Source organism: Microbacterium sp. Ag1, assembly GCF_001005635.1.
Taxonomy (GTDB): Bacteria; Actinomycetota; Actinomycetes; order Actinomycetales; family Microbacteriaceae; genus Microbacterium; species Microbacterium oxydans.
Map to the genome: position 1 here is coordinate 170432 of NZ_LBCR01000032.1, position 55906 is coordinate 226337.

Genomic DNA, 55906 nt, shown 5'->3' on the forward strand with positions numbered 1-55906 from the left:
AGAGCGCGGGTTCGAACTCGACCACGAGCTGCGGGGATCCGGGGCGCGTGGCCTCGACATAGCGTGCCAGCGTGAGCGCTCCGGCTCCCAGGTGCACGGTGAACAGCGGTGCACCGGGCTCAGCCGCGGCATCGATCGCTCTCGCGATGTGCTGCGTGTACGCGTACTCGAGTGTGGTCGGGTCGGTCATCGAGACCACCGACTGCGCGATCCCGTCGACACTGAGCTCGTAGTGCCCTGGGCGCCTTCTCGACTCCATCAGCTTCGCCCTGCGGTTGTCGAGCATGAGCGAGAACACCCGGCGATTCCTTGGCACCCGTCGATTTTAGATCGGGCGGAGCCGAACGACGATCCGGCCACCCGCCGCGGTCCGACGGCGGCGGTCGTCCTGGCGTCACCGGGCGCGGCTACCCTGGAGGGAACATGGCACATCTTCTCGGGGCTGAAGCCCTCCACCTCGAATATCCGACAAGGGTCGTCTTCGACTCCGTGACCCTCGGCATCGAGGAGGGCGATCGCATCGGCATCGTCGGCCGCAACGGAGACGGAAAGTCGAGCCTCCTCGGCATGCTGGCCGGCATCAAGGAGCCGAACTCCGGACGCGTCACGGTGCGTGGCGGCACGCGCATCGGGGTGCTCGATCAGGCCGACAATCTTCCGGACGACCTCACGATCAGCGCCGCGGTCGTCGGCGACACTCCGGAGTACGAGTGGGCGGGCGACGCGCGGGTGCGCGATGTCATCGAGGGGCTGCTCACCGATCTGCCGTGGGACGCCGAGATCGGCTCTCTCAGCGGTGGACAGCGTCGCAGGGTATCGCTCGCCAGGCTCCTGACCGGTGACTGGGATGTCATCGCGCTGGACGAGCCGACCAACCACCTCGACGTCGAGGCGATCACGTGGCTCGCCGGGCACCTCAAGAGGCGCTGGTCGTCGAACTCGGGCGCCCTCATGGTCGTGACCCACGACCGGTGGTTCCTCGACGAGGTCTGCACCGAGACCTGGGAGGTGCACGACCGCATCGTCGAGCCCTTCGAGGGCGGCTATGCGGCCTACATCCTGCAGCGTGTCGAACGCGACCGCATGGCGGCCGCCACCGAGGCAAAGCGCCAGAACCTCGCCAAGAAGGAGCTCGCCTGGCTCCGTCGTGGCGCCCCGGCCCGCACCGCGAAGCCGAAGTTCCGCATCGATGCGGCCAACGAGCTCATCGCCGACGTTCCCGAGATCCGCGACAAGGTGTCGCTGCAGTCGCTCGCGGTCTCACGCCTCGGCAAGGACGTGGTCGATCTGCTCGACGTCGGGGTGACCTACCCGACGGCGGACGGCGGCGAGAAGGTCGTGCTGCGCGACATCGAATGGCGCATCGCACCGGGTGAGCGCACCGGCATCCTCGGTGTGAACGGCGCGGGGAAGTCGACCCTGCTCGGCCTCATCTCCGGCACCGTCGAACCCACCGTCGGTCGGGTCAAGCGCGGCACGACCGTGAAGGTGCAGACCCTCACGCAGCGGCTCGACGAGCTCACCCAGCACTGGAACGACCCGGTGCGCGTGATCATCTCCGGCCTGCGAACCTCCTACACGATGGGCGCGGGCTCGAAGGCGCAGGACCTCACGCCGGGGCAGCTCCTCGAGCGCCTCGGGTTCGACTCCGCTCAGCTCTCCACCCCGGTCAAGGACCTCTCCGGTGGACAGCAGCGCCGTCTGCAACTGCTCCTCGTGCTCCTCGACCAGCCGAACGTGCTGATCCTCGACGAGCCGACCAACGACCTCGACACCGACATGCTCGCCGCGATCGAGGATCTCCTCGACTCGTGGTCCGGCACCCTCCTCGTCGTCAGCCACGACCGGTACTTCCTGGAGCGCGTCACCGATCAGCAGTATGCGATCCTGGACGGCCATCTGCGCCACCTCCCCGGCGGGGTCGACGAGTACCTCCGCCTGCGCGAACTGCAGTCGTCCGCGGGCTCGAAGCAGACCGCGACGGCGGCAGCGACGGCAACCTCAGCGGCGGCGACGAAGGGCATGGACGGAGCGGCGCTGCGCGCGGCGCAGAAGGAGATCTCCGCGCTCGAGCGCCGCATCCAGAAGCTCACCCAGCAGGTGAACGCCGCCAAGACCGCGCTGGCCGATCACGACCAGTCCGACTATGCGGGGCTGGGCGATCGCATGAAGAAGATCAGCGAGCAGCAGGCCGAGATCGAAGAGCTCGAGCTGCGCTGGTTCGAACTCACCGAGGAGATCGGCTGACGGAGGAATATCCTTCTCTCACCGCTGTTGGGAGGTAGGGATGGAAGGCCTCGAAGTAACAGTCCTGCTCGGACTCACGATTCTCGTCGGAACCCTGATCGCCCCGCGCGTGCGTCTCGCGCTGCCCCTCGTCCTCGTCATCTTCGGACTGCTGCTGGGCTTCGTGCCGCAGCTTCGCGAAGTGCAGCTGCCCCCGGAGACGGTGCTGCTGCTGTTCCTCCCGGTGATGCTCTTCTGGGAGAGCCTCACCACGTCCCTGCGGTCGATCCGCCGCGACTTCCGTTACATCCTGCCCATGAGCACGGTGCTGGTGGTCGCCTCGGCGTTCGCGGTCGCGGGCATCGGTGTGCTGTTCGGGATGCCGTGGGAGATCGCCCTCATCCTGGGCGCTGCGGTCGCCCCACCGGATGCCACCGCCGTCGCGGCCCTCGGGCGTCTACTGCCGCGCCGCATGTTCATGAAGTTGAAGGCCGAGAGCCTGACCAACGACGGCACGGCCCTGGTGCTGTACGCGATCGCGGTGTCGCTCGCGCTCGGCGGCCAGATCACCCCGCTGTCGGTGACGCTCGACGTGCTGATCTCCTACGTCGGTGGAATCGCCGCCGGCGTGGTCATCGCGGCTCTCGGCTACCTCCTGCTGCGGCGCACCTCGTCGACGATCGTGATCAACGTCGCGCTGCTGCTGATCCCGTTCACCGCATTCCTCGCCGCCGAGATGGTGCACGCCTCCGGAGTGCTGGCGGTCGTGGTGGCGGGGCTCATCGTCGCGTACGTCTCTCCGCGGGTGACCACCGCCTCGTCGCGACGCCAGGCGGATGCGGCGTGGCCGTTCGGTGTCTTCCTGCTCAACGGCGCCCTGTTCGTGCTGATCGGTCTCGAGGTGCAGTACGTCGCGCATGAGATCTCGGCCGCCGCGATCGGGCGCCTGGTGCTCATCACTCTCGCCGTCTGGGCGACGCTGCTGGTGGTGCGCTATGTGTTCCAGCTGCTGAACGTGGTGTTCCAGCGGCAGAGCGGTCCGCGTCCGGCGCCCGGCGCGAGAGCACGGGCCAGGGCCGTCTCCACCGTCGCCGGCATGCGCGGTGCCGTCTCCCTCGCCATCGCTTTCTCCGTCCCGACGAGCATCACCCAGGGCGGCGCGATCAACGGTCGCGACGAGATCGTGTTCGTGACGGCGGGTGTCATCCTGCTGAGTCTGCTCGTGCAGGGTCCGCTGCTGCCCGCCATCGTGCGATGGGCGCGGTTCCCCGTCGACCACGCCGAGGACGAGGAGTACGAGCTCGCAGAGCGGGCGATCTCCGGTGCCGCCCTCGCCGCCCTCGACGACCTGGCCGCCGAGCACGGTGTGGGCCAGGAGGTCCTGGATCGCGTGCGATCGGAGGGGTATCAGATGCTCGAGTTCGCCAACGCCCGGTCGCTGGCCCGCGAGCAGGCCCTCGTCGACGCTGAGGCCGACGTGCTGGACGAGATGCTCGGCGAGCCCGACCCGCTCAGCGCGGGAACCGCCGACGTCGGTGGCGACCCGGCGCCCGGAGGCGGCGTCTCGCAGGTCGTGGAGGGAGAGGCCACGGACGGCACCGTACTGCAGATCATCGCGACCTCCGCCGACGTCGATCTGGCACAGCGGTCGCCCTTGGTCCGACACGAGGAGCACACGCGCCTGAAGCTCGCCCTGCTCGACCGCAAGCGCGAGGTCCTGCTCGGACTGCGCGGCGCCGGCACCATCGACGACATCGTGGTGCGTCGCATCTCCGCCCGCCTCGACCTCGAGCAGGTGCGCCTGCAGGGGATCGAGGACTACGACTGAGCGTCCGGGCGTCCGGGCGTCCGGGCGTCCGGGCGTCCGGGCGTCCGAGAGCCGGACCCACCGATGAGAACGAGGAGTCCCATGCCCACGACGATGAAAGCCCTCATCCTCGATCGATTCGGTGACGAGACGGAACTGCATGAACACTCGGTTCCGGTCCCCACGGTCGGGGACAGCGACGTGCTCATCCGCATCCATGTCGCAGGGCTAGGGTCGTGGGACCGAGAGGAGCGCGAGGGTCACTATGAAGGCGCATTCGGCGTGCCGACGACCTTCCCCTACATCCTCGGGTGGGAAGGGGCGGGGACCGTCGAGGCGGTCGGGGCCGAGGTGACGCGCTTCGCCCCGGGCGACCGGGTGTACGCCGCCTCGACCCCCGTCCCGAGAGGCGGGTTCTACGCCGAGTACGCCGTGGTCGACCAGGAACACGTCGCTCCGGTGCCCGCCCGTCTGACCGACGAGCAGGCAGGAGTGCTGGCCTGGGACGCGCTCACGGCCACGAGCGGACTCGACACCATCGATGCGAGTCCCGGTGATGCCGTGATGATCTTCGGCGCGAGCGGAGGGATCGGCCATCTCGCGGTGCAGCTCGCCAAGCATCGAGGGCTTCGTGTCCTCGCCGTGGCCTCGGGACAGGACGGAGTCGCGCTCGCGAGCAGACTCGGAGCCGACGCGGTCGTCGACGGTCGGAGTGACGACGTGCCGGCGGCCATCGCGCGCTTCGCACCGGACGGGCTCGACGGGGCCCTGGTCACGGCGGGAGGAACGGCGGCCGAGGAGGCACTGAGCGCAGTCGCACCCACCGGCCGCATCGCGTGGGCGCACGGCGTGAACCCGCCGCCGTCAGCGCAGCTCGTCGATCGGGTGTCCTTCTACGACGGCGATCGCAGCCGCGCCGCACTGCAGCGTCTCAACGAGGTCATCGAGTCGAGTCACATCTCACCGCATGTGTCCCGCGTCTTCGACGCCGATGAGATCGCGACGGCGCACCGGGCGCTCGGAGAGCACTACGTGGGCAAGCTGGCCCTGAGGGTGCCGCGGCCCTGACCACGCCTCGCTGTGACGCCGTGTGACACTCGATTCCGCGTGCGCCGCGCGGCCTGCCTAACGTATTCGAGTCCCCCAAGAGAGGAACTCCTTCACATGTCACGCCGCACCACTTCCATCCTGGCCGCGCTCGCCGCGGTCCCGCTCTTCGTCGCGCTCGCCGGGTGCGCCACGGGGTCGTCCGATGCCGGATCCGGCAGCGAGGGGTCCTCCGAGAACGAGGTCGTCAAGATCGGCGTCGTCGGCAAGGGCGACGAGCAGTGGCCGGCCTTCGTCGACGCCGCAGCCGAAGAGGGGATCACGGTCGAGCTGGTCGACTTCGGCTCCTACGAGCAGCCGAACCCCGCGCTCACCGAGGGGGAGATCGACCTCAACCAGTTCCAGCACATCGTGTACCTCGCCGAGTACAACAACGCCTCGGGTTCCGACCTCACCCCGATCGGCTCGACCGCGATCTACCCGCTCGGTCTGTACTCGAAGAAGTACGACGACGTCGACAGCATCCCCGAGGGCGAGACCGTCGCCGTCCCCGATGACGCCTCCAACCAGGCGCGTGCGCTGAACGTGCTGCAGCAGGCCGGCCTCGTCGAGCTCAAGAGCGGCGGCACGCCGTACTCCGACCTCGCCGACATCGACACCGACAAGTCCAAGGTCGAGGTCAAGGCGCTCGAGGCCGCGCTCATCCCGACCTCGCTGCCCGACGTCGCCGCTGCGATCATCAACAACGACTTCGTGCAGGACGCCGGCCTCACGTTCGAAGACGCGATCGCCCAGGACGACCCCGAGGATCCCAGCGCGCTGCCGTACGTGAACATCTTCGCCGCTCGTGCGGAGGACGCCGACAACGAGACCTACCTCAAGCTCGTCGAGATCTTCCAGACGAACGAGGCCGTCCAGAAGGGCCTTCTCGAGTCGTCGGGCGGCACCGCCGTGGCGCTGCAGACGCCGGTGGATGACCTGGTCGCCTCGCTCGCGAAGGTCCAGAAGGACGCCGACGCGAAGAAGTAGGACGCGGGAGATCCACCCCGTCCGATGAGGGAGAATCGGGTGGCGCGAAAACGCGTCACCCGATTCTTCGTTCCCGAAGCAGACCGGAGCACCACATGCCGATCGTCACCCTGACGAACGTGTCCAAGACGTACCCGCCCCGCACCCGTGACGGCGCCGAGGTCGTGGCCGTCGACGACGTCTCCCTCTCGATCGAGAAGGGCGACGTCTTCGGGATCATCGGCTATTCCGGGGCGGGAAAGTCGACCCTCGTGCGCCTGATCAACGCACTGGAACCGGCCACCAGCGGCACCATCACGGTGGACGGCGTGGACATCACCGCGCTGAAGGAGAGCGAGCTGCGCAAGGTCCGCGGCGGGATCGGCATGATCTTCCAGCAGTTCAACCTGTTCTCCTCGCGGAGCGTCAGGTCCAACATCGCGTATCCGCTCAAGCTCGCCGGCTGGTCGAAAGCCGATATCGAGACACGTGTGGCGGAACTGCTCTCGTTCGTCGGTCTCTCCGACAAGGCGAAGGCCTATCCCGAACAGCTCTCCGGCGGCCAGAAGCAGCGCGTAGGCATCGCCCGTGCCCTCGCCACCGGGCCGGCGATCCTCCTCGCCGACGAGGCCACCAGCGCCCTCGACCCGCAGACCACCCACGAGGTGCTCGATCTGCTGAAGCGCGTCAATCGCGAGCAGGGTGTCACGATCGTCGTCATCACGCACGAGATGGATGTGATCCAGACCATCGCGACCAAGGTGGCGGTGATGGAGAACGGTCGCGTGATCGAGCACGGCGATGTCTTCGACGTCTTCTCCGCGCCGCAGAACCCGGCGTCGCAGCGTTTCGTCGGAACGGTCGTCAAGGGCGTGCCGTCACCCGCAGAGCTGGCGGTGCTCCGCGAGCGCCATCAGGGCCGCCTGGTCACGTTCTCGTTCCGCGACGGCGACTCCTCGCAGGCGCAGGTCTTCCTCGATCTCGCCGGTGCCGGCCTCGACTTCGAGCTCGTCTACGGCGGCATCAACGACATCCGCGGACGGGCCTTCGGGCACCTGACACTCGCGATCCGCGGTGACGCCGCGGCGATCGATCGCACCCTCGCGAGCATCGCCCGACGTGTCGAAGTGACCGAGATCGCCGGAGAGGAGGCGCACTGATGGAACGCCTGAACGAACTGTGGCCGGAATTCTGGGCGGCTGCCCTCGAGACGCTCTACATGACCTCCTTCGCGCTCGTGCTGGGTGGCGTGCTCGGTCTCGCTATCGGCATCATCCTGTACGTGACGCGGCCGGGCGGCCTCGCGCAGAACAAGCCGGTCTCGCTGTTCGCGAACCTCGTGGTGAACTTCTTCCGCCCCATCCCGTTCATCATCTTCCTCGTGGTCGCGCAGCCGCTGGCCCGTGCCGTGGTCGGTGTCGGCATCGGCACGACGGCGGGTGCCTTCATCATCGGTCTCGCCGCGGCCTTCGCGATCGGACGGATCGTCGAACAGCATCTGATCTCGGTCTCGCCCGGCGTGATCGAGGCGGCGCGTGCGATGGGTGCAGGGCCCTGGCGCATCCTGTTCACGGTGGCGATCCCGGAGTCGCTCGGACCGCTCATCCTGGGCTACACGTTCATCGTGGTCGCGCTCATCGACATGACGGCGATGGCAGGTCTCGTCGGTGGCGGTGGCCTCGGCGCATTCGCCCAGATCTATGGTTTCCGACAGTTCGAGCCGCTCGTGATGTGGGCGGCGATCGTCCTCATCGTCGTGTTCGTGCATCTCGTGCAGATGCTCGGAACCCGCCTGGCCCGCAAGGTCATGCGCCGCTGACGCGAGCCTACGGATTCTCACCACGAGGCGCGTGCTGCAGCGCCCGCCTCGTGGTGAAGACCCGCTCCGCGCCGCTCAGCGGATCGACGAAGCGCAGCTCGCGTGCGAGCAGCTGCAGCGGGCGGTCGAAGTCGTCCGGCACATCGTCGAGCAGCTCGGGGTAGAACCGGTCGTTGAGGATGCCCATGCCGAGGGCGGCGAGGTGCACGCGCAGCTGATGCATCTTCCCGCTGTGCGGGCGGAGCAGGGTGTGCACCACACGGTCATCGGCGCCGATCAGTTCGATCAGCGTCTCGGCGTTCGGCTCCCTGGTGTCGTCGACCTGCACCCGCACCTGGGCACGCGGCTTCTCGATGTGGTTGCGGTAGACGAGCGGGAACGAGGGGAGTTCGCCGTGCGCGGGCAGCGCGGACACCGCCTCGTAGACCTTCTGCACCTGCCGGTTCTCGAACATCAGCTGGTAGGCGCCGCGGGTGACGGGCCGCGTCGAGAACATCAGCAGTCCGGCGGTCGCGCGGTCCAGACGGTGGATGGGCGCCAGGTCCGGGTTGTCGAGGAGGTTGCGCAGCCGCACCAGTGCCGAGTTCTGCAGGAACTTGCCGCCGGGAGTCGTTGGCAGGAAGTGCGGCTTGTCCACGACGACGAGATGCTCGTCCTGGTGCAGGATCTCGATCTCGAACGGGATCCGCGTCTCGATGGCGGGCTCGCGGTAGTACCAGATGAACTCGACACTCCCGAGCGGGGCATCGCGCGGGACCGCAGAGCCGTCGGCGCGAACGATGTCGCCGCGATCGAACCGCTCGAGCAGCCGCTCGGGATCGAGGTGGAAGAACCTCTCGATCATGTAGGCAGCGACCGTGGGCCACGAGCCGGTGAGGGGCACGTGCAGCCGTGTGGCTCCCACGCCGTCGCGCACGGGCAGGGGAGAGGGCATGCCCATCAGCTGCGGCCGGTCACGAGTCGAAGCTCAGGCTCAGCTTGCGCAGCAGCCCCGCGAGGCGGTCGCGGTCGGAGCGGGAGAGCGCCTGCAGCAGATCGGCCTCCACATCCACCAGACGCGTGATGGCGGCGTCCACGCGGATGCGCCCGTCATCGGTGAGCGTCACCAGCACGCTGCGACCGTCGCCTGGGTCAGCCTCGCGCCGCACGAACCGACGCCCGACCAGGCGATCGATCCGGTTGGTCATGGTGCCGCTCGAGACCAGGGTCTGCTGGAGCAGTTGCTTGGGGGAGAGTTGGAACGGCGCCCCCGCTCTCCGCAGCGCGGAGAGCACGTCCCACTCCCAGTGCTCCAGATCGCTCCGTCGGAACACATCGCGGCGGGCGCGATCGAGGTGCCGCGACAACCGGTCCATCCGCGACAGGACCTCGAGCGGGGAGAAGTCGAGGTCGGGACGCTGGGTGTTCCACGCGCCGACGATCCGGTCGACCTCATCCACCTCGCTCATCCGCCCATTATCGCGCGCGCGGCGACGAGATCAGGACGCGGTCGGGAGCGTGACCGTCATGAACGTGCTGTACGGATCGAGCGCGTAGCCGCCGAACGGGCCGCACTCGCGGAATCCCGCCGCGGCGTACAGCGCACGTGCCGGGGTGAAGAAGTCCGCGCTCCCGGTCTCGAGCGAGAGGCGGCTGATGCCCCTGGACTCGGCGTCCGCCAGGAGGAACGCGAGCATGGCGCGGCCGAGGCCCTGTCCGCGCAGGGCGGGGTCCGTGCGCATCGACTTGATCTCCTCGTGTCCCTCCTCGACAGTCGCCAGGGCGCCGGTGGCCACGGGAGCACCGTCGAGGTGCGCGGCGAAGAGCCGCACTCCCGGAGCCAGCAACCGCTCGAACACCAGGGCGTGGCGGCTCTCCGCAGGAGCGGTGTGCTCCAACTCCGCATGGTGGGCGACCAGGAACTCGGCCAGGGCGGGGCTCGCGGCCTGCACCCGTTCGATCACGATGCTCATGTCGTCAGCATTGCAGATCGGTATTTCACGCGGATGACGGGCCGCGGTGTCAGCGGAACCGGGGCCGGAGCATGGCAGACTTGTCCCCGCGGTGCCTTCATGGGCGGCGCGGTCCGCCGTGGTGTAATGGCAGCACGACAGCCTTTGGAGCTGTGAGGTCTAGGTTCGAGTCCTGGCGGCGGAGCATGACTGGGAACAATCTCGCGATCATCGTCCTCGCCGCAGGGCAGGGCACTCGCATGAAGTCGCGTCTGCCGAAGGTGCTGCACCCGATCAGCGGACGTCCACTCGTGGGGCACGTGCTCACCACAGCGCAGCGGTTGCAGGCGACGCACGTCGAGGTCGTCGTGCGGCATGAGCGGGACCAGGTGGTGGCCGCCCTCGCCGCCGATTATCCCGACGCGGTCTTCGTCGACCAGGACGACATCCCCGGAACGGGTCGTGCGGTGCAGGTGGCCGTCGATGCGCTGCCCGCCGACTTCGAGGGCGACGTGCTCGTACTCTCCGGCGACTGCCCCCTCGCCGATGCCGACACCCTCTCGGCCTTCCTCGCTGAGCACCGGGCGTCCGGGGCGCCTGCCACACTCATGACCGCGCTGGTGGAGGATCCCACCGGCTACGGTCGCGTGGTGCGCGATGCCGATGGCGGGGTCGACCGCATCGTGGAGCAGAAGGATGCGAGCCCGGAAGAGGCGGCCGTCCGTGAGATCAACGCCGGTATGTACGTGTTCCGCGCCGCGACGCTGCGTACCTACCTGCCGCAGCTGAGCCTCGACAACGCTCAGCGCGAGATGTACCTGACCGACGTGCCTGGACTGCTCCGCCGCGATGGCGACCGCGTCGCGGCGTCGGTCGTGTCGGACGTCACGGTCACCTACGGCGTGAACGACCGCACGCAGCTCGCGCTCGTCGGGCGCCTGCTCAACCAGCGGATCGTGCGCCGGTGGCAGCTCGAGGGCGTCACCGTGATCGACCCCGCCACCACGTGGATCGACGACGACGCGACACTCTCGCCCGACGTCACGATCCTCCCGAACACGCAGATCCTGCGGGCAACGGCCATCGCCTCCGGAGCCGTCATCGGCCCCGATACGACGCTCGTGGACTGCGAGGTCGGTGAGGATGCGGTCGTCCGCCGCACGGATGCGACGCTGGCCGTCATCGGCGCCGAGGCGACGGTCGGTCCGTTCTCCTTCCTCCGCCCCGGCACTGTGCTGGGCGCCAAGGGCAAGATCGGCGCGTACGTCGAGACCAAGAACGCCGAGATCGGCGAGGGCAGCAAGGTGCCGCACCTGTCGTACGTGGGCGATGCGACGATCGGTCGCGGAGTGAACCTCGGTGCGAGCACGATCACCGCCAACTACGACGACGTGAACAAGCACCGCACCGAGATCGGCGACGAGGTGCACACCGGGTCGCACACGGTGCTCGTCGCGCCCGTTAGGCTGGGAGCCGGTGCGAAGACCGGTGCAGGCGCCGTCGTCCGCAAGGACGTCCCCGCCGGCGCTCTGGCCATGAGCGTCGCCCCCCAGCGCAACATCGAGGGCTGGGTCGAGAAGAACAGAGCAGGGACGGGCGCGGCGGATGCTGCGTCCCGGGAGAATTCGGCGGAATAGGCGGACATGGCGCGCAAGAAGAAGACGGTCGATCTGGATCGCGACAACGGCGTGGCCCCCGGGATCATCGCGAAGACCAAGAAGCGGCTCGTCGTCGCCGGCGGTCGTTCGCACCCTGCCCTCACGGCGGCGGTCGCCGAGGCGCTGGGCACCGAGATCGCCCCGGTCGAGCACCGCACGTTCGCGTCGGGTGAGATCTACGCGCGCTTCGAGGTCTCCATCCGTGGAGTGGATCTCTTCCTGATCCAGACGTTCGGCGAGCCGGTCAACGAGTGGCTCATGGAGACTCTCATCATGATCGACGCGGCCAAGCGCGCGTCGGCGAAGCGCATCACCGTCGTCGCGCCGTACTATCCGTATTCGCGTCAGGACAAGAAGGGTCGCGGTCGCGAGCCGATCAGCGCCCGTCTCGTGGCCGACCTGCTGAAGACCGCCGGTGCCGACCGCGTCATGAGCGTCGACCTGCACGCGGCCCAGATCCAGGGCTTCTTCGACGGTCCCGTCGACCACCTGTTCGCCAAGCCCGTGCTGCTCGACTACTTCGAGCGCACCCTCTCGCCGGAGGACCGCGAGATCCTCACGGTGGTATCGCCCGACATGGGCCGCGTGCGCGTGGCCGACACGTGGTCGGACAGCCTCGGCGCTCCGCTCGCGATCATCCACAAGCGTCGCGACCCGAAGGTCGCCAACCAGGTCTCCGTGCACGAGATCGTCGGTGCCGTCGAGGGACGCACCTGCCTCCTCGTCGACGACATGATCGACACCGGTGGCACGATCGTCAAGGCTGCGCAGGCTCTCAAGGCGAACGGGGCGCACCGCGTGATCGTCGCCGCGACGCACGCGATCTTCAGCGACCCGGCGTCGGATCGTCTGCAGGACTCGTCCATCGACGAGGTCGTCATCACCGACACGATCCCGCTCACCGAGTCGCGCCAGTGGGACAAGCTCACCATCCTCCCGATCGCCCCGCTCCTGGCCCGCGCGATCCATGAGGTGTTCGAGGACGGCTCCGTCACCAGCATGTTCGGCGGAGACGCGTAACACGTTACGTCAGCCCGTTCATAGGCGCGATGCCTAGCGTGAGGGGGTCGACGACCACGTCGACCGACACCGAGCCGGGAGGACCACCATGATCCGCACGACCGTACCGACCTCTGTCCGCAAGGGATCCGCACTCCTCGGGATCGCAGGTCTCTTCGTCCTCGCCGGATGCTCCGGCGCTGCCGATGCCGAGGGCTCTTCCGGAGCCGACAGCACTCCCGATACGGGCGCCTCCGCATCGTCTTCGGGAGGTGACGCCACGGCGACCTACACCGACGGCACCTACACGGCCGAGGGCTCGTACCAGACCCCCGAGACGGTGGAGAAGATCTCCGTCACGCTGACGCTCGCCGACGGCGTCGTCACCGATGTCGAGGTCACGGGTGATCCGCAGGCGCCCGAGAGCAAGCGCTACCAGGGCGAGTTCATCGACGGCATCGCCGCCGAGGTCGACGGCAAGCCGATCGACGAGCTGAACGTCACCCGTGTCGCGGGCTCTTCGCTCACCAGCGGCGGATTCAACGACGCCGTCGAGTCGATCAAGGAGCAGGCTGCCGCGTAGGCGCCTGAAAGCCGCATGGCCACCTGGAGCTTCGAGGCCATCGGAACGCACTGGGAGATCGAGACGACCGACCCGCTCCCGGCTGCCGCGAAGGCGGCGGTGACGGCGGAGATCGAGCGCTTCGACCGCGAATGGTCCCGGTTCCGTGCAGACTCCGAGGTCGTGCGCCTCGGGAGACTCGGTGGCGTTCTCGCCTCCGCCGACGCCGCCCCCATGCTCGACGCGTATCGCGAGCTCTCCGCGGCGACCGCCGGTGCGGTGAACCCCCTCGTCGCCGCGAGCCTGGATGCGCTCGGCTATGACGCGGCCTACACGCTGATCGCCGGGCAGCCGCTCCCGGCGCCGGAAGAGTGGGATCGGCATCTCTCGTGGGATGGTGGCGAGGTCAGGGCTTCGGCTCCGGCTCCGCTCGACGTCGGCGCCCTCGGGAAGGGTCGCCTCGTCGATCTCGTGTCCACGGTGCTGGAGCGTGTGCCCGGCGATCTCGTGATCGATGCCGGTGGCGACATCCGGGTGCGCGGGGCCGGTGTGCGCATCGCCCTCGAGCACCCTTATGACGCGACGAAGGCGATCGGCGTCATCGAGGTGAAGGACCAGGCCCTGTGCGCCTCGGCCATCAACCGTCGGGCGTGGGGGAGCGGGCTCCACCACGTCCTGGATGCGCGCACCGGCACCCCGGTGCGCACCTGGGCGGCGACCTGGGCCGTGGCGCCCCACGCTATGAGGGCCGACGCTGTGGCGACCGCCCTCTTCTTCGACGGCGGCCCTGAGATCGCTGCGGCCTGGGGAACCGAGTGGGTGCGGATGAGCACCGACGGACGGGTGCAGCGTTCCCCCGGATTTCCGGCCGAACTGTTCCTCACCGTCCAGAACCAGGGAAGAGTGGAATCGTGATCACCTCATTCACCGCTGCGCGTCAGCGGGTCCTGGCCGTGCTGGGCTCGCTGTCGATGTACCGTCTGGTCCTGTTCGCGCTGATCGCCCTCGCCGTCATCGCCTTCGTGCTCTCGCTGTTCGGCGTCATCGTCTCGCCGACCCCGCTCGAGCTCGTGGCGTCCTTCCTCGTGCTCGCGCTCGTCATCTCGGTCGTCGACGCTGTCGCGCAGCGCATCCTGCGGCTGCCCTGGCGCATCGAATCCTCGGTCGTGACCGCCCTCATCCTGTTGTTCGTGCTCCGCCCCGGCGTCGAGCCGAGTGCACTCGTCGGCCTCGCGATCGCCGGTGCCGTCGCGAGCGTGTCGAAGTATCTGATCGCCTGGCGGGGCCGGCACATCTTCAACCCGGCCGCGTTCGGCGCCGCCGTCGTCTCGATCCTCGGGGCGTTCGGGGCCTTCGAGTGGTTGGGCACCTCGTCGGCGTGGTGGGTGGGCACGCCCGTGCTCACGATCCCGGTCGCGGTGCTCGGTCTCCTGGTGCTGTGGCGCACCGAGAAGATCCGCGTCGTGCTGGTGTTCCTGATCGTCGCGGTCGCCACCTCCCTGGTGCGGCAGGCAGTCCAGGCCGTGGAGTTCGATGTCGCCTTCGACGTCGCGACAGCCCTGCAGTTCGCCGTGCTGCAGTCGCCGTTCCTCTTCCTCGGGGCCTTCATGCTCTCGGAGCCGCTCACTCTTCCGCCGCGGCGTCGGCAGCAGCTCGTGGTGGCCGTCGTCGTCGGTCTGCTCGCGGGGTGGCCCCTCTCCGTGGCCGGCCTGTTCACCCTCGGACAGGAGCGCGCGCTGCTCATCGGCAACCTGGTCGCGTTCGCCTTCGCACTGCGCGGGTCGGTGCGGCTCGTGCTCGAACGACGTGAGTTCGTCACCCCGACCGCGCAGGAGCTGACCTTCCGCGCCAAGGGCCGTGTGCGTTTCCTCCCTGGTCAGTATCTCGAGCTCGACGTGCCGCACCACCGCCCCGACGCGCGCGGCACCCGCCGGGAGTTCAGCATCGTGTCGGCGCCGGCCGACCTGCCAACGCTGCGCATCGCCTACAAGAACGGCGACCAGAAGCACCCCTCCAGCTACAAGCGGGCTCTCGCGGCCGCCGAGCCGGGGGCGACCTTCGCCGTGACCGGGACCTGGGGCGACTTCATCCTGCCGCGGGGCGAACAGCCCGTGCTCATGGTCGCGGCGGGCATCGGCGTCACGCCGTTCGTGTCCCAGCTGCGGCAGCTGCAGGCGACCGGCCGACAGCGCGACGTGGTGCTGATCTACGTCGCCGCAGACGCTTCCGAGCTCGCGTTCCGCGAGGAGCTGGCCGAGACAGGCGTGCGCACCGTCGTGTTCACGCGCGACGAGCCGGCCGCCCTGCCCTCGCACTGGTCCTGGGCTCAGGGGGCGCGTCTGGACGCCGATACCCTCGAGCGTGCCGTTCCCGACCTGCCCGCGCGCCACGCGTTCATCTCGGGCCCACCCCGCCTGATCGCCGATCTCGCGCCCGCACTGCAGAAGGCCCGCAGCCTCACCACGGACGCCTTCGCCGGCTACTGATCCCGCCGGCGCAGGAATCCTCTCGCGCGCGGCTCAGCATCGTGGCGGGCTCAGTGTCGTGGCGGGCTCAGTATCGTGGCGGGCTCAGTATCGTGGCGGGCTCAGTATGGTGGTGGGCGCTGTGCTCGTGGCGGGCGCTGTGCTGCGGGTCAGGTGTCCGTAGCGGCGGTGTCGGGGGAGGCCGCCGGATTCGTCGGGATGCGGACGCTGAAGGTGGTGTTCCCTGGCTCGCTGTCCACCGTGATGGAGCCGTGGTGGCCCTCGACGATGGCCTTCACGATCGCGAGGCCGAGCCCTGTCCCGCCGGTCTGGCGCGCACGGGAGCTGTCTCCGCGGGCGAAGCGGGCGAACAGCTCGTCTCGGATGGCCGGATCGATCCCCGGACCGTCGTCGTGCACGCGCAGCACCGCCGCATCGCCCTCCTGCGCGACGCTCAGTGTCACCGTCGTGCCGGCCGGCGTGTGCGTGCGGGCGTTCGCGAGCAGGTTGGCCACGACCTGGTGCATGCGTCCCGCATCTCCCGGGATCGTGACGGGCTCGTCGGGCACGTCGATCTTCCAGTGGTGGTCCACGGCCGTGGGGCGCGCATCAGACAGCCCCTCCAGCGCCAGCTGGGTGAGGTCGACCGTGCCGTAGACGAGCTCCCGGCCTTCGTCGAGGCGGGCGAGCAGCAGCAGGTCCTCGACGAGCCTGGTCATCCGCAGCGACTGCGCCTGGATGCGCTCGAGCGAAGAGGTGGTGCTCTCGATGACCTCCGGTCGCTCGGACGGTTCCTTCGTCTGGCGGAGAGCTCGCAGCGAGAGCTCGGAGTAGCCGCGGATCGAGGCGAGCGGTGTGCGCAGCTCGTGGCTGGCATCGGCGACGAACCGCCGCATCCGCTCCTCGTTCTTCTGCCGGGACGCGAGCGAGGTGTTCACGTGATCGAGGAGCTTGTTCAACGACGCCCCGACCAGCCCGGTCTCGGTGCGCGGATCGGCCTCGGAGGCGGGGACGCGCTCCGTGATGGTCACCTCGCCGCGATCGAGCTGCTGGTTGGCGACCCTGGTCGCGGTGGTCGCGACGGCGCGCAGCGGGCGCAGGCTCACGCGGATCGTGATCGCCGTGGTGAGGGCCAGCAGGATCAGGCCGCCGATCGTGGCGAGCGCGATCACCGTGAGGAGCTGCGTGAGCTGGTTCTGGATCTCGTCGCGGGGGAGGCCGGTCACCACGATGACCCCGTTGCTCGTCGGCAGCGCCATCAGCCGGTAGGAGCCCACGTCGCTGATGGAGACGGAGGCGACCGAGGAGTCCTTCAGCGCGCCGGCGATCTCCGCCAGCTGGGCGCCGCTGAGAGTCTGCAGCGACCCGGCGAGCGGATCGCCGTCGGTGGTCTTCGCGACGACGCCGCTGAAGCCCGTTACGGGGCTCGAGACGACGAAGAGCACGCCGACCGGCGGTGCGGAGCTGTTCGCGAGCACGTTCTGCGCGGTGGCGGACGACGGGGGGAACGCTTCGGTCACCCGGACGAGCTGGTGCGCATTGTTGGAGAGCTTCTGGTCGAGCTGATCCTCCATGGTCTTGCCCAGCGTCGCGCTGGTGATGATGGCGACGATGATGAGGATCAGCGAGACGAACCCGATCACGGCGGTCATCAGCCGTGTCTGCAGGCTCATCGGCCGTCTCATCGTCGTCGCCGAGCTCACTGAGGGGCCTTGATCATGTAGCCGACGCCGCGGACGGTGTGCAGCAGTGGCGTGCGTCCGGCGTCGATCTTCTTGCGCAGGTACGAGATGTACAGCTCGACGACCGATGACTTGCCGCCGAAGTCGTAGCTCCACACCCGGTCGAGGATCTGCGCCTTCGAGAGCACCCGGCGCTCGTTGCGCATCAGGTAGCGCAACAGCTCGAACTCGGTCGCGGTGAGCTCGATCTCGGTGCCGTCGCGCACGACCTCGTGGCTGTCCTCGTTGAGGGTGAGGTCGGCGACGCGCAGGATCGACTGGCCGTCGTCAGCGGTGGCGTGGCCGGTGCGGCGGATGATCGCCCGCAGGCGCGCGATCACCTCTTCCAGGCTGAACGGTTTGGTGACGTAGTCGTCGCCGCCCGCTGTGAGGCCGGCGACGCGATCGCCCACAGCATCCTTCGCGGTGAGGAACAGGACCGGGACCAGGTTGCCGGCTTCACGGAGTCGCTTGAGCACCGACATCCCGTCGAGATCGGGCATCATGATGTCCAGCACGAGTGCGTCGGGCTCGAACTCGCGCGCGACCTGGAGAGCCTCCATCCCGGAGGAGGCGGTGCGCACCTCCCATCCTTCCATTCGCAGCGCCATCGCGAGCAGGTCGGTAAGCATCTGCTCGTCGTCGACGGCGAGGATGCGCAAGGGGGAGCCGTCGGGACGGCGCAGTTCGGGCAGGTCGCTGGTCATGTCCCTATTCTGCGGAATCTCCTATGCGATTTCTATGGAGAACGCTATGCATCTTCTGAGAAGCGATCCGTCGGGGTGTTCAGATCAGACGGTCGTCGGGCAGTGCGAGGAAGTCGATGCCGTCCTGAAGCGCGAGTCGGTCCGACAGCTCGCCGACCGTTCCGGGAAGGTGGCCCGCCGCCCGCACGCCGAGGCGCTTCGGGCCGGACACGGCGTGGTAGACCGCGAACTGCCCGCGTGGATCGACGGCGGGGTCGAGCACGGCCGCGCTCACGTGCACGGGCAGCCGCAGCCGCCGGGCTGCGATCGCCGCGTCGAAGTAGTCGAGCACCGGCCGGACCTCCGGGTGCTCGCGGAGGTGCAGGCGCACGGCCTCACCACTCCCGGTGCATCTCCGTGACAGGCGCACGTCGTGGTTGCCGAAGCTCGGGACATCGAGCGCGGCGCGACGGAACCGCCCGTCCCACGGCAGGGCGAGCGCGCCGATGCCGCCGCCGAAGCTGCCGCCGCTGAAGTCGAGCGCTCCCGCTGCGGATGGGGCCATCTCGAGGAGCACGGTCGCCGCTCGCCAGATGTCGGCGGCGCTGAAGCGGTGCGAGTAGGTGTCGCGGTGTTCGATCCCTGCCAGCACGTGCTCGTCGGGCGATGCGGGGAACCGGCTGCTCGTGCCGATATGGGTTCCGGGGGCGACCGGGAAGATCGCGGCGGTATCGGAGGCGACGCGTTCGATGTCGGGGCCGGTTCGACCGCCGTAACCGTGGCCGACGACGAGGCCTCGGCGGGTCACGCCGGCAGCGTGCGGAAGCATCACGAACGCGACGGCCGCCTCGCCGGCGGAGGAACGGAAGCGGATCTCGGCGACGCGATGCGTCGGGGTCTCGGGGTGCTCCTGGACGACCTCCCAGGCCACGCTGCCCGTGCCGAACTCCTCGAAGGAGGCCCTCCAGAAATCGTCGAAATCCGACGGTTCCACGGGGGGATCGAGTGAGGTCAGGAGCGTGCTCAGCGAGTACTCCGTCATCTCCTCAGGCGGGGTCTCGGGCGGGGAGTGCGTCACCGCGTGCATCCTTTCGGGTGGGCTGCCTCGTCGACGCTACCGGTGTCGACGGGGCATGTGGGCTCGGGTGATCGGTGCGGCGCACGCATTGACATCATCGCATAGGAATTGCATTATGTGCATCATGGATGCAACTCCTGGCGACGGTGCCGAACACAATCCCCTGATGTGGAGCCGACGCTCCGTGCTGCGAATGCTCGTGATCGCCGGCGTGCTCCCCCCGGTGCTCGGCTCGCCGGGCGGCATGGCCCCCGCGGCGGCCACCGAACTCACCACCGCCGGCGGGGTGTATGCCGATGCTCTGCGGCGACTGGACAAACCGAACCTCGCCTTCTCACAGGTCGCTCAGCTGGTGGGACAGAACCATCGCATGACCTTCCTGCAGGCGACGTGGGACGGTGGCGCGACGATCGTGCGCGACCTCGAGGTCAAGCACAACGGCGGATGGCTGCAGATCACCGACCCCGCCCACCGCTTCGACGAGCAGTGGCTCGTGCTGGAGGGCACGCTGCCGGCCGGGAGCGCTCCGGAGCTGTACGGCCCGCTCGCGCCGAGCTGGCTGGGCTTCACCTCGTTCCAGGTGCTCGGGCCGCAGGCGATCGAACTGACCACCAGCACAGACGACGTCGACCTGGTGGTCCGCTGGCGGCTGGAGGGAGCGCAGCCCGAGGCGCACTACGTGCTCACGGCCAAGACCGCAGGCGACTACATCGTCGGTTACCAGAGCCAGGACACCCGGTCGATCGACGACCTCGACGAGGTGCTCTGCGGGTCCTATCAGCACGCCCTCTCGGTGCTCGACGGCTCGGCGCCGCTGGGGGCGTGGGAGCTCTTCGCACCGATGGCGCTGACGCAGTACGCGATCGGCGACGTCGCCGTCACCTCGGGTGTCTATCTGCCGTCGGAGGTCGCCGAGTTCGTGCACGAGCGGCAGCTGATGTCGGACCGACAGCCGTACGGCATGAGTCTGCGCAACGACAGCCTCGACATCGTGCCGTCCATGTACGCACCCCAGCCGGGGCTGCGGACGGCGATGACGGTCGGTCAGCAGCGTGGGTTCGCCTTCGGCCTCGCCGCGCTCGCCGACACGCTGTACGGCACCTACACGCAGCTGTGCCGCAACGAGTACGGCCTCACGGCGTACCGGCACAACGTCTACGACCGGTCGCTCACCGACGCCGTGCACGCCATGGCGGAGCTGATCGCCGTCGAGCCCAGCGGCGACGACTCCATCGACTACGTGCCGTCGTACTCGGGGTGGTGGAACCGTGCCAAGGGGTTCGTCGACGTCGAGAACGAGGATGCCGTCCGCGCGGCGGCGAGCGGTGTCGTGCTCTCCGCGCACTACCTGACGGGGACCGCGGACAGCACCCTCTACGACCGCCGTGCCAGGCCGCTCGTCGAGTATCAGCTCTCCCGCAAGGGCATCGGGCATACGCCGATGATCGGCAGCCCGGTCTACAACGACAAGACGCAGTACCGGATCGGTCGCATCCCCACCGACGCCGTGAACCTCGCGTCGCTGTATCAGCTCACCCACGGGCGCAACGCCGGCATCCAGCGGCTCGCGGTGCAGGCGACCAAAGCGGGTGTGGTCGGGCAGAGCAGAGCCCCGTTCTCGAACGCGCTGGCGACCTACCGGGTGACGGGGGATCCGGCCTATCTCACGGAAGCCACCCTGATCGCGCGGCGGTACTCGCAGGAGCAGATCCTGACGCCCTATCGCAGCAACGGCCAGCCGCCCGGTGGCTTCGCCTACAGCTTCTCGAAGTACTGGGTCGACCTGCTGGAGATGTTCGAGGCCACGGGGGAGTCCGAGTTCCTCGACGGCGCGTACCGCGAGGTACAGCGGTTCATCACGCAGACGGCCGTGCGCCCGGTGCCGGACACGACGGTCACGGTGCCGGTCGGTTCCGTGATCACGCAGCAGTACGACTGGGAGTCGCGCTCGTCCCTCCCGTCGTATCCCACCACCGACGTGCCGACCGAGACGGTGCCGGCCTGGTACGTGTCCCCGTCGGGGCTGACGTTCGAGGCATTGTCGTCGTTCAAGCTCGGTGTCAGCACGCTGACGAACCCGGGTGGCGGCTACGTGTTCAACCCGTGCTGGGCCGGAGCACTGCTGCGCCTGGCACACCACACCGGAGACGAGCTGCTCGCCGACATCGCGCACAACATGGTGATCGGTCGCTTCACCACATACCCCGGTTACTACGGGCGGCAGTTCCAGGTCGCGCACATGAAACCCGACTTCGCGACAAGCGGCCCGGTGGGCATCACGGGGTACTACTTCCACCACGCGCCGGCCCAGCTCGGACTCGCCATGGACTACCTGATCAGCGAGAGCTTCTATCGGAGCGCGGGGGCCATCGAGTTCCCGCACGTGTTCGAGGCCGATTTCGCGTACTTCAAGTTCTTCGCCTACGGCCATGCCCCGGGGACGTTCTTCGGTGAACACGGGGTCTGGCCGTACCTTCCCGCGGGGCTCATCGCGGTCGACAACCCTCTGGTCAACTGGATCGGCGGTGTCGGCAACGGCGCCCTGTACATCAGCCTGACCAACTCCGCCGGGACCGCGCAGCAGGCGGTCGTCGACCTCTCCAGCGACCTCACCGGGGTGCCCCGGAACTCCTCGACGCCCGTGGAGCTGGTGACGGCGAACGGCACTCGATCGACCGGAGCGGCGAGCAGCGGACGGGTCACCGTGACGGTCCCCGCGCGCGGGCTGGTGGCCCTCGTGGTGCGCGACGTCGACGTGCAGCGTCCCGAACTGCCGTTCGACGACATCGTCGATCACGGGCCGGACAGCTTCCACGAGGTCGACTCCGACCCGGCGACCGAGTACGGCGTCGCGCGAGGGATGCTCCTGGTGCGCCCCGACGGTCAGGGGTACGACGCGTACGTGCAGATCGACACGGAACAGCAGGCGACGCTGTCCTACCGGATCGGCGGGAACGCGGTGCAGCAGGCGCCCCAGAAGGCGTACCCGTTCGAATGGACGATCCCGGTCGACGACCTGACCGACACCTTCCGGTACACGATCACCTCCGGCGGAGTGACCACGCCCGAGGTCACGCTGAAGCTGCCCGCACGGATCAGCGGTGCGAACCCGGGTCTCGCGGGAGATGTCATCGCGCAGGCGACGGGCACCGCCGGCGACCGTGTGCCGCTGACGATCGAAGTGCGCAACGCGACGGACGACCCGATCACCGGCACGGTCGCGATCACACTCCCGTCAGGGTGGCAGCTCGACGGCGCGGTCCCGGCCGTCTCCGTCCCGGCGCAGGGCTCAGCCCGCATGGAATCGGCCGCGGTGATCGCCACCGCCGCACCGCTCGGTGAGGTCGAGGTGAAGGCGAAGCTCACGGTCACGGGCGAGGATCCCGTCACGCTCAGACCGGCCGCGATCGAGGTGATCGACCGGCGCCGACTGGTGTCGCTCACCTCCGATGTCGAGATCGTGAACGGGCCGGGCGCCGTCGCGAAGCTGACCGCACTCGTCATCAACACCGGGGTGACGCCCCTGCAAGGCACGCTCGCCCTCTACGGCCTCACGGGGTGGAGCGTCGGACAGCAGAGCACGACGATCACCGTGCCACCGCGATCGGATCTGACCCATACCTGGACGGTGACGGCCGGCTCCGGTGTCGCACCCGGATCGTCGACGCGCTTCGAGGCACGCCTCGATCAGAGCCTCAGGAGGGGAGTGCTCGTGCGCGTCGCCGACGAGGGCGTGATCGCCCACACGCAGTCGCCGTGGCCGGGGTACCTCGAGGCGGGGAACTGGTACCCCAGCGGACTCTCCGGCTGGAACGGCACCCGCACGCGGTACAGCGATTCCGACTCGGTGGGTAGCACTGTGACGTGGAACGTCGACCTCCCGCAGGCAGGGCTCTACCGTGTCTCGGTCTGGTACCCGACGAACCCCACGACCACGACGTCGGCGGCCTACGTCGTGGAGCATCAGAACGGCAGCTCCGAGGTGATCGTGGACCAGACCCAGGGCGCAGCCGCCTGGCGCTCGCTGGGCTCGTTCCGCTACGCGGCCGGTGCGACGGGCACGGTGCGACTCGAGGTGCGCAACACCAGCATCCACCGGGTCAGCGCCGCGCAGTTCGTCCGTATCGGCGACTGACTCCCCGGTTCGAATCGCGCAAATGGTCGCATCCGCCAGGCGGATGCGACCATTTGCGCGATTCTGAGGAGAGTTGACGACTCAGTGGCGCACATACTCCTTGATCGCGTCCTCGTCGACCGCGACGCCGAGGCCCGGGCCGGTCGGGACGACGAAGCCGCCGTCGGCGCGTACCTCGAGGGGCGTCGTGAGCAGACGGTTGGCGACCGGGAGCGTAAACGGCTGGTACTCGAACGCGAGGAGCGAGGCGGCGCTCGCCGCGACGTGAACGCCGGCGGCCATCGCGATGCCGAAGGCCGCCGAGTGGTGAGGGGCGACCTGCACGTGGAAGGCGTCGGCGACCGCCGAGATCGCGAGGCCCTCGGTGATGCCGGTACGGCCGATGTCGGGCTGCGTGAGGCCGACCGCGCGGCGGGTGAGCCAGTCGGTGAACTCGAAGCGGCTGCGCATCGCCTCGCCGACCGCGATCGGTGTCGCGAGCGCGGAAGCGAGGTCTCGGTGGCCCTCCACGTCTTCCGGAGCGAGTGGCGCCTCGAAGAACCAGGCCCTGCGGTCGTCGAGCTCCCGGCCGAGAGCACGGGCCTCGCCGAGGCGGTAGGTCCAGTGCGCGTCGAGCGCGACGTCGAGGTCGGGGTGAACGCCGCGGACCGCATCGTAGGTGGCGAGGTCGGTGCGGATGTCGACGCCGAGGTGCAGCTTGATGCGCCGCACGCCCCCTTCGACGAGCTCGGCCGTCTTCTCCGCGCGCTCGACGTCGTCTACGCCGCGGATGCCCGAGACGTACGTGGGCAGCACCTCGTGGAAGCGTCCGCCGGCGAGCTCCGAGACCGAGAGCCCGGTCGCGTGACCCCAGAGGTCCCACAGGGCGATGTCGACGGCTGCCATGGCGTCGGCCTGATGGCCGGTGAGGTGCCCGCGCTCGCGCATCGACTCGGTCATCCGGTGCCAGAGCGTGCGCACCGAACGCGGGTCCTCGCCGAGGATGAGCGGGGCCAGCAGGTTGTCCACGATCGCCGCGACCACGACCGGGGCGACCGGAGCGAGCGCTTCGCCCCACCCGATCAGCCCCTCGTCGGTCTCGATCTTCACCAGCAGGGTCTCGTAACCGGGGGAGTACAGGCTCCGCCACGGTGGGCGGATCACATAGCCGCGGTGGTCGACGGCGGTGTCGCCCGCGTAGGAGTTGTTCGCCTCCTCCTTCGAGAGGTAGAGGGGAAAGGTCTGGACGCGCGTGATTCTCACAGGGGTCTCCAAAGACATCGATGGGCGAGCGGCCGGCGGCTGGTGCCGCGGTCAGGGGTAGGGAGCGTCGCGGCCGGGCGTCAGAGCGCGGCGAACGCGGATGCGGTGCGGGAAGGGCTGTATCCGAGGGCGACGGAGATCTCGTCGGCTGCTTCGATCAGCTGCAGCGCGAGCTCCTGATGCGGGGCGTGCAGATCCAACACGGACAGCGGGCCGCTCGCCGAGATGCCGGCCACGATCTCGCCCGCACGGTTGCGGATCGGGGCGGCGATGCAGGCGCGTCCGAAGGCGAGTTCCTCGATCTCGGTCGAGTAGCCGCGGCTGCGCGTCTCATCGAGCGCGAGCTGCATGGCCTCGCGGTCGACGATCGTGTGCGGGGTGAAGCGCTGCGGTGCCTGCGCGAAGTACTCGTCCACCTGCGCGTCGGTCATGCCGGAGAGCAGTGCCTTGCCGATGCCCGTGGCGTGCAGGGGACCCGTGCGGCCCGCCATGTCGAACGACTTCGGTGCGAGCGCCCCCTCGAAGTTGCACAGGTACATGAAGGTGAAGCCGCTGAGCTCGGCGACGTTCACACCGATCTCGATCCGGCGGGCGAGGTTCTGCGCGATCTGCCGCGCTGCGCGGAAGATGGGGGAGCCGTTGAGGGCGATCGTGCCGAGCGAGACGGCGGCCGGACCCAGGCGGTACAGGCCGGTGCGCGGGTCCTGGACCACGAACTTCATGCGGTCCAGCGCCGACATCATCCGCGAGACCGTGGACTGGCCGAGCCCGGTGAGGGTGCAGAGCTCCGAGACCCGCAGTTCGCCCGATTCCTCGGTGAAGCAGGCGAGCAACGACATCGCCCGTTCGACGGTCTGGGTGCCGCCCACCGATTCCGATGCCATGGTCACTCCTCCTCAGTACTGCCGCCGCGTGGGCGACGTCGCGGTGGTCACCGCTGCCAGTCATCCTATTCAGAGAAATGGCTTCGAGCAACACAAATGTGGGTGTCGTATGCATTTTGTGGATTTCGCATCCGCATTGTGGTTAACTGGCCGCACGTCGACGTCGACGACTGTGACGACGACGCGCAGGGCCCCGCGGGGGTCGTCTCTACTGGAAAGTGACTGCAATGCAACAAGCCATACTCGAGCGGCCCGCAGAGAGCGAGCAGAAGGCCGTCGAGCCACGCTCCGGGCGACGCTCCACGCTCGGCGCGAAGGATCGCACCTTCGGTTTCATGATCGCACTTCCCGCGGTCCTCCTGTTCCTCGTGATCGCGATCTTCCCTCTCGTGTCGAGCATCTTCACGAGCCTGTTCGATCAATCCCTCCTGCGTCCGGAGCGCACGTTCGTCGGTCTCGACAACTACGCGGCCGTCTGGGACGAGTTCTTCGCGCGGCTCGGCACGACCCTCGTCTTCGCGTCGCTCTCCACGATCTTCCCGCTCGTGCTCGGCGTTGCCCTGGCGCTGCTGCTGAACGCCCGCATGCGCGGACGGAACATCCTGCGCGGGGCCCTCATGCTTCCCTGGCTGCTCCCCGGTGTGGTCGTCTCCTTCCTCTGGGCGTGGATCTTCAACGACAGCTACGGCGTCGTCAACCACGTGCTCTCGGTGTTCGGCCTTCCCGAGGTCAGCATGCTGGGCACCCCGACCGGCGCCATGGCGGCCGTGGTCATCGCCAAGACGTGGCACTCGTTCCCCTGGATCATGGTCGTGGCCCTCGCGGTGCTGCAGACCCTTCCGAGCGAGCAGATCGAGGCCGCCACCATCGACGGTGCGACTCGCGCGCAGCGGTTCCGCCACATCTCCCTGCCGCACATCGCAGGCCCCGTGACCCTCGTCGCCGTCCTGGAGTTCATCTACAACTTCGGCAACTTCGACACGATCTTCGTCATGACCGGTGGAGGGCCGGGCAACTCGACCACGACGCTCGCGGTCAGCCTCTACGATCTCGCCTTCGGCAGCTACGAGCTGGGCAAGGCCTCAGCCATGGGCACGCTCTGGCTGGTCCTGCTGGCCATCATCACCACCGGATACCTGTTCCTCAACCGACGGCTGGAGAAGTGATGCGCCGTAGTCGCGATGTGGGGGAGTCGATCATCCGCCCCCACCTGTCCATCCCGGGACGTGTCCTGCTCCTGCTGCTGGCGCTGTTCGGCCTGCTCCCGGTGTACTGGCTCACGGCCACCGCTTTCACGAAGAAGGAGGACGTCTTCTCCCTCGACCGTCCGTTCTTCCCTGTGGATCCGACCTTCGAGAACTTCATCGGCTTCTTCCAGAACGACCTGCTGCTGAAGAACCTCCTCAACAGCATCATCGTCTCCACCGGAACCGCTCTGCTCGCCGTCCTGGTCGGCGGACTGATGGCGTACTCCCTGTCGAAGTTCCGCTACCGCGGTCGCAACGCCGTCATGTTCATGTTCCTCATCGGCCAGTTGATCCCCGGTGCGCTGCTGCTCATCTCGCTCTACCTGATGCTGAGCTCGGCAGGGCTGCTGTACACCTATACGGCACTGATCATCTCGTTCACGACGTTCACGCTGCCGCTCGCGGTGTTCCTGCTGAAGGGCATCATCGACGCACTGCCGGACGACATCATCGAGGCGGCCAAGGTCGACGGACTCTCGCGCACGGGGACGATGTTCCGCATCGTGTTCCCGCTCGTGGTCCCCGGACTCATCACCGCCGGGATGTTCGCCTTCATGCGGGGCTGGAGCGATCTCCTCTTCGCCCTCACGCTCGCAGGACCCGACAAGCAGACGCTGCCGGCGGGTCTCGCCCAGGCGTTCATCCGCGAGGGCACGGCGGACTGGCCCGCGCTCATGGCGGCGTCCCTGATCACCTCCCTCCCACTCGTCCTCATCTTCATCCTCCTGCAGCGCTACTTCGTCTCCGGCCTCGCCGCCGGGGCGGTCAAGGGATAGCGCCGCACCGCAGCACCGCAGCACCGCTCGTCACCCCTCATCCCGAAGGAGCAGTCTCCATGAACATCTCGAACTCGCAGCTGAGCCGCCGAGCCTTCCTCGGAGGCGGAACCGTCCTGGCGGCGTTCGGCGCACTCGCGCTCGCCGGCTGTGCGACCCCCGCCGCCCCCGGCACCGGAGCCGGAGCCACGGCCGCAGGAGCCACCAAGGCCAAGACCATCAACTTCTACGGCAACTCGCTCGGCGAAGAGGCTCTGAAATCGGCGTGGCAGGGCATCCTCGACGGCTTCTCGAAGCAGGAGGGCGTCAAGGTCGCGCCGGTCATCTACCCCTACGATCAGGCCGCCACGCAGCTGGCTCTGACCGGACGCTCCGGCAACCTCATGGGCGTCGGGCAGTCGGGCGGGTGGCAGGTGCTGACCCCCATGAACGTGCTCGCCGACCTCTCCGACCTCGCGAAGGGGCTGGGCATCCCGCAGGGTGTGCTCGACTCCTACACGATGGACGGCAAGCTGCTCGTGCTCCCGCTCACGGCTGCCGGTATCGGCATCATCACCAACGGCGAGATCGCGAAGAGCGTCGGCATCAAGTCGGGCATGACCGTGGAGCAGTTCGCCACGGCGCTCGAGAAGATCAAGAAGCAGGACTCGTCGCTGATCCCTTACGCCGCCGTCACGAAGAACCCCGACCTGAAGGACGCCGTCCCGTGGATGTGGGGCTTCGGCAGCGACGTCGTCACCGATGACCTCACGTGCACCCTCGGGGATGCCGAGAGCGTCAAGGCCGTCACCTGGTACAAGTCCCTGCAGGATGCCGGTCTGACGCAGACGAACGTGGCACGCAGCGATGCCCGCATCCTGTTCGCGAGCGGTCGGGCGGCCCTGTACGACGATGCCCCGCTCGCGTCGACCTTCGTCAAGACGAACGGTGCGGCGCAGAACATCATCGACAACATCGGCGCGATCTCGCGTCCGACCGCCGGTGGCAAGGACTCCTTCAACCGGGCTTGGGGCAGTGGTGTCTTCGCGACGGCGGGTGAGGGAGAGCTCACGAGCCGCGACTTCATCCTCTACGCCGCGACGAACGTCGAAGCGGCGACCGCGCTCTACGAGAACTCCGCTGTGGCCCCGGCCGCCAAGAGCGTCGCGGACAAGATCCCCGCCCTCGCAGCGGACAAGTTCCAGGGAGCCTTCCGCACCGAGGTCTCCGAGCATGCACGCGGTGCCGCGTGGGACCGCGTCGCGGTGACCGCGCAGATCGACGCCGCGATCGGCGCGGGTGTCGCGACGATCCTCGCCGGGCAGGTCGAGGTGCAGGCCGGCCTCAACGCGCTGAAGAAGGAAGTCCAGGGGCTGCTCGACGCCAACTCCTGATCGAGAGCTGCTGGAGATACGAAGAAGGCCGCGTCCCCGGAAAGGGACGCGGCCTTCTTCGTAGAGGTGAGCGGGTCAGAGCCAGCGTTCGCGCAGCACCGGCTTGAGCCAGGCCGCGGGGGAGGAGATCGACAGGCCGCCGTCGACCGCGATCGACGTGCCGGTGACGAAGGACGCGGCGTCGGAGGCGAGGAACGCCACGACGGACGCGACCTCCTCCGGACGGCCGATGCGTCCGAGCGGGTAGCCCTCGCTCTCGCCGGTGTCCTGCGCGGAGATGCTGCCCGGCTGCACGGCGTTCACGCGGATGCCTCGGGGGCCGTAGTCCAGCGCCAGCTGCCGTACGAGGCCGTCCACTCCGGCCTTGGCGGCTGCGTAGGCGGCCAAGGCCGGGGCGGCGAGCGACGAGTTCACGGAGGTCACCGCGACGATCGACGATCCGGCGGAGAGGCGGGGAAGAGCCGCGCGCGCCACGAAGAACGCCGAGTCGAGCGTGGCCCCCAGGGCGCCGCGCCAGTCTTCGTCGCTCGTGGTCTCGGCGCGGGCGATCGGCATGCGTCCGGCGGCGAGCACGACGACATCGAGTCGGCCGAGAGCCTGCTCCGCATCCGCGACGGCGCGATCGGCGGCCTCCGGCCGACTGCAGTCCGCGACGAGATACCGCGCGAAGACGGCGTCGTCGCTGTCATCGATCCCCACGCCGACGACGGTGTCCCCGCCGTCGGCGAAGGCACGGGCGATCGCGAGACCGATGTCGGAGCTGCCGCCGATCAGCAGCACGCCGCGGCCGGTCACACGCGCACCGTGGTGGGGATGGGGGGAAGGGCGAGCTCGTCGATCACGAGCTTCACGGACGCACGGCTGCCGGAGTCGAGGCGCGACGCGGGGTAGCGGACCGTCGCGTGGTCGATGATGCCGCGCGCGACGAGAACCTCCTTGTGCACCGCCCATGCGATGCCGCCCTGCAGACCGATGAGCACGAGAGGGAGCATACGACGGAACTCGGCTCTGGCCTCGTCGACGCGCCCCTCCAGGAACCTGTCGAGCACCGGGCCGAGCAGGTCGGGGAACTCGCAGGCGGGCATCGTGCCGACGGCGCCCCTGGCGTACTCCTCCAGGCAGAACTGCGCGTTCTGTCCGCCGAGCACGGCGAAGTCGGGGTCATCGATCGCCGAGACCACGGCCCCGACCTTGGGTGCCGTCGGGGGAGCTTCCACCTTGACCGAGTCGACGCCGTCGAGCCGGGCGATCTCGGCGATGAGAGCCGGAGCCATCACCACGCCGGTGACGCCGGGAGCGTCCTGCACCATGACGGAGAGCGACGTGGCCGCGGCCACGTCGCCGTAGAAGTCGACGAGCGTCGCTGCCGGCGGCTTCACCATGAACGGCGGAAGCACCATGAGCGCGTCGGCACCCCCTTCCTCCGCGAGGAGCGCCTGCTCGATCGAGGTCGCGGTGGACGTGCCGTTGACGCCGGCGATCACCGGGATCCGGCCGTCGACCACCCGGACGACATCGTCCAGGATCGTCCGACGTTCCTCCGTCGTCAGTGCGAAGCCCTCGCTCGCCATGCCGAAGACGGCGACACCGTCGACCCCGGAGGCGAGCTGGAACTCGACCAGCCGACGCAGGCCGGCACGGTCGAGGGCGCCCGATTCGTCGAAGGGTGTTGCCAGGATGGGCATCAAGCCATGGAGTGTCGGAGCCATCAGCTGTTTCCCGCCTTCATCATCGTCTGTCCACATTTCTCGCAAGTGTTATGCATATTGTGAGATAGTCTGCCACATAACGGTTACGAGCTACCAGCGAAGGACGCCCCCGGATGTCGCACACCCTGCCCTCCCGAACCGTCGAGATCCTCTCCGACGCCCGATACGTCCAGGCCGAGTCTCCACGGTGGGACGGTCGCGACGGCAGCCTCGCCTGGATCGACATGGCCACGGGTTCGCTGCACCGCGGGCGTATCGACGGCGGGCGAGTGATCCCCGGATCCGCGGTCGTCGTCGGCGCGCAGATCGGTGCCCCGATCCCGCTCGCGCAGCCGGGGCAGGGCTGGCTGGTCGGAGTCGATCGTCGCGTCGTGCACGTGAGCGACGACGGAGCCGTCTGCCCACTCACGGATGACATCGCCGCACCGGGGGACTACATGAACGACGGCGGCGGTGATCCGGTCGGTCGCTTCTGGGTGGGCACCCAGTCGATGCCCCGCGAACCGCACTGCACGCTGTGGAGCATCGACCCCGATGGTGAGCCGACTGCTCGCCTGGAAGGGGTCACGGTGTCCAACGGTCTCGCCTTCGACAGGACGGGATCCACGCTGTTCTACATCGACACTCTGCCGGACCGCAGCATCGAGGCCTTCGACGTGGCGCCGGACGGGGAGCTGTCGAATCGCCGCACGGTGTGCCGGGTCGAGGGCGGCAACCCCGACGGCATGGCGATCGACCTCGAGGGCATGCTCTGGGTCGCGGTCTGGGACGCCTCCGAGGTGCGCCGCTACTCTCCCGACGGTCAGCTCGTGGAGACCATCGTCCTTCCGGCGAAGCGTCCGACCGCCGTAGCCCTCGTTGACCGGTTGCTCGTGATCACCACCGCGAGCATCGGCCTGGCAGAACCAGCTGACGCCGACGGTGCGCTTCTCGGCGTGCGGGTCGAGGTCGGAGGGGTCCCCGCATACCCGTGGCGAGGTTCGGTGCCGACGGCCCGCATCGCAGGGGAGGGCGCGCTGTGAGCGCCGTCGACAACGAACAGCTGCGGGAACGGTTGCGCCGCACGCGGCTCGTCGCGATCCTCCGCGGAACCGACGTCGATGCGACGGTCGCCGCGGCACGGACCCTCCTGGAAGCCGGCGTGCGCACGCTCGAGATCGCGCTCACCCTCCCCGACGCGGAGGAGGCGATCGCGCAGGTGGTGCACGACGCTCCGGTCGACGCGCTGATCGGCGCCGGCACCGTGCTCGACGAGGCGGATGTCGATCGCGCCGTATCGGCCGGCGCGCAGTTCATGGTCACCCCGACGCTCAGCGCATCTGTGCCCTACGCCGTCAGCTGCGGCATCGGCGTCCTGCCCGGTGTCTACACGCCGACGGAGGTCCAGCGCGGTCACGACCTCGGCAGCGCGGCGGTGAAGCTGTTCCCCGCGTCGGCACTCGGTCCCGGCTTCATCCGCGCCGTGCGTGATCCGTTCCCGCACGCGCGGATCATCCCCGTGGGAGGTGTGAGCGTCGACACCGTCGGCGACTTTCTCGCGGCCGGTGCCTTCGGCGTCGGGGTCGGTGGACCTCTGGTCGGCGATGCGGCGACCTCAGGCGGCGACCTCGACGCTCTCGCTGTCCGCGCCAGGGCATTCGTGGAGGCCGTGCGGGCGGTGTGATCCGCGCTCCATAGCGTTCTCATCACCGGACCCTCGATTCCGCTTATGCGCGATTCCTAACGTCGATCTCGCCCCGCGATGGCCGCGGCGGAAGGAGAGAGATGTACGGAACATATCTGCGGCGCGAACTCGCCGGACGCAGGAAGCAGACCCTGATCGTCGCGATCGGGCTGGCGATCGCGATCGCACTGGTGATCGTGGTCAACGCCCTCACCGCGGGGGTGCGGGACGCCCAGGCGCAGGCTCTCGCGTCCGTCTACGGAGTCGGCACCGACCTCACGGTCACGGGCGCTGCCGCCGAGCCGGGCCAGGGGGAGGGGCCGCGCTTCGACTTCGATGCGGATGCCGGTGAGAGCGATGGTGAGACCACCACGCTCGCACAGTCCACGCTGCGAACCGACTTCCTGCGCGGCACCCTCGACTCGTCCGTGCTCGACACCGTCGCCGCGACCGACGGCGTCTCGGCGGCATCCGGGGCGCTGAGCCTCACGAACTCCACGTTCTCCGGCGAGGTGCCCAGCGGTGGATTCGCGCCGCAGGACGGCGAGCAGCCCGCCGCGCCGGAGGAAGGGCAGACGCCACCGGATGGCGCAGCGGGCGGCGGGGGCTCTTTCGGGGTGGACTCCTTCTCCGTGCTCGGCATCGATCCAGCTGCCACCGCCGTGGGACCGATGGCCTCGGCCACGGTCACGGACGGTCGCGGTCTCGACGCCGATGACGCCGAGGCACTGGTCGCCATGGTCGACAGCACGTACGCCTCCACGAACGGGATCACGGTCGGAGACACCATCGACGTGGCCGGCTCCGATGTGGAGGTCGTCGGGATCCTCGGATCCACGTCCGACAGTGCGGACACGGCGGCGAACGTGTATCTGCCGCTGCGCACAGCGCAGACGCTCGCCGGAGTCGACGACGTGATCTCCACCGTGTACGTCCAGGCCGATTCGGCCGCTTCGATCGATGCGGTCCAGTCCGCGCTCGCCGAAGAGCTCCCTGACGCCACCGTCGCGTCGCAGTCCGAGCTCGCCTCGACGGTGTCGGGTTCCCTCTCCAGCGCCACGGCGCTGATCACGAACCTCGGCACCTGGCTCTCCGTCATCGTCCTCGCCGTCGCTCTGCTGCTCTCCGTGCTGCTCACCCTCTCGGGCGTGGGCCGTCGCACCAGGGAGTTCGGAACCCTCAAGGCGATCGGCTGGTCGAACGGGCGGGTCGTTCGCCAGGTAGCGGGCGAGTCGATGCTGCAGGGACTCATCGGGGGAGCCGCGGGCCTCGTCCTGGGTGTCATCGGCATCGTGCTCATCAACGTCCTGCGTCCCACCGTCGCTGCGAGTGGGGGAAGTCAAGCAGGTCCTGGCGGCATGGGCGGTGGCCCGACCGGAGGCGGGGCGGTGTTCCAGGGACAGCAGACGGCGGACATCGTGCTCCAGGCACCTTTCACGCCGGGGGTGCTGCTGGCCGCCGTCGGACTCGCCGTGCTCGGCGGTGTCGTCGCCGGAGCGTTCGGCGGCTGGAGGGCCGCCCGTCTCCGTCCCGCCGAGGCGCTGCGCTCGGTCGCATGACCAGGTCTCGGGCGAACGATGAGCGACCGAACCCGACATCCCCACAGAAGGACAGCCCAGAGAAGGAGAAGACCATGACCACGGCAGACCTCGCACCGGCGGCGCCGACAGACGGGAGGGAGCAGCCGCTATACCGTGTCACGGGCGTCACCCGGACATACACGCAGAAGGGGCGCATCGTGAAAGTGCTGACGGGTGTGGACCTCGACATCATGTCCGGCGAGTTCGTCACGATCCAGGGCCCCACCGGAGGGGGCAAGTCGACCCTGCTGCAACTGCTCGGCGCCCTCGACACACCCTCCACCGGATCGCTTCTGCTGGACGGCAGCGAACTCGCGTCCGCTTCGAGCGCCGAGCTCACCCGGATCAGGGCGGAGGAGATCGGGTTCGTGTTCCAGGGGTTCAACCTGATCCCGACTCTCACCGCCACCGAGAACGTCGACATGGCGCTCGAGTCGCGGGGGGTCGACAGGGCCGAGCGACGCGCCAGGGTCGCGGAGGCTCTTGCCCACGTCGGTCTCGACGACAGAGGTGACCATCTGCCGGCGGAGCTCTCCGGAGGGCAGCAGCAGCGGGTCGCCATCGCGCGTGCCCTCGTCAAGAAGCCGCGAGTGCTGCTCGCCGACGAGCCGACGGGCAACCTCGATGAGAGCATGCGGGACGAGATCCTGGCGCTGCTCGAATCGCTGTGCGTCGAGGGGATCACGGTCATCGTGGTGACCCACGACTCGGCGGTGGCGCGGCGAGCGACCCGGCGTCTCCGTCTCGCGAAGGGCACGGTGCGCGACATCACGAGGGAGGGGATCGCTGCGGCGCCGTGAGCGGCGAGCCGTCGTGACCCGCGGGGGTCATGATGCACGAAGGGCCGGGTACCTCGCGGTACCCGGCCCTTCGTCGACGGGACGTCAGTGCGTGTCTTCCGCCTCGATCTCGGTGCGGTCGCCCGACCACAGCGTGTGGAAGGTGCCCGGCTTGTCGATGCGCTTGTAGGTGTGCGCACCGAAGAAGTCGCGCTGCCCCTGCACGAGAGCGGCAGGGAGGCGGTCGGCGCGGATGCCGTCGTAGTACGACAGCGACGACGAGAACGCCGGAGCCGGGATGCCCGCCTGCGCTGCGGTCACCACGACGCGACGCCACGACGACTGCGCCCGGGTGAACGCCTCGGCGAAGTAGGGTGCGGTCATCAGCACGGGGAGGTCGGGGGTCGCCGCGTAGGCATCGGCGATGCGGTTGAGGAACTGCGCACGGATGATGCAGCCGCCGCGCCAGATCTTGGAGATCGCGCCGAGGTCGATGTTCCAGCCGTACTCGGCCGCGCCGGCGCGGATCTCGTCGAAGCCCTGCGAGTAGGCGACGATCTTCGACGCATACAGCGCCAGGCGCACGTCCTCGATGAACTGCTCGGTGTCTTCGGCCGAGACCGTGAACTCCTCGTCGGGGCCGGGAAGGCCGCCGGCGACGGCGCGCTGCTCGGGGTGCGACGACAGCGAGCGGGCGAACGTGGCCTCGGCGATGCCCGACACCGGTACGCCGAGCGACAGCGCGGTCTGCACGGTCCAGGCGCCGGTGCCCTTGGCTCCCGCCTGGTCGAGGATCACGTCGACGAGCGGCTTGCCGGTCTCGGCGTCCACCTGGCGGAGCACCTCGGCCGTGATCTCGATCAGGTACGACTCGAGCTCGCCCCGGTTCCACTCGGCGAAGATCTCGGCGATCTCGGCGGGCGACTTGCCGGTGCCGCGCCGGATGAGGTCGTAGGCCTCGGCGATGAGCTGCATGTCGGCGTACTCGATGCCGTTGTGCACCATCTTGACGAAATGACCGGCGCCGTCGTGGCCGACGTGGGTGACGCAGGGCTCGCCTTCGGCGATCGCCGCGATGGACTTGAGGATCGGCCCGAGGGTGACCCACGACTCGTCCGAGCCGCCCGGCATGATCGAGGGTCCGGTGAGTGCGCCCTCCTCGCCGCCGGAGATGCCGGCGCCGACGAAGTTGATGCCGGTCTCGCGGACGGCCTTCTCGCGACGGATGGTGTCGGGGAAATAGGCGTTGCCGCCGTCGACGATGATGTCGCCCGGTTCGAACACCTCGACCAGCGAGTCGATGACCGCATCGGTCGGACCCCCGGCCTTGACCATGATGATCGCGGTGCGCGGCTTCTGCAGCGAGTCGGCGAACTCCTGGTAGGTGCGGGCCGGTACGAAGCCGGCCTCGGGGTGCTCGTCGAGGAGCGTCTGGGTCTTCTCGTAGCTGCGGTTGAAGATCGCCACCGTGTTGCCCTCGCGGCTGGCGAGATTGCGGGCGAGGTTCGAGCCCATGACGGCGAGTCCGACGACTCCGATGTTCGCTGATGCTTCGGGCACAGAAGGCTCCTCGAGATCGTGAAGAAGGGGTGGTTTCAGAGTATCGCTGTCCGGGAGGTCAGTGGCGACCTGTGTCGTGAGAGGCGATGTCGTGAGAGGCGATGTCGTGAGAGGCGATGTCGCGGGAGGCGATGAAGCGCCGCGACACCGCGATGTCGCGCTCTCCGAGCCCGGCGGCGACGAGTTCGTCGAAAGCCGCACGCAGGGTGGGCAGCAGCACGGGCGCGGTGCCGGTGGCCTCGGCGATGTCGGCGGCGAAGCCGAGGTCCTTCACCATGTACTGCGCGATGCCGCTGGGGGAGTCGTCACCGGTGACGAGCTTCTCGCGGCGGCTGTCGAGCAGGCGCGATCCGGCGTATCCGCCCGAGAGCAGCGACCAGAGCGCATCGAGGTCGAGTCCCGAGCGCTCAGCGAGCACCGTGGCTTCGCCGAGCGCCATGATCGTGGCGGAGACGACGAGCTGGTTGCAGGCTTTGGCGACCTCGCCCGCCCCCAGCGGGCCGAGCAGCACAGGGTTGCCGCAGGGGGCGAGCACCTCGGCGGCTATCGCCGCGTCCTCCTGGTCCCCTCCGAGCATGATCGAGAGGGTTCCGGCGATCGCACCGTCCTCACCGCCGGAGACAGGGCAGTCGACGACTCGCACCCGTCCCTGCGTCTGTGCGCCCACCCGCTCCGCGAGCGCGCGCACGGCCGGCGCCGACGACGTGGACCCGATCAGGATGAGCAGGTCGCCGGCGTCGGCCAGCAACCCGTCCGGCCCGTCGAGCATGGCTTCGAAAGGAGGGAGGTCGGGCAGCATCATGAGAAGGACGTCTACTCTGGAGGCGAGTTCACGTGGCGTCTCCGCCCAGGAGGCACCGGCAGCCAGCAGTTCCGGCTGAGGGCGGCGGGCATGGATGACGAGCCGACCGTGCGCGGCGAGCAGATGGTCCGCCATCGGGCGACCCATCGCGCCGAGGCCGACCACGCCGACGGTGGCAGGTGTGTTGCTCATGCGCACACCGAAGCTACAATCCAACAGATAGAACAGTGTCCAACAGGATGGAACTGGGCTAAGGTGAGTGATTCAGACTTCCCGAGGAGGGGACCAAGATGACGGGGACCGAGAAGAAGCTGCGTGCCGTCGTGGCGGTGCCGCTGCGGGAAGAGCTGTGCCGACTGATCGAGGAGCTCGAGCCGCGCCTCGAGGTGCTCCGCGACCACGATCTGATGCCGCCGATGCGGGGTCCTGCCGACTGGTCGGGTGATCCTCAGTACACGCGCACGCCGGAGCGGCAGCGGGCCTTCGATGCGCTGGTCGATTCCGCAGACGTGCTCTTCGGGATCCCCGATGTCGACGCGGGGGCTCTGGCTCGCACGGTGGCTGCGAACCCGCGGCTGCGCTGGGTCATGACGACCGCGGCCGGGGGTGGAGCCTCGGTCAAGGCTGCCGGCCTCGACCGTTCCCAGCTCGACCGTGTGGTCTTCACCACCAGCGCCGGCGTGCACGGCGGCCCGCTCGCGGAGTTCGCGGTGTTCGGGGTCATGGCCGGTGCGAAGAACCTCCCGCGCCTCCTCGCCGACCAGGGAACGCGCACCTGGCCGGATCGCTGGGAGATGCGTCAGCTCGACGAGATGACGGTCCTGGTCGTCGGTCTCGGCGGCATCGGCTCGGAATGCGCACGGCGCTTCCATGCGCTCGGCGCGCGGGTGTGGGGCACGACGCGCTCGGGTGAGCCGGTGGCGGGTGTGGATCGTCTCGTGCCGTTGGGCGAGCTGACCGAGGCCGTGGCCGGTGTCGACGCGATCGTCGTCACCCTTCCCGGCACAGCGCAGACGCACCATCTGATCGGCGCCGACGTGCTCGAGGCTGTCAAGCCCGGTGCGATCATCGCCAACGTGGGTCGTGGCACCGTTATCGACGAGGTCGCGCTGCTCGGCGCGCTCGACGATGGTCGCGTGGCCTTCGCCGCCCTCGACGTGTTCGAGCAGGAGCCGCTCGATGCCGCCTCGCCGCTGTGGGGGCACCCGAACGTGCTGGTGAGCCCACACACCGCAGCCCTCAGCTCCAAGGAGGAGGAGCGGATCGCTCGACGCTTCGCGGAGAATGCGGCACGCCTGCTGGACGGCGAGCCGCTGGCCGCGGTGGTCGATACGGTCGAGTTCTACTGATCGACCTGCAGGTCTTCACCGCCTGAGGGATCCCGAGCGCGAAAGGCGCGGCCATGGATGACGACACCCGCGAGGGGCGAGACCCCGCACCCGCCGTGACCCGCAGCATCCGCCTGCTCGGGATCCTCGCCGAGGCCGGGGGCCCGCGCACGCTCACCGAGCTGGCCGGGGACCTGGGACTGGCGAAGTCGTCGACCGCGAACCTCTGTCTCGCGCTCGAGGCCGGCGGCATGGTTGACCGCACGCCGCAGGGTTACCGCCTCGGCGTGCGCACCGCCGAACTGGGTGGCGCGTTCGCCGCGCAGTTCAACCAGGTGCGGGAGTTCTACAGCGTGTGCGAGGCCTCGCCGCAGCTCGCCTCCGAACTGGTGCAGGTCGCCATGCTCGACGGCACGGACGCGTTGTACCTCGCCCGTCACGAGGGCTCGCGCTCGCTCCGTCTCGGCACCCCGCTCGGGTCTCGTCTCCCGGCCCCGCTGTCGGCGACCGGACGCGCGCTCCTCGCCGCGATGAGCGACGACGAGGTGACCGAACTCCTCGGTGCTGACGCCGTCTTCCCGCAGCTCACCGAGCGCAGCGCGACCACCATGTCGGGGCTTCTCGAGGTGCTCGCCACAGCCCGCCGCAGAGGCTGGGCGCTGGACGCGGAGGAATCCTTCCGTGGCATCGTCGGCGTGGCCGTGCCCCTGGAGGGGTGGGCGCCGACCGATCCGCCGCTCGCGCTCGGTGTCGCGATCCGTGCGGCCGAGGCCGACTACGAGCGGATCGAGCGTGTGGGCGAGGCGCTGCGCGAGGCCGCCGCCGCGCTGACGAACCCGTTCAGCGCTGCCGTCCGACGCTGACCTCCCCGGACGCGCCGCCGCCCTCCTGAGGGGTGGCGATTCTTCGTGCGCGAGAAAGCGGGCCACAACCCGTCCAAAGGGTTGAACAGAATTCAACAGGCTGGTACAGTCGTCATCACGCCGCAGGCGAAGCCGATCGAAGGAGATGGCCGTGACAGACCCCCGCACCTCAGCCCGAGCAGCGTCGGACGACCCGGAATACGCGGCGAATCTGCGCCGCGCGACGCTCGCGTCGAGCATCGGCAGCGCGCTGGAGTACTTCGACTTCGCGCTCTACGGCCTCTCGACCGCCCTGATCTTCAACGTCCTGTTCTTCCCCCAGGACGACCCGGCGATGGCGACGGTCGCCGCGTTCGCGACCTTCGGCGTCGGATTCCTGGCGCGTCCGTTCGGTGGACTGTTCTTCGGTGTCTTGGGCGACAAGCTCGGACGCAAGTGGGTGCTGGTCGCGACCATCGTGCTGATGGGTGGAGCATCCACGGCGATCGGGTTGCTTCCCACGTACGCCGCGATCGGCGTGTGGGCGCCGATCCTGCTGGTGCTGATGCGACTGTTGCAGGGCTTCGGTGCCGGTGCGGAGCAGGCAGGGGCGACCGTGCTGATGGCCGAGTACGCGCCGGTGAAGCGCCGCGGCTTCTTCTCGGCTCTTCCGTTCGTCGGCATCCAGGCGGGCACGCTGCTCGCTGCGGTCGTCTTCGGCCTGATCACCCTGCTCCCCGAGGACCAGCTGCTGAGCTGGGGATGGCGTGTGCCGTTCCTCGCCTCCTTCGCGCTGATCCTGCTGGCGCTGTTCATCCGGATGCGGCTGCGGGAGACGCCGACGTTCGTCGAACTCGAGAAGCACGAGCAGATCGCCGATCGTCCGATCCGGGAGATCTTCACGCATGGTCTCCCCGGCGTGATCGTGGGCGTCGGGCTGCGCATGGCGGAGAACGGCGGCTCGTACATGTTCCAGACGCTCGGCCTCGCCTTCTTCGTGACGGTGGTCGGCGACACCGCCGACAAGAGCCTGCTCACGTGGGGCGTCACCCTCGGCTCGCTGATCGGCGTCTTCTCCGTGCCGTTCACAGGGCACCTGTCCGACCGCTTCGGCCGCCGCACGGTGTACCGGTTCGGTGCGGTCTTCATGCTCGTCTACACGTTCCCCGCATGGTGGCTCCTGTCGCTCGGGAACTACGCCATCGCGATCGGTGTGATCGCGATCGGCATCGGCGTGGCGGTGAACAGCATGCTCGGACCGCAGTGCGCCATGCTCCCCGAACTCTTCGGAAACCGTCACCGGTACCTCGGCGTCGCCATGGCCCGCGAGATCTCCGCCGTGCTCGCCGGCGGCCTCGCCGGTGTCCTCGGCGCGTACCTGATCGCGGTCAGCGACGGCAACTGGGTGCTGCTGGCCATCTACATGGCGGTGCTCGCTCTCATCACGACCGCATCGACGTTCCTCGCTCCCGAGACCCTCCGTCGCGACCTCACCCGCGTCGACGACGCGATCAAGGTCTCGCGCGCCGAGGCCGGCGACGACGTGTTCGCCACCACCGTCTCGATCAAGGCCGTGGGGCGATGACGGCATTGCCTGCGGGACTGGCCGCCTTCGATCTCACGGGGCGGACGGCGCTGGTCACCGGGTCGAGCCAGGGCATCGGGAAGACGCTCGCCGCGGGGCTGGCCGGAGCCGGAGCGACCGTCGTCGTGCACGGGCGCGATGCGGCGAAGGCGCACGCGTCGGCGAGGGAGATCTCCCGCACGACCGGGGCCGACGTGCACAGCGTCGTCTTCGACGTGACAGATGCTGCAGCGGTCGACGAGGGGATGAACGCGGTCGAACGGCTGGTCGGCGCCCCTGACATCCTCGTCAACAACGCCGGTGTCCAACGACGCGCGCCCATCGCCGAGTTCGCGGACGAGGACTGGGATGCACTCGTGCAGACCAACCTGTCCAGCGTCTTCCACCTGTCACGTCGGGTCTCCGCCGGGATGATCGCGCGCGGTTCGGGCAAGATCATCCAGATCGGCAGTGTCCAATCTCAGCTCGCCCGCCCCTCGATAGCGGCGTATGCGGCGACCAAGGGCGCGATCGTGATGTTCACGAAGGGCCTGTGCGCCGACCTCGCCCCGCACGGCATCCAGGCCAACGCGATCGCCCCCGGGTACTTCGCCACCGAGCTCACGAAGGCGCTCGTCGCCGACGAGCAGTTCTCGGACTGGGTGCGCGGACGGACCCCCGCCGGTCGGTGGGGAGACACCGAGGATCTCGTCGGCGCTCTGCTGTTCCTTGCGAGCTCCGCGAGCGACTTCGTCAACGGGCAGACGCTGTTCGTCGACGGCGGCATGACGGCGGTCGTCTGATGCGCATCGGTCGCGTCGCCGCACCCGGTGGCCCCGTGTGGGTGCGGGACGGCATCCACGGCCCGGTGCCGATCACCGACCCCTTCGCGGCCTTTGCCGGCGGGACCGAGCCGGGGGACATCGGCGAGACCGTCGAGGGGACCGTCATCGCGCCGGTGGATCCGGTCGTCATCATCGGCATCGCCCAGAACGGCCCTGACCACGCCTCGCCGGTGCAGGCGTGGCTCAAGAGCCCGCGCACCGTGGTCGGCAGCGGGGTGACGGTGACGCTGCGCCGCGACGCCGGTGCACAGGTGGCTGAGGGCGAGATCGCCGTCGTGATCGGACGCCCGACCGCAGGGCTGACGGCGCAGAACGCGCAGGAGTACGTCCTCGGCGTCACCGCCGTGAACGACCTCTCCAGTCCCGAGCGTGCCGAGGTCGACCCGCGCAACTTCGAGTCGAAGTCGGGGGAGGGCTACACCCCGCTCGGTCCCTGGATCGACACCGACGCAGGCATCGACGATGTGACGCTCGAGGTGGCGATCGACGGTCGCCGCGTCGCCGCCACCGGGAGCGCTCAGCTGCCGATGTCGATCCGGGAATGCCTCGCGTATGTGGCCGCGTGGTCACCGCTGGGTCCCGGGGACGTCATCATGACCGGCGCGCCGCACTCCCAGGCGGTCGTGGCGCCAGGACAGACCGTGACCGTCGATGTGGCGGGCATCCGATTGGTCACGCCCTTCGTGTGACCGGGGAAGGAGCGTGGTGGAGAACCTCGCTGTGGTGGCGCATGCCGCCGACGATCTGCGGATCGAAGACATCGGTGCGCCGATGGCCCGACCGGACGACGCCGTGATCGACGTGGCCTTCGGGGGCGTCTGCGGGTCAGACCTCCACTACTGGCGGCACGGAGCCGCCGGGGCCTCCGTGCTGCGGGAGCCGATGATCCTCGGGCACGAGGTGTCCGGTGTCGTGACGGTCGCCGCAGCCGACGGCTCGGGGCCGGCAGTCGGCACGCCCGTGGCCGTCCACCCGCTCACCGCGCACGGGGACGGGCGCACACCCTGGCCGGCCGAGCATCCCAACCTCGCACCGGCATCGACGTATCTCGGGTCGGCGATGCACCTGCCTCACACCCAGGGGGCCTTCGCCCGTCGCGTGGCGCTCCCCGCGCGGATGCTGCACGCTCTCCCCACCGGCCTCGATCTGCGCACGGCGGCGTTGGCCGAACCGGCCGCGGTCGCCTGGCACGGTGTGCGGCGAGCCGGCGACGTCCGAGGTCGCAGCGTCGTGGTCATCGGCGCCGGACCCATCGGCCAACTCGTCGCGGCCGTCGCCCAGCGGGAGGGGGCCACCTCCGTGACGGTCACCGATCTGCAGCAGCTGCCGCGGGAGATCGCCGAAGCGCGTGGCATCCTGTCGATCGACGCCAGGGCGGAGAGCGAGATCTCCGAGCTGCACGCCGATATCGTGATCGAATCCAGCGGCACCGTCCCCGGTCTCGCGGCCGCCGTCTCCGCCGCCGTCCGCGGGGGCGTGGTGGTGATGCTGGGGCTGCAGCGCGGGGGCGACGTGCCGGCGCCGATGGCCACCGCGATCACGCGCGAACTCACCCTGCGCGGATCGTTCCGCTTCGGGGCGGAGTTCGACGAGGTCATCGCCGCTCTCGCCGACGGCAGCCTCGACGTGCGCGGTATCATCAGCCACGTGCTGCCGGTCGACGATGCGCTCGAGGCGTTCGCACGGGCCGCCGACCCTGCGAGCTCCTGCAAGGTGCTCATCGACTTCGGAAGAGGCGCATGAGCGTGCGCATCGTGGTGATGGGTCCGAGTGGCTCCGGCAAGTCGACGGTGGGCGCGTTCCTGGCCGACTCTCTCGGAGCGCGGTTCATCGACGGCGATGACCTGCATCCGCCGGAGAACGTCGGCAAGATGGCTGCGGGAGTTCCGCTGGACGATGCGGATCGACAGCCCTGGCTCCGCCTCGTCGGGAAGACCCTCCAGGCGGAGGAGCGCGTCGTGGTCGCGTGCTCAGCGCTTCGACGCGTCTATCGCGACCTCATCAGAGACGAGGCGCCGGAGGCCTTCTTCGCCGAACTGGCGATCGGTCGCGACGTCCTCGAGGAACGGATGCGCCTGCGCGTGGATCACTTCATGCCGGCCGCACTGCTGGATTCCCAGCTGCAGACCCTCGAGTCGCTCGATGCAGACGAAGAGGGCATCAGCATCGACGCGGCGGCGGACGTGCGGACCGCGTCCGCGCTCATCGCCGCGGCGGTGGGGCAGCGCTAGCGCCGCTGTCGCTTGTCAGTCCTTGCGGTAACCCGAGCGGCCCATCGCGAACAGCGCGATGAACGAGGTGACGGCCGCGCACACGGTCATGGCGCCGATCAGCCAGAGGAGTGCGTGCGAGAGGAAGGCGCCGTCGAGCATGGGGGTTCTCCGTGTTCTGCAGAAAAAGGACCGGTGTCCTCAGCCTATCGGGTCATCCGGTACCATTGAGGCTGTACCTCGGCGAGGGATGCTTCTGCGCGTGCGCGAACATCCGTTATCGACGCGGCGAAGCAAGCCCGGTGGCTTTCCTCCTGCGTCAGCGAGTTCGAAAATTCCAAGACCACCGCGCGGCGCCTTCGCTGCGTGCCCCGAAGGAGAACCCATGTCTGAAGACACCAAGGTCCAGGCCGAGCTCCGCGAGAGCTTCGGCAAGGGCTTCGCCCGCCGCCTCCGCGCCGCCGGCAAGATCCCCGCCGTCATCTACGGTCACGGCACGGAGCCGGTGCACGTCGCACTCCCCGGCCACCAGGTCTCGCTCATCCTGCGCCGCGCGAACGCGCTGCTCGAGCTCGACATCGAGGGCAAGTCCCAGCTCGCTCTGGTCAAGGACGTGCAGAAGGACCCGGTGCACCAGATCATCGAGCACATCGACCTGCTCGTCGTGAAGAAGGGCGAGAAGGTCGCCATCGACGTCCCGATCATCGTCACGGGCGAGTCGGCTCCCGGTACGATCGCGAACCTCGACGCCACCACCGTGTCGATCGAGGCCGAGGCCACGCACATCCCCCAGAACATCGAGGTCTCGGTCGAGGGCCTGGAAGAGGGCGCGCACATCACCGCCGCCGACGTGCAGCTCCCCAAGGGCTCCACGCTGCTCTCCGACCCCGAGGTGCTCGTCGTCGCGATCTCCGTGCCCGCCGCACCCGCGGAAGAGGACGAGGCGGAGACCGAAGGCGAGTCCGCCGATGAGGCGACCGAAGAGGCCGCCGCGGAGTGATCTCCGACTGATTCATCACAGAGGGGACGCGATCCGATCGCGTCCCCTCTGTCGTATCCTGACCGGGATGCTACAGCCCCGGACAGGGAGAGGACGAGGACATGCCATCGACCTGGCTCGTGGTGGGGCTCGGCAACCCCGGCCCGCGGTATGAGAGCACTCGACACAACATCGGACAGATGGTCGTCGATGAGCTCGCCTCGCGGCGTTCCGAGGCGTTCCGCGAGCACAAGGGGGGAGCGCGCGTCGTCGAGACCTGGCTGCGCCCTGGCGCGGACAAGCTGGTGCTCGCCAAGCCCAATACGTTCATGAACGTCTCGGGCACGCCGGTGGCGGCTCTGGCGCGGTTCTACTCGGTCCCCACCGAGCAGGTGGTCGTCGTGCACGACGAGCTCGACATCCCGTTCGACACCGTCAAGCTCAAGACGGGCGGCGGGCACGGAGGGCACAACGGTGTGCGCGACGTCGCCAGAGCGCTGGGCACGGCGGATTTCCCGCGCGTGCGAGTCGGCATCGGTCGTCCGATCGGGCGTCAGGATCCTGCGGACTGGGTGCTGGCACCCTTCGGCAAGGAAGAGCGGCCGAACCTGCCGATCCTCGTCTCGGATGCCGCCGATGCGGTCGAGCTGCTGGTCGACGAAGGACTCCTGGCGGCGCAGCAGAAACACCACGCGCCGCGCTGACGCGGCAGCTGCCTACCGGCAGTGCGGTCAGGCCGAGAAGTTCGACATCCCCGCAGCGGCGCCGGTCGTGAGAGCCACCACCAGTGCGATGAAGAAGATCACCGACGCCAGGACCGCCACCACGAGAGCGGCGATTCCTGCACCCCGGCCACGCTTCTTGGCGATCGCGATGATGCCGAGGACGATCGCGGCGACGCCGACGAGGGTCCCGAGCCAGAACGAGAGCTCCGCCCAGAGCACCTGATCCCGGACCGGGGTCAGCACCCGGAGGTCATCGGCGGTGACCGATGCGCCGTTGGGCAGGTACCGACCGATCTCGAACGCGCTGACGCTGACGACGATCGCCGGTACGACCGCCGCGACGAGAGCGAAGACCAGGGCGAGCGTCCCGAAGAGCCGCGAGGACGAGGGAGCCGGTGCGGTGGGCACCTGGTAGGCGCCGGAGGGAGCCGTGTAGCCGCCGACGGGCACCTGGTAGGCGCCGGGAGGGGCTGCGGGGTAGCCGGGGGCCGGGGCCGCGGGGTAGCCGGCCGGTGCTGCCGGGGGATACGCGGGAGCTGCGGGAGGATACGTCGGAGCCGCCGGAGGATATGCGGGTGCGGCTGGCGGCGGGAACGCGCCGGCCGGGAAGTCCGTTGCCGGAGGCGCCGGCACCGCGGGCGGCAGAGGCGGATCGGAGGGCACGGCGCCGGACGGGGGAGGCAGCTGCGGATCGGTCACGACCCCCATCCTAAGGCGAGCGTCAGACGCGCCGGAGCAGACCCACCCGGTCGTACACGTTCGAGAGCGTCTCGTCGGCGACGGCGTCGGCGCGTGCGGCGTTCTCGGCGAGGATGCGGTCGAGCTCCGCGGGGTCGTCGAGCAGCTCCAGAGCGCGCGCGCGCACCGGCTCGAACTCGTTCACGACGACCTCGGCGAGACCCTTCTTGAAATCGCCGTAGCCACGACCGGCGTACTCATCCTCGATCGCCGGGATCTGGCGTCCGGTCAGCGCCGCGTAGATGGTCAGCAGGTTCGAGACACCGGGCTTGTTCTCGCGGTCGAAGCGCACCGAGCCCTCGTTGTCGGTCACCGCGCGCATGACCTTCTTCGCCGACTTCGCCGGGTCATCGAGCATCCACAGCACGCCGGCGTCGCTCTCGGCCGACTTCGACATCTTGGACGTCGGGTTCTGCAGGTCGTAGATGCGCGCCGTCTCCTTCTGGATGACCGGCATCGGAACGGTGAAGGTCTCTCCGAACCGCGAGTTGAAGCGCTCGGCGAGATCGCGCGTGAGTTCCACATGCTGCTTCTGGTCATCGCCGACCGGCACCACGTCGGTCTGGTAGAGCAGGATGTCGGCGGCCATGAGCACCGGATACGTGAACAGTCCCACGCTCGTCGAGTCGGCTCCGTAGCGCGACGACTTGTCCTTGAACTGCGTCATCCGCCCGGCCTCTCCGAAGCCGGTGATGGTGCTCAGGATCCACGCCAGCTCGGCATGCGCGCGCACATGGGACTGCACGTACAGGGTCGACAGCGACGGCTCGATGCCCGCGGCGATGTACTGCGCAGCGGTGCGGCGCGTCTTCTCGCGGAGCTCTGCCGGGTCCTGGGCCACCGTGATCGCGTGCAGGTCGACGACCGAGAAGTAGGCGTCGTAGGAGGTCTGCAGGTCCCGCCACTGGAGCAGCGCGCCGATGTAGTTGCCGATCTGGAGGGAGTCGGCGGAGGGCTGCATTCCGGAGTAAAGGCGAGGTCTCGTCACGGGATCAATCCTATGCGGTTCGTGCGGTGCCCCTACGATGGGCGCATGGCCTCCGCATCTCCCCGTCAACGGTCGCGGAAGGATCGGGCCCTCTACGTCGAGGTGCTGATCCGGGCTCCCCTGGACGAGGTGTGGCGGCTCACCCAGGACCCGACCTCGCACGTGCGATGGGATGCGCGTTTCACGGACATCGCGCCGCAGCGCACCAGGGCGGACGGAGCACAGGAGTTCCGATACGAGCTCGATCTCCGGCTGCACACCATCCGCGGGACCGGCATCTCGCTGGCGACGAAGGAGAGCGCTGCGGGGGAGCGCACCTCCGCGTTGCTGTTCGATACCGAAGACGCGTTCTCGCCCCTGGGCACAGGGCGCGGATACTGGCGGTACGTGCCGACAGAGGACGGCGTGCGGTTCCTCACGGGATACGACTACGCCCCAGGATGGGGCTGGATCGGACGAGCGCTCGATCCGCTCATCACCCGACGCTTCGTCTGGTGGCTGACCGCGAGGAGCTTCGACCGTCTCCGGCTGTGGGCCGAGGCGGGGATCCCGCCCGAGCAGACGAGTGGATGGAGGTCGTTGCGCCGAGGCCGACGTCCCCGTGCCCGCAATTGCCTCTCGCGCCCGCCCCGACATGGCGGACGCACCATCATGCAGGACGCGCCCGAGTCGCTCGAGGCCATCGGATGAGCGCGGGGCGGGGGATCTTCGAGCGTGCGCTGGGAGACGATTTCGCCCGGCTCCACCCCCAGCTGCAGCGACGATTCGGGGTCGGGGTGGATGCGGGATACGGCTGCATCGGACGCGGCGTGATGTCAGAGGTGCGTCGCGGACCGTGGTGGACGTTGCCTTTCCTGCTGGTCGGCACCTTCCGCAACATCCTGTTCCCCGAGCGCGGGAGCGAGGTGCCGTTCCGTATCGACAACCACGCGTATATCGACGACTTCGGGCGCGAGACCGTGACCTTCGTGCGGACCATGGATGTGCGGCCGGGGCGACGCCGCCGGTTCGACGCGACCATGATCTACAGCGACGCCCGTCGGAGGGTCGTCGACTACCTGGGCACCCATCAGCACCTCGCCGTCGACCTCGACCTGGAGGTGACCGACGACGGCGCACTCCTGCTCACCTCGGGTGCACAGCGCTTCTACGAGGGGCGGTTCGCCTTCCGGTTCCCGATGCTGTTCAGCGGTCGCGCCAGACTCGTCGAGCGCTACGACGATGAGCAGGAGCGGTACCTCATCGACCTGGAGATCCACAACGACGTCTTCGGGTTCCTGTTCGGCTACCGAGGCGCCTTCACGTGCGAGTTCGTCGAGGGGCCGGCACCGGCGACCGTGAAGCCCTACCGCGAGGAGGTGAGGGAGTGACCGCGCGCGGTGCGGCCTTCCTGGAGGCGCTGGGCGAGGAAGCCGAGCGGCTCCACCCCGAGATCCTCGCGCAGATGCGTGTCCACGCGGATCCGGGGCGACCGGACCTCGACAGCGCCGACGGCGTGTTCACCGTCGCCGGCAGCAGGTTCGGCCGGCTCTCCGTTCTCGCTCGCCCCGTCGTCGGGCCCGGGCTGCTCGTCACCCGGCTCGCGAGGCATGTGCCGTTCCGGATCGAGACCGCATCGGCACGCACATCCTCGGGCCGGGCCGTGCTCGCCACCGTCCGCGAGTTCCGCTTCCCCGGTGCGACGCAGTATGTCAGGGATCGGCTCTTCGCGACGGGGCATCCTGGGCTGGTCCAGAACGCACTGGGCGATCGAGGCCGGGTCGAGATGCTCGAGCATTGTTCGGTGACGTCGGACGGCGCGCTACGGATGCGCACTCGTGCCGTCCGCCTGCGGTTCGGGCGGTTGCGCATCCCACTGCGTGGACCTCTTCGCGTCGACGTCGATCTCGTCGACGGCTGGGACGAGGTCCACGGTCGTCGCACGATCGACATGCGGGCAGTGAGCCCCCTGGCGGGAACAGTGCTGGAGTATCGCGGCTGGTACCGCTACGCGCCCCGCAACGGCCACGCCGTCACGGATGGCGACGGCGTGGCCGGCTCCGATCAGTAGCGGTAGTCGACGACCACCGGCGCGTGGTCGCTCCAGCGCTGATCGTAGGCCGCGGCGCGCGCGACGTGATAGCTCTCCACGCGCTCGGCAAGAGCGGGCGTCGCCAAGTGGTAGTCGATGCGCCACCCGGAATCGTTGTCGAACGCCTGCCCACGCATCGACCACCAGGTGTAGGGGCCCTCGACCTCCCCATGGAATGCCCGGCCGACGTCGATCCAGCCGAGGCCGGTGCCGACGGTGCCGTCGACACCCGATACCTCTGTACCCGCCTCCCCGAGGAACCGGTCGAAGTAGGCGCGCTCGCGGGGTAGGAAGCCCGCCTTCTTGCGATTGCCGCGCCAGTTCTTGATGTCGAGCTCACGGTGGCCGACGTTGAGGTCACCGGTGACGAGCGCCAGCGCACCTTCGGTGTTGAGTTCGCCGAGACGGGTGCCGAAGGCGTCGAGGAACTTCCACTTCTCATCCTGCTTCGGAGTGTCGGCCTCTCCGGAGTGCACGTACGCGCTCACGACGGTGAGGGGGCGGTCGCCGATCAGGTAGTCGGCCTCGATCCAGCGGCCCTTGGAGTCGAAGTCGTCGGGGCCGAAATCGGTGCGCGAGGCGAGCGCGGGCGTGCGGCTGGCGATGGCGACGCCTGCCCGTCCCTTCGCGGTGGCCTCGTCGTGCACGAACGACCACCCGGGAAGCGCGGCCTCCAGATGCTCATCCTGGCCGCGGACCTCCTGGAGCGTGAGGATGTCGACGCCCGCCTCGTCCAACCAGGAGCTCATCCCGTTGCGAGCCGCCGCTCGGATTCCGTTGACATTGACCGAGGCGATACGCAGATGAGGCATGGTCCCCAGCCTAACGAGGGTCGCCGACATCCCGTCCGGAGCGGTGGTTCATCTCGGCCAGCACGCGTCGCGCGAGCGGTGTGCTCATGTCCGCCGGCGGGGGAGGGGAGGCCTCGAGGTCGTGAAGTTCATCCTCCGCATCGCGCAATGCCCGTCCCGCGGCCCATGCCCGATACCAGGGCGCGTCGAGTCGGGTCGCACGGGCGTCACGTACGCGGATGCGGGCGGCGGTCAGGAGGGTCTGGTACTCGGCCACGCGGCGTTCCGCCTCGGTCTGCTCCAGGAGGGGCTGATCGCGATCCTGTGCGGCGACCGCGATCCAGGACGAGGCGACCAGCATGACCACGCCGTTGATGCGGAACCAGAGCAGGAGACCGATGAAGATGGCGAACGTGGCGAGCAGCGGGTTGGAGGGCGTGTAGCTGAGGAGGAAGCCGGCACCGAACTGCAGGACCGTCATCGCTCCACCGCCCAGGAGAGCGCCGGGCCAGATCGTCCCCCAGTGCAGGGAGGTGCCGGTGAGGAAGCGGACCATCGCCGCCAGCGCGCCCGACATCAGCGCGAACGACACGATGACCGCGCCGATACGGATCAGGATGACGCCGTTGGAACCGGAGTCCCAGCCCAGGAGGCCGAGGAGCCAGCTCAGGACGGCGGCGCTCGCGGAGCTGAGGATCGATCCGGCCACCAGCGAGGCTCCGAAGATCACCGCGGCGAGGAGATCGCGCGCCTTCAGGATCACGTAGCTGCGGCGATCGGGCGGCAGGCCGAAGATGTCTCTGGTCGCGCGCCGCGAGAAGGTGACCCAGCCGATCGCCGTCCAGATCACGGTGCCCAGGGCGATCAGACCGGTGATGCTCAGCACACCGCTCGTGCTCGAGGCGATCTCCTGCACCTGCTCCGGTGTGATCACCCCGCCCTCGGGCTGGATGAGGTTCGGTATGTAGCTGTTGATCATCGCGATCAGACCGTTCACCGCGTCTTCACTGCCACCGAGCCAGAGACCGGCGATCGCGAAGGCGAGGTAGATGGCCGCGAAGATCGCGAACAGCGCCTGGTAGCTCACGCCCGCGGCGAGGAGGAACCCGTTGTGCTGGAGGAAGTGCCGCCACACGCGAACGGGGAACAGCCCGAGAGTGCGCTGCGTGAGCGCTGAGGCGCGTTCGACAGCGGCATCGAGACGACCGGACTCGGTCGTGGAGCCATCGGGATCAGCCACGGTCCCACCTTATCCAAGCGTCGTGTTCATCCCCCGCCTCCGCCATCTCCACATGCGCCGTCTCAGGCAGAAACGCGAGAACAGGCGGCTCCGGAACGGAACCGCCTGTCCTCGCGTGATCGCCTGATACGGCTCGTGCGGGCGAAGCCCGGTCAGGGGCGGCCGCGCAGGACAGCCTGCTTGACCTCGGCGATGGCCTTGGTGACCTCGATGCCGCGGGGGCACGCCTCGGAGCAGTTGAAGGTCGTGCGGCAGCGCCAGACGCCTTCCTTGTCGTTGAGGATGTCGAGACGCACGGCGGCGTTGTCGTCGCGCGAGTCGAAGATGAAGCGGTGTGCGTTGACGATCGCCGCCGGGCCGAAGTACTGCCCGTCGGTCCAGAACACGGGGCACGACGAGGTGCACGCGGCGCACAGGATGCACTTGGTGGTGTCGTCGAAGATCTCGCGGTCGGCGATGGACTGCGTGCGCTCCTTCCCCTTCTCCGGAACGGAGTTCGCGACGAGGAACGGCTGCACCTCGCGGTACGAGGCGAAGAACGGCTCCATGTCGACGACGAGGTCCTTCTCCAGCGGCAGACCCTTGATGGCCTCGACGTAGATCGGCTTCGAGATGTCGAGGTCCTTGATCAGCGTCTTGCAGGCCAGACGGTTGCGTCCGTTGATGCGCATGGCGTCGGAGCCGCAGATGCCGTGGGCACAGGAGCGGCGGAAGGTCAGCGAGCCGTCGACCTCCCACTTGATCTTGTGCAGGGCGTCCAGCACGCGGTCGGTGGAGTAGAGCTCCACGTCGTAGTCGACCCAGTGCGGCTCGGAGTCGACCTCGGGGTTGAACCGGCGGATGTTGAAGGTGACGATGAAGGACTGGATGCCGGTCCCTTCGGTGGTGTCGGCAGGTGCCTCTGCGATGGCGGTCGACATGCTCAGTACTTCCTCTCCATCGGCGGGTAGTTGAACTCGCCCTGCTCGTTCTTCGTGAAGACGACGGGCTTCCAGTCGAGCTTGATGTGATCGCTCGGCGTGGACGAGTGCGGGTCGCCGGTCAGGTAGGCCATGGTGTGCTTCATGTACTTCTCGTCGTCGCGCGTCGGGAAGTCGTCGCGCATGTGTCCGCCGCGGCTCTCCTGGCGGTTCTGCGCGGCGTAGACCACGACCTCGGCGATGTCGAGCAGGAAGCCCAGCTCGACGGCCTCGAGCAGATCGGTGTTGAACCGCTTGCCCTTGTCGTCGACGTGGACGTTGAGGTAGCGATCGCGCAGTTCCTTGATGACGCCGAGCACGTGCTCGAGCGACTCGTGCGTGCGGAACACCTGCGCGCCCTTGTCCATCTCGTCCTGCAGCGTCTTGCGCAGCACCGCGATGCGTTCGGTGCCCTGGTTGTTGCGCAGACCCTCGATCATGCCGGACACGAAACCGGCTGGGTCCTCCGGCAGCGGCACGAACTCGGCGGTCTTCACATACTCGACGGCCTTGCGACCAGCGCGCTTGCCGAACACATTGATGTCGAGCAGCGAGTTGGTGCCGAGGCGGTTGGCGCCGTGCACCGAGACGCAGGCACATTCGCCGGCGGCGTACAGGCCGGGAACGACGGTGTCGTTGTCGGCGAGTACTTCGGCGTCGTTGTTCGTCGGGATGCCGCCCATCGCGTAGTGCGCGGTCGGCATCACGGGGACCGGCTCGACGACGGGGTCGACGCCCAGGTAGGTGCGGGCGAACTCGGTGATGTCCGGCAGCTTGGTCTCGAGCACCTCGGCACCGAGGTGCGTGCAGTCCAGCAGCACGTAGTCCTTGTGGGGACCGGCGCCGCGGCCCTCCGCGACCTCCTGGACCATGCAGCGCGCGACGATGTCACGTGGGGCGAGGTCCTTGATCGTCGGGGCGTAGCGCTCCATGAAGCGCTCGCCCGAGGCGTTGCGGAGGATGGCGCCTTCTCCTCGCGCTCCCTCGGTGAGGAGGATGCCGAGTCCGGCGAGGCCGGTCGGATGGAACTGGAAGAACTCCAGGTCCTCGAGCGGGAGGCCCTTGCGCCATACGATGCCGACGCCGTCGCCCGTGAGGGTGTGCGCGTTCGAGGTGGTCTTGAAGATCTTGCCGAAGCCGCCGGTCGCGAAGATCACGGCCTTGGCCTGGAAGACGTGCAGCTCGCCCGTGGCGAGGTCGTAGGCGACGACACCGGAGACCTGCGTCTTGCCGTCGGCGTCCTTCACCGTGAGGAGGTCGAGCACGTAGAACTCGTTGAAGAAGTTGATGCCGAGCTTCACGCAGTTCTGGAACAGCGTCTGCAGGATCATGTGGCCGGTGCGGTCGGCGGCGTAGCACGCGCGGCGGACCGGGGTCTTGCCGTGCTCGGCCGTGTGACCGCCGAAACGGCGCTGGTCGATCTTGCCCTCGGGGGTGCGGTTGAAGGGGAGGCCCATGTTCTCGAGGTCGATGACCGCGTCGATGGCCTCCTTCGCGAGGATCTCGGCTGCGTCCTGGTCGACGAGGTAGTCGCCGCCCTTGACGGTGTCGAAGGTGTGCCACTCCCAGGAGTCCTCCTCGACGTTCGCGAGGGCCGCCGCCATGCCGCCCTGCGCCGCACCGGTGTGCGATCGCGTCGGGTAGAGCTTGGAGATCACGGCGGTCTTCGCGCCGGGGCCGGCCTCGATGGCGGCGCGCATGCCCGCCCCACCGGCTCCCACGATCACGATGTCGAACTGGTGGTAGTGCACGCCGTCTCGGACGACGGAATCCTGCGTCTCGGTAGTCACTTCTCGTATGCCTTCTTCTAGTTCCCGACGATCGCGGCGCATTCGGACCAGAGGACGCTGTCCTCGGTCACACCCAGGCACGGGTCGAACGTGAAGACCACGAGCGTGCCGAGGATGATGAGCAGGCCGGCGGCCAGCCCGAGCGCCCAGACCAGCGACTTGCGCGCCGTGCTGTTCGTCACGTAGTCGTTGACGATCGTGCGCATGCCGTTGGCGCCGTGGATGAGGGCGAGCCACAGCATGAGCACGTCCCACCACTGCCAGAACGGCGTGGCGAACTTGCCCGCGATGAACGCGAAGTCCAGTGCGTGGATGCCTTCGCCGACCATGAGGTTGACGAACAGGTGGCCGAAGATCAGCACGACGAGCACGACGCCCGAGACGCGCATGAAGATCCAGCCCCACTTCTCGAGGTTGACCCCGCGGCGACGGCGGGCCGGAGCGGCGGCGACGGTCTGTGCGGACATCAGTGTCCCCCTCCGAATCCGGCGAACGCGAGCATCAGGTGGCGGGGCACGAAGCCGGCCATGATGATGCCCCACACCAGCAGGACGCCCCAGAACAGCTGACGCTGGTACTTGGCGCCCTTCGACCAGAAGTCGACGGCGATGATGCGCAGACCGTTCATCGCGTGGAACACGATGCCGGCCACGAGCACGACCTCGCCGAGGGCCATGATGGGGTTCTTGTACGTGCCGATGACGGCGTTGTACGCCTCCGGCGACACCCTGATCAGCGCCGTGTCGAGCACGTGCACCAACAGGAAGAAGAAGATGGCGACTCCGGTGATGCGGTGAAGCACCCACGACCACATGCCTTCGCGACCCCGATAGAGGGTGCCGCGGGGGGTCTTTGACGTGGTTTCCGAAATCGACGGTGTCAAGCGGGCGCTTGTGGACACGGTCGTCCTCCCTGGATCGATGTGAACCGGTCGCGTGCGCTCAGGCACGCCCGATCGGTGTCCATCCTATTCCTGTCAGATCACTGGGAGCGACGAAGGGGAGCCTAAGTGTCTCGATGTCGAGATGTTCCGTGCGGCTACCCTGGGCAGGGTGAGTGCACCCATCGAGGATTTCTACGCAGTGATTCCGGCCGGCGGTATCGGCAGCAGGCTCTGGCCGCTGTCCCGGGCCGATGCGCCGAAGTTCCTGCACGACCTGACCGGCTCGGGGCATTCGCTGCTGCGTGACACCTGGGATCGGCTCATCCCGCTCGCGGGGGAGGAGCGGATCGCGGTGGTCACCGGGCGCGCCCATCGAGCCGCCGTCGAGGCGGAGCTGCCGGGGATCCCCGATCTGAACGTCTTCCTGGAGTCGGAGCCGCGTGAGTCCGCGGCTGCGATCGGACTCGCCGCGGCGATCCTGCATCGCCGGAATCCCGACGTCATCATCGGCTCGTTCAGCGCTGACCACGTGATCCGGGGGACGCGCGTGTTCGAATTCGCGGTCCGCGACGCCGTCGAGGTCGCGCGGGAGGGCTACATCTGCACGATCGGCATCACCCCGACCGAGCCGGCGATCGGGTTCGGCTACATCAAAATGGGGCCGGAACTCGTGGTCGACGGCGCGCGCGAGGCCGCTCTCGTGGCGAACTTCGTCGAGAAGCCCGACCTCGAGACGGCGAAGGAGTACATAGCCGACCGCGGCTACCTCTGGAACGCGGGCATGTTCATCGCCAAGGCCAGTGTGCTGCTGGACGAGCTCGCCGCGAACGAACCGGAGCTGCACGCCGGCCTGCTCGAGCTCGCCGAGGCCTGGGACGACCGCGAACGGCGAGGGCCGGCTGTCGACCGGATCTGGCCGCGTCTGAAGAAGATCGCCATCGACTACGCAGTCGCCGAGCCCGCCGCGCGGCGCGGACGTCTCGCCGTCGTCCCCGGTCACTTCGACTGGGACGATGTGGGCGATTTCGCGTCGCTCACCAAGCTCATCACCAACGGCCGCAAGAACGATCTCGCGGTGCTCGGCCCGAATGCACGCGTGCTCACCGACGGCGCGAGCGGGATCCTGGTCAGTCAGACGACACGCGTCATCAGCCTGGTCGGGGTGCAGGACATCGTCGTGGTCGACACCCCTGACG

At 68.7% G+C, this 55906-nt stretch carries 54 protein-coding genes and 1 tRNA gene (2 of these 55 cut by a window edge); 33 read left to right on the forward strand and 22 right to left on the reverse strand.

Features of this window, described 5'->3' with window-relative positions; all coding sequences use genetic code 11:
• A protein-coding gene (locus AAY78_RS13975) for a spermidine synthase (protein ID WP_156172658.1) crosses the window boundary here: on the reverse strand, nucleotides 1-316 show its 5' end (the start). 671 nt of this gene lie to the left of the window's left edge; only the first 316 of its 987 coding nucleotides appear in the window; the start codon lies at nucleotides 314-316; the stop codon falls past the left edge of the window.
• Between the two features lie 107 nt (nucleotides 317-423).
• Here AAY78_RS13975 and AAY78_RS13980 point away from each other — a divergent pair, with 107 nt between their 5' ends.
• From AAY78_RS13980 to AAY78_RS14005, 6 genes are all read left to right on the forward strand, one after another.
• Nucleotides 424-2247, forward strand: coding sequence for an ABC-F family ATP-binding cassette domain-containing protein (locus AAY78_RS13980; RefSeq protein WP_046748900.1), 1824 nt, complete (start codon nucleotides 424-426; stop codon nucleotides 2245-2247).
• A 40-nt stretch (nucleotides 2248-2287) separates the two neighbouring features.
• The gene (locus AAY78_RS13985; protein WP_046748901.1) at nucleotides 2288-4054 is read left to right on the forward strand and encodes a Na+/H+ antiporter; all 1767 of its coding nucleotides are present in this window, start codon (nucleotides 2288-2290) and stop codon (nucleotides 4052-4054) included.
• Nucleotides 4055-4135: 81 nt separating this feature from the next.
• On the forward strand, nucleotides 4136-5101 hold the full coding sequence (locus AAY78_RS13990; RefSeq protein WP_082108701.1) for a quinone oxidoreductase family protein: 966 nt from the start codon (nucleotides 4136-4138) through the stop codon (nucleotides 5099-5101).
• Between the two features lie 96 nt (nucleotides 5102-5197).
• Nucleotides 5198-6109, forward strand: a complete 912-nt coding sequence (locus AAY78_RS13995; RefSeq protein ID WP_046748902.1) for a MetQ/NlpA family ABC transporter substrate-binding protein — start codon at nucleotides 5198-5200, stop codon at nucleotides 6107-6109.
• Nucleotides 6110-6204: 95 nt separating this feature from the next.
• Nucleotides 6205-7248: a methionine ABC transporter ATP-binding protein gene (locus AAY78_RS14000; RefSeq protein WP_046748903.1), complete on the forward strand. Its 1044-nt coding sequence runs from the start codon at nucleotides 6205-6207 to the stop codon at nucleotides 7246-7248.
• Nucleotides 7248-7907, forward strand: a complete 660-nt coding sequence (locus AAY78_RS14005; protein WP_046748904.1) for a methionine ABC transporter permease — start codon at nucleotides 7248-7250, stop codon at nucleotides 7905-7907. Before AAY78_RS14000 ends, AAY78_RS14005 begins: the two co-directional genes overlap by 1 nt.
• A gap of 7 nt (nucleotides 7908-7914) precedes the next feature.
• Here AAY78_RS14005 and AAY78_RS14010 read toward each other — a convergent pair whose 3' ends face one another.
• The 3 genes from AAY78_RS14010 to AAY78_RS14020 are packed head-to-tail and all read right to left on the reverse strand — an operon-like array spanning nucleotide 7915 to nucleotide 9859.
• Complete coding sequence (locus AAY78_RS14010; RefSeq protein WP_197077705.1) at nucleotides 7915-8841, reverse strand: pseudouridine synthase; 927 nt, start codon at nucleotides 8839-8841, stop codon at nucleotides 7915-7917.
• A gap of 19 nt (nucleotides 8842-8860) precedes the next feature.
• A complete protein-coding gene (locus AAY78_RS14015) occupies nucleotides 8861-9355 on the reverse strand; it encodes a MarR family winged helix-turn-helix transcriptional regulator (protein ID WP_029260528.1) in 495 nt (164 codons plus the stop codon).
• A gap of 30 nt (nucleotides 9356-9385) precedes the next feature.
• On the reverse strand, nucleotides 9386-9859 hold the full coding sequence (locus tag AAY78_RS14020) for a GNAT family N-acetyltransferase (protein WP_046748906.1): 474 nt from the start codon (nucleotides 9857-9859) through the stop codon (nucleotides 9386-9388).
• Between the two features lie 112 nt (nucleotides 9860-9971).
• Between AAY78_RS14020 and AAY78_RS14025 the strand changes: the two genes are divergently transcribed.
• From AAY78_RS14025 to AAY78_RS14050, 6 genes are all read left to right on the forward strand, one after another.
• A tRNA-Gln gene (locus AAY78_RS14025) sits at nucleotides 9972-10043 on the forward strand.
• 1 nt (nucleotide 10044) lies between these two features.
• Nucleotides 10045-11475, forward strand: coding sequence for a bifunctional UDP-N-acetylglucosamine diphosphorylase/glucosamine-1-phosphate N-acetyltransferase GlmU (glmU, locus tag AAY78_RS14030; protein WP_046748907.1), 1431 nt, complete (start codon nucleotides 10045-10047; stop codon nucleotides 11473-11475).
• Nucleotides 11476-11481: 6 nt separating this feature from the next.
• Nucleotides 11482-12516, forward strand: coding sequence for a ribose-phosphate diphosphokinase (locus AAY78_RS14035; protein ID WP_046748908.1), 1035 nt, complete (start codon nucleotides 11482-11484; stop codon nucleotides 12514-12516).
• A gap of 88 nt (nucleotides 12517-12604) precedes the next feature.
• The gene (locus AAY78_RS14040; RefSeq protein WP_046748909.1) at nucleotides 12605-13078 is read left to right on the forward strand and encodes an FMN-binding protein; all 474 of its coding nucleotides are present in this window, start codon (nucleotides 12605-12607) and stop codon (nucleotides 13076-13078) included.
• 15 nt (nucleotides 13079-13093) lie between these two features.
• Nucleotides 13094-13972 (forward strand): FAD:protein FMN transferase, encoded by an 879-nt coding sequence (locus tag AAY78_RS14045; RefSeq protein WP_046748910.1) that lies wholly within the window; start codon nucleotides 13094-13096, stop codon nucleotides 13970-13972.
• Nucleotides 13969-15543, forward strand: coding sequence for a flavodoxin reductase (locus tag AAY78_RS14050; protein ID WP_046748911.1), 1575 nt, complete (start codon nucleotides 13969-13971; stop codon nucleotides 15541-15543). The genes AAY78_RS14045 and AAY78_RS14050 overlap by 4 nt, the downstream gene beginning before the upstream one ends.
• A 149-nt stretch (nucleotides 15544-15692) precedes the next feature.
• Here AAY78_RS14050 and AAY78_RS14055 read toward each other — a convergent pair whose 3' ends face one another.
• From AAY78_RS14055 to AAY78_RS14065, 3 genes are all read right to left on the reverse strand, one after another.
• Nucleotides 15693-17195, reverse strand: a complete 1503-nt coding sequence (locus tag AAY78_RS14055; RefSeq protein WP_046748912.1) for a sensor histidine kinase — start codon at nucleotides 17193-17195, stop codon at nucleotides 15693-15695.
• Nucleotides 17196-17221: 26 nt separating this feature from the next.
• Nucleotides 17222-17950: a response regulator transcription factor gene (locus AAY78_RS14060; RefSeq protein ID WP_028503472.1), complete on the reverse strand. Its 729-nt coding sequence runs from the start codon at nucleotides 17948-17950 to the stop codon at nucleotides 17222-17224.
• A gap of 79 nt (nucleotides 17951-18029) precedes the next feature.
• The gene (locus AAY78_RS14065) at nucleotides 18030-19007 is read right to left on the reverse strand and encodes an acetylxylan esterase (RefSeq protein WP_197077706.1); all 978 of its coding nucleotides are present in this window, start codon (nucleotides 19005-19007) and stop codon (nucleotides 18030-18032) included.
• A gap of 124 nt (nucleotides 19008-19131) precedes the next feature.
• Here AAY78_RS14065 and AAY78_RS14070 point away from each other — a divergent pair, with 124 nt between their 5' ends.
• Nucleotides 19132-23142: a golvesin C-terminal-like domain-containing protein gene (locus tag AAY78_RS14070; RefSeq protein WP_156172659.1), complete on the forward strand. Its 4011-nt coding sequence runs from the start codon at nucleotides 19132-19134 to the stop codon at nucleotides 23140-23142.
• Nucleotides 23143-23223: 81 nt separating this feature from the next.
• On the opposite strand, the gene AAY78_RS14075 is transcribed toward AAY78_RS14070, so the two are convergent.
• Together AAY78_RS14075 and AAY78_RS14080 are read right to left on the reverse strand one after the other, a co-directional pair.
• Nucleotides 23224-24384 carry a mandelate racemase/muconate lactonizing enzyme family protein gene (locus tag AAY78_RS14075; RefSeq protein ID WP_046748915.1) on the reverse strand — a complete coding sequence of 387 codons (1161 nt, stop codon included), beginning with the start codon at nucleotides 24382-24384 and terminating at the stop codon, nucleotides 23224-23226.
• A gap of 80 nt (nucleotides 24385-24464) precedes the next feature.
• Nucleotides 24465-25268, reverse strand: coding sequence for an IclR family transcriptional regulator (locus tag AAY78_RS14080; RefSeq protein WP_046748916.1), 804 nt, complete (start codon nucleotides 25266-25268; stop codon nucleotides 24465-24467).
• A 227-nt stretch (nucleotides 25269-25495) separates the two neighbouring features.
• Here AAY78_RS14080 and AAY78_RS14085 point away from each other — a divergent pair, with 227 nt between their 5' ends.
• From AAY78_RS14085 to AAY78_RS19310, 3 genes are read left to right on the forward strand one after another with little or no spacing between them, the layout of a single operon-like run.
• A complete protein-coding gene (locus AAY78_RS14085; protein ID WP_045262209.1) occupies nucleotides 25496-26434 on the forward strand; it encodes a carbohydrate ABC transporter permease in 939 nt (312 codons plus the stop codon).
• Nucleotides 26434-27291 (forward strand): carbohydrate ABC transporter permease, encoded by an 858-nt coding sequence (locus tag AAY78_RS14090; RefSeq protein WP_052748794.1) that lies wholly within the window; start codon nucleotides 26434-26436, stop codon nucleotides 27289-27291. The genes AAY78_RS14085 and AAY78_RS14090 overlap by 1 nt, the downstream gene beginning before the upstream one ends.
• A gap of 59 nt (nucleotides 27292-27350) precedes the next feature.
• The gene (locus AAY78_RS19310; RefSeq protein ID WP_052748795.1) at nucleotides 27351-28664 is read left to right on the forward strand and encodes an extracellular solute-binding protein; all 1314 of its coding nucleotides are present in this window, start codon (nucleotides 27351-27353) and stop codon (nucleotides 28662-28664) included.
• Nucleotides 28665-28739: 75 nt separating this feature from the next.
• Here AAY78_RS19310 and AAY78_RS14100 read toward each other — a convergent pair whose 3' ends face one another.
• Entirely contained in the window at nucleotides 28740-29459 is a 720-nt protein-coding gene (locus AAY78_RS14100) for an SDR family NAD(P)-dependent oxidoreductase (RefSeq protein ID WP_046748917.1), read from the reverse strand.
• Nucleotides 29456-30349, reverse strand: a complete 894-nt coding sequence (locus tag AAY78_RS14105) for a dihydrodipicolinate synthase family protein (protein ID WP_227751368.1) — start codon at nucleotides 30347-30349, stop codon at nucleotides 29456-29458. The genes AAY78_RS14100 and AAY78_RS14105 overlap by 4 nt, the downstream gene beginning before the upstream one ends.
• Nucleotides 30350-30486: 137 nt before the next feature.
• Here AAY78_RS14105 and AAY78_RS14110 point away from each other — a divergent pair, with 137 nt between their 5' ends.
• The 4 genes from AAY78_RS14110 to AAY78_RS14125 all read left to right on the forward strand — a co-directional run bounded on the left by AAY78_RS14110 (nucleotide 30487) and on the right by AAY78_RS14125 (nucleotide 34416).
• The gene (locus AAY78_RS14110) at nucleotides 30487-31395 is read left to right on the forward strand and encodes an SMP-30/gluconolactonase/LRE family protein (RefSeq protein WP_052748796.1); all 909 of its coding nucleotides are present in this window, start codon (nucleotides 30487-30489) and stop codon (nucleotides 31393-31395) included.
• A complete protein-coding gene (locus AAY78_RS14115) occupies nucleotides 31392-32036 on the forward strand; it encodes a bifunctional 4-hydroxy-2-oxoglutarate aldolase/2-dehydro-3-deoxy-phosphogluconate aldolase (protein WP_197077707.1) in 645 nt (214 codons plus the stop codon). The genes AAY78_RS14110 and AAY78_RS14115 overlap by 4 nt, the downstream gene beginning before the upstream one ends.
• Before the next feature lie 101 nt (nucleotides 32037-32137).
• Nucleotides 32138-33595, forward strand: a complete 1458-nt coding sequence (locus AAY78_RS14120) for an ABC transporter permease (protein ID WP_046748919.1) — start codon at nucleotides 32138-32140, stop codon at nucleotides 33593-33595.
• A 74-nt stretch (nucleotides 33596-33669) separates the two neighbouring features.
• Entirely contained in the window at nucleotides 33670-34416 is a 747-nt protein-coding gene (locus AAY78_RS14125; RefSeq protein WP_046748920.1) for an ABC transporter ATP-binding protein, read from the forward strand.
• Nucleotides 34417-34500: 84 nt separating this feature from the next.
• On the opposite strand, the gene gndA is transcribed toward AAY78_RS14125, so the two are convergent.
• Nucleotides 34501-35955 (reverse strand): NADP-dependent phosphogluconate dehydrogenase, encoded by a 1455-nt coding sequence (gene gndA / locus AAY78_RS14130; protein ID WP_058632437.1) that lies wholly within the window; start codon nucleotides 35953-35955, stop codon nucleotides 34501-34503.
• Nucleotides 35956-36013: 58 nt separating this feature from the next.
• Nucleotides 36014-36949, reverse strand: coding sequence for an NAD(P)-dependent oxidoreductase (locus AAY78_RS14135; RefSeq protein ID WP_046748921.1), 936 nt, complete (start codon nucleotides 36947-36949; stop codon nucleotides 36014-36016).
• A gap of 98 nt (nucleotides 36950-37047) precedes the next feature.
• On the opposite strand from AAY78_RS14135, the gene AAY78_RS14140 reads away from it, so the two are divergent.
• The 7 genes from AAY78_RS14140 to AAY78_RS14170 all read left to right on the forward strand — a co-directional run bounded on the left by AAY78_RS14140 (nucleotide 37048) and on the right by AAY78_RS14170 (nucleotide 43567).
• The gene (locus tag AAY78_RS14140; RefSeq protein ID WP_046748922.1) at nucleotides 37048-38106 is read left to right on the forward strand and encodes a D-2-hydroxyacid dehydrogenase; all 1059 of its coding nucleotides are present in this window, start codon (nucleotides 37048-37050) and stop codon (nucleotides 38104-38106) included.
• A 53-nt stretch (nucleotides 38107-38159) separates the two neighbouring features.
• Nucleotides 38160-38948 (forward strand): IclR family transcriptional regulator, encoded by a 789-nt coding sequence (locus AAY78_RS14145; protein WP_046748923.1) that lies wholly within the window; start codon nucleotides 38160-38162, stop codon nucleotides 38946-38948.
• A gap of 145 nt (nucleotides 38949-39093) precedes the next feature.
• Complete coding sequence (locus AAY78_RS14150; protein WP_046748924.1) at nucleotides 39094-40512, forward strand: MFS transporter; 1419 nt, start codon at nucleotides 39094-39096, stop codon at nucleotides 40510-40512.
• Complete coding sequence (locus tag AAY78_RS14155; protein WP_046748925.1) at nucleotides 40509-41294, forward strand: SDR family oxidoreductase; 786 nt, start codon at nucleotides 40509-40511, stop codon at nucleotides 41292-41294. The genes AAY78_RS14150 and AAY78_RS14155 overlap by 4 nt, the downstream gene beginning before the upstream one ends.
• Nucleotides 41294-42025, forward strand: a complete 732-nt coding sequence (locus AAY78_RS14160; RefSeq protein WP_046748926.1) for a fumarylacetoacetate hydrolase family protein — start codon at nucleotides 41294-41296, stop codon at nucleotides 42023-42025. The genes AAY78_RS14155 and AAY78_RS14160 overlap by 1 nt, the downstream gene beginning before the upstream one ends.
• A 16-nt stretch (nucleotides 42026-42041) precedes the next feature.
• Entirely contained in the window at nucleotides 42042-43079 is a 1038-nt protein-coding gene (locus tag AAY78_RS14165) for an alcohol dehydrogenase catalytic domain-containing protein (RefSeq protein ID WP_046748927.1), read from the forward strand.
• The gene (locus AAY78_RS14170; RefSeq protein WP_046748928.1) at nucleotides 43076-43567 is read left to right on the forward strand and encodes a gluconokinase; all 492 of its coding nucleotides are present in this window, start codon (nucleotides 43076-43078) and stop codon (nucleotides 43565-43567) included. Before AAY78_RS14165 ends, AAY78_RS14170 begins: the two co-directional genes overlap by 4 nt.
• A 15-nt stretch (nucleotides 43568-43582) precedes the next feature.
• On the opposite strand, the gene AAY78_RS20210 is transcribed toward AAY78_RS14170, so the two are convergent.
• Entirely contained in the window at nucleotides 43583-43708 is a 126-nt protein-coding gene (locus AAY78_RS20210) for a hypothetical protein (protein WP_017828452.1), read from the reverse strand.
• Between the two features lie 223 nt (nucleotides 43709-43931).
• On the opposite strand from AAY78_RS20210, the gene AAY78_RS14175 reads away from it, so the two are divergent.
• Together AAY78_RS14175 and pth are read left to right on the forward strand one after the other, a co-directional pair.
• Nucleotides 43932-44546: a 50S ribosomal protein L25/general stress protein Ctc gene (locus tag AAY78_RS14175; protein WP_046748929.1), complete on the forward strand. Its 615-nt coding sequence runs from the start codon at nucleotides 43932-43934 to the stop codon at nucleotides 44544-44546.
• Nucleotides 44547-44647: 101 nt separating this feature from the next.
• Nucleotides 44648-45229 carry an aminoacyl-tRNA hydrolase gene (gene pth, locus AAY78_RS14180; RefSeq protein WP_046748930.1) on the forward strand — a complete coding sequence of 194 codons (582 nt, stop codon included), beginning with the start codon at nucleotides 44648-44650 and terminating at the stop codon, nucleotides 45227-45229.
• A 27-nt stretch (nucleotides 45230-45256) separates the two neighbouring features.
• On the opposite strand, the gene AAY78_RS20130 is transcribed toward pth, so the two are convergent.
• A complete protein-coding gene (locus AAY78_RS20130) occupies nucleotides 45257-45949 on the reverse strand; it encodes a hypothetical protein (RefSeq protein ID WP_231589726.1) in 693 nt (230 codons plus the stop codon).
• 22 nt (nucleotides 45950-45971) lie between these two features.
• Entirely contained in the window at nucleotides 45972-46976 is a 1005-nt protein-coding gene (gene trpS / locus AAY78_RS14190; RefSeq protein ID WP_082108702.1) for a tryptophan--tRNA ligase, read from the reverse strand.
• A 45-nt stretch (nucleotides 46977-47021) separates the two neighbouring features.
• Here trpS and AAY78_RS14195 point away from each other — a divergent pair, with 45 nt between their 5' ends.
• From AAY78_RS14195 to AAY78_RS14205, 3 genes are read left to right on the forward strand one after another with little or no spacing between them, the layout of a single operon-like run.
• Nucleotides 47022-47666 carry a hypothetical protein gene (locus tag AAY78_RS14195; RefSeq protein WP_082108703.1) on the forward strand — a complete coding sequence of 215 codons (645 nt, stop codon included), beginning with the start codon at nucleotides 47022-47024 and terminating at the stop codon, nucleotides 47664-47666.
• Nucleotides 47663-48346 carry a DUF4166 domain-containing protein gene (locus AAY78_RS14200; protein ID WP_046748932.1) on the forward strand — a complete coding sequence of 228 codons (684 nt, stop codon included), beginning with the start codon at nucleotides 47663-47665 and terminating at the stop codon, nucleotides 48344-48346. The genes AAY78_RS14195 and AAY78_RS14200 overlap by 4 nt, the downstream gene beginning before the upstream one ends.
• Nucleotides 48343-49026, forward strand: a complete 684-nt coding sequence (locus tag AAY78_RS14205) for a DUF4166 domain-containing protein (protein WP_046748933.1) — start codon at nucleotides 48343-48345, stop codon at nucleotides 49024-49026. Before AAY78_RS14200 ends, AAY78_RS14205 begins: the two co-directional genes overlap by 4 nt.
• Here the strand turns inward: AAY78_RS14205 and AAY78_RS14210 are convergent.
• The 6 genes from AAY78_RS14210 to sdhC form a co-directional block, all read right to left on the reverse strand.
• Nucleotides 49020-49859, reverse strand: a complete 840-nt coding sequence (locus AAY78_RS14210) for an exodeoxyribonuclease III (RefSeq protein WP_197077708.1) — start codon at nucleotides 49857-49859, stop codon at nucleotides 49020-49022. The two genes, AAY78_RS14205 and AAY78_RS14210, sit on opposite strands and share 7 nt — an antisense overlap.
• A gap of 10 nt (nucleotides 49860-49869) precedes the next feature.
• Nucleotides 49870-51078: a YihY/virulence factor BrkB family protein gene (locus tag AAY78_RS14215; protein WP_046748935.1), complete on the reverse strand. Its 1209-nt coding sequence runs from the start codon at nucleotides 51076-51078 to the stop codon at nucleotides 49870-49872.
• 152 nt (nucleotides 51079-51230) lie between these two features.
• Entirely contained in the window at nucleotides 51231-51998 is a 768-nt protein-coding gene (locus AAY78_RS14220; protein WP_046748936.1) for a succinate dehydrogenase iron-sulfur subunit, read from the reverse strand.
• A gap of 2 nt (nucleotides 51999-52000) precedes the next feature.
• Nucleotides 52001-53827, reverse strand: coding sequence for a succinate dehydrogenase flavoprotein subunit (gene sdhA / locus AAY78_RS14225; protein ID WP_046748937.1), 1827 nt, complete (start codon nucleotides 53825-53827; stop codon nucleotides 52001-52003).
• Nucleotides 53828-53844: 17 nt separating this feature from the next.
• The gene (locus AAY78_RS14230) at nucleotides 53845-54294 is read right to left on the reverse strand and encodes a succinate dehydrogenase hydrophobic membrane anchor subunit (RefSeq protein ID WP_046748938.1); all 450 of its coding nucleotides are present in this window, start codon (nucleotides 54292-54294) and stop codon (nucleotides 53845-53847) included.
• Complete coding sequence (sdhC, locus tag AAY78_RS14235) at nucleotides 54294-54728, reverse strand: succinate dehydrogenase, cytochrome b556 subunit (RefSeq protein WP_072591539.1); 435 nt, start codon at nucleotides 54726-54728, stop codon at nucleotides 54294-54296. The genes AAY78_RS14230 and sdhC overlap by 1 nt, the downstream gene beginning before the upstream one ends.
• Nucleotides 54729-54879: 151 nt before the next feature.
• Between sdhC and AAY78_RS14240 the strand changes: the two genes are divergently transcribed.
• Nucleotides 54880-55906: the 5' portion of a mannose-1-phosphate guanylyltransferase gene (locus AAY78_RS14240; protein ID WP_127011952.1), read on the forward strand. It continues 89 nt past the right edge of the window; only the first 1027 of its 1116 coding nucleotides appear in the window; it begins with the start codon at nucleotides 54880-54882; the stop codon falls past the right edge of the window.

Bases quoted from the DNA above. Each gene is read 5' to 3' on its own strand.
- AAY78_RS13980 (WP_046748900.1), top strand. From the start codon at position 424: ATGGCACATCTTCTCGGGGCTGAAGCCCTCCACCTCGAATATCCGACA.
- AAY78_RS13985 (WP_046748901.1), top strand. From the start codon at position 2,288: ATGGAAGGCCTCGAAGTAACAGTCCTGCTCGGACTCACGATTCTCGTC.
- AAY78_RS13990 (WP_082108701.1), top strand. From the start codon at position 4,136: ATGCCCACGACGATGAAAGCCCTCATCCTCGATCGATTCGGTGACGAG.
- AAY78_RS13995 (WP_046748902.1), top strand. From the start codon at position 5,198: ATGTCACGCCGCACCACTTCCATCCTGGCCGCGCTCGCCGCGGTCCCG.
- AAY78_RS14000 (WP_046748903.1), top strand. From the start codon at position 6,205: ATGCCGATCGTCACCCTGACGAACGTGTCCAAGACGTACCCGCCCCGC.
- AAY78_RS14005 (WP_046748904.1), top strand. From the start codon at position 7,248: ATGGAACGCCTGAACGAACTGTGGCCGGAATTCTGGGCGGCTGCCCTC.
- AAY78_RS14010 (WP_197077705.1), bottom strand. From the start codon at position 8,841: ATGCCCTCTCCCCTGCCCGTGCGCGACGGCGTGGGAGCCACACGGCTG.
- AAY78_RS14015 (WP_029260528.1), bottom strand. From the start codon at position 9,355: ATGAGCGAGGTGGATGAGGTCGACCGGATCGTCGGCGCGTGGAACACC.
- AAY78_RS14020 (WP_046748906.1), bottom strand. From the start codon at position 9,859: ATGAGCATCGTGATCGAACGGGTGCAGGCCGCGAGCCCCGCCCTGGCC.
- glmU (WP_046748907.1), top strand. From the start codon at position 10,045: ATGACTGGGAACAATCTCGCGATCATCGTCCTCGCCGCAGGGCAGGGC.
- AAY78_RS14035 (WP_046748908.1), top strand. From the start codon at position 11,482: ATGGCGCGCAAGAAGAAGACGGTCGATCTGGATCGCGACAACGGCGTG.
- AAY78_RS14040 (WP_046748909.1), top strand. From the start codon at position 12,605: ATGATCCGCACGACCGTACCGACCTCTGTCCGCAAGGGATCCGCACTC.
- AAY78_RS14045 (WP_046748910.1), top strand. From the start codon at position 13,094: ATGGCCACCTGGAGCTTCGAGGCCATCGGAACGCACTGGGAGATCGAG.
- AAY78_RS14055 (WP_046748912.1), bottom strand. From the start codon at position 17,195: ATGAGCCTGCAGACACGGCTGATGACCGCCGTGATCGGGTTCGTCTCG.
- AAY78_RS14060 (WP_028503472.1), bottom strand. From the start codon at position 17,950: ATGACCAGCGACCTGCCCGAACTGCGCCGTCCCGACGGCTCCCCCTTG.
- AAY78_RS14070 (WP_156172659.1), top strand. From the start codon at position 19,132: ATGGATGCAACTCCTGGCGACGGTGCCGAACACAATCCCCTGATGTGG.
- AAY78_RS14080 (WP_046748916.1), bottom strand. From the start codon at position 25,268: ATGGCATCGGAATCGGTGGGCGGCACCCAGACCGTCGAACGGGCGATG.
- AAY78_RS14085 (WP_045262209.1), top strand. From the start codon at position 25,496: ATGCAACAAGCCATACTCGAGCGGCCCGCAGAGAGCGAGCAGAAGGCC.
- AAY78_RS14090 (WP_052748794.1), top strand. From the start codon at position 26,434: ATGCGCCGTAGTCGCGATGTGGGGGAGTCGATCATCCGCCCCCACCTG.
- AAY78_RS19310 (WP_052748795.1), top strand. From the start codon at position 27,351: ATGAACATCTCGAACTCGCAGCTGAGCCGCCGAGCCTTCCTCGGAGGC.
- AAY78_RS14105 (WP_227751368.1), bottom strand. From the start codon at position 30,349: ATGCCCATCCTGGCAACACCCTTCGACGAATCGGGCGCCCTCGACCGT.
- AAY78_RS14110 (WP_052748796.1), top strand. From the start codon at position 30,487: ATGTCGCACACCCTGCCCTCCCGAACCGTCGAGATCCTCTCCGACGCC.
- AAY78_RS14120 (WP_046748919.1), top strand. From the start codon at position 32,138: ATGTACGGAACATATCTGCGGCGCGAACTCGCCGGACGCAGGAAGCAG.
- AAY78_RS14125 (WP_046748920.1), top strand. From the start codon at position 33,670: ATGACCACGGCAGACCTCGCACCGGCGGCGCCGACAGACGGGAGGGAG.
- AAY78_RS14135 (WP_046748921.1), bottom strand. From the start codon at position 36,949: ATGAGCAACACACCTGCCACCGTCGGCGTGGTCGGCCTCGGCGCGATG.
- AAY78_RS14140 (WP_046748922.1), top strand. From the start codon at position 37,048: ATGACGGGGACCGAGAAGAAGCTGCGTGCCGTCGTGGCGGTGCCGCTG.
- AAY78_RS14145 (WP_046748923.1), top strand. From the start codon at position 38,160: ATGGATGACGACACCCGCGAGGGGCGAGACCCCGCACCCGCCGTGACC.
- AAY78_RS14150 (WP_046748924.1), top strand. From the start codon at position 39,094: ATGGCCGTGACAGACCCCCGCACCTCAGCCCGAGCAGCGTCGGACGAC.
- AAY78_RS14155 (WP_046748925.1), top strand. From the start codon at position 40,509: ATGACGGCATTGCCTGCGGGACTGGCCGCCTTCGATCTCACGGGGCGG.
- AAY78_RS14160 (WP_046748926.1), top strand. From the start codon at position 41,294: ATGCGCATCGGTCGCGTCGCCGCACCCGGTGGCCCCGTGTGGGTGCGG.
- AAY78_RS14170 (WP_046748928.1), top strand. From the start codon at position 43,076: ATGAGCGTGCGCATCGTGGTGATGGGTCCGAGTGGCTCCGGCAAGTCG.
- AAY78_RS20210 (WP_017828452.1), bottom strand. From the start codon at position 43,708: ATGCTCGACGGCGCCTTCCTCTCGCACGCACTCCTCTGGCTGATCGGC.
- AAY78_RS14175 (WP_046748929.1), top strand. From the start codon at position 43,932: ATGTCTGAAGACACCAAGGTCCAGGCCGAGCTCCGCGAGAGCTTCGGC.
- pth (WP_046748930.1), top strand. From the start codon at position 44,648: ATGCCATCGACCTGGCTCGTGGTGGGGCTCGGCAACCCCGGCCCGCGG.
- AAY78_RS14195 (WP_082108703.1), top strand. From the start codon at position 47,022: ATGGCCTCCGCATCTCCCCGTCAACGGTCGCGGAAGGATCGGGCCCTC.
- AAY78_RS14200 (WP_046748932.1), top strand. From the start codon at position 47,663: ATGAGCGCGGGGCGGGGGATCTTCGAGCGTGCGCTGGGAGACGATTTC.
- AAY78_RS14210 (WP_197077708.1), bottom strand. From the start codon at position 49,859: ATGCCTCATCTGCGTATCGCCTCGGTCAATGTCAACGGAATCCGAGCG.
- AAY78_RS14220 (WP_046748936.1), bottom strand. From the start codon at position 51,998: ATGTCGACCGCCATCGCAGAGGCACCTGCCGACACCACCGAAGGGACC.
- AAY78_RS14230 (WP_046748938.1), bottom strand. From the start codon at position 54,294: ATGTCCGCACAGACCGTCGCCGCCGCTCCGGCCCGCCGTCGCCGCGGG.